Raw genomic sequence first — 40,954 nt, forward strand, 5'->3', positions numbered from 1 at the left:
CCCCCGAACACGCAACCAACAGCCGACGCCCCCCCCGGAGCCCACCGCGCACAACCCCAATCGCCGCCGCGATCTCCGGACTACGCGGAGAAAAGTCCGGCTCGCTCACCCCCCCAAACTAGCAGGAAACCGACAAATCCGAGCGAGCACCAGCCACCGCCGCCGGCAACTTCGAACAATGCCCGCCGAAAGGAGAAGAGCTCCCTTTTAGCGGACCGCAGTGCCCCCACGCGGGTCCCAAACACCCAGCCACCGCGGGCCGCAAACTCAAAGATCCCACGGAAGGGCAAGCAGAGCCCCCCTTTTAGGGGGCCACACATGCGGCTGCGTACAGCAGACCGCCCCGACGAGGGAGCGCCAGCGACCGACCGGACGCGAAGCGGCCGCCTTCGGCAAAGTGCAGTGCCCCCGTGGGGGTCCAAACGCAAGCAGAGCCCCCTTTTAGGGGGCCACACATGCGGATGCGTACAGCAGACCGCCCCGACGAGGGAGCGCCAGCGACCGACCGGACGCGAAGCGGCCGCCTTCGGCAAAGTGCAGTGCGCCCGCGGGGGTCATAATTAAATCGTACCCTGCGGGCGTGAGCACCCCCGAGATCCGCGCCGCCGAGCGCCTCAGCTCCGCACAAGAGCAGACGCAGCTCGTCGTCGACGAGCCCCTCAGCCTCGAAGCCCGCGATGACGCCGAGCAGGTGGTCCGAGCGCTGCCGGTCCAGAGCTTCGTGACCGTCGCCCGCAAGCTGCGAGAGGAGCGTCGCCTCGACCTATTGTTGCCCCACGCCACCGCCGAGCAGATCACGGGTCTGTTCGATCTCGACGCCTGGGAGCGCGATCGTCTGGCGATCGCGCGCGCCCGCGAGTGGCTCGACCGGATCGTCGAGGCTTACCGCGACGCCTCGGTCGAGCGCGGCCGGCTGACGGATCTGATCTACGACACGGACCCCGAGATGTGGATCTTGGCCAACGCGCCCGCGACCGCGGTCGCGGATCTCGACGAGCCCGACAACGACGAGCAGCGCCAGCAGGTGCTCGAGGACATGGCCGCGCTGCGCACCTGGGAGACCCCCGACGGTCACTATGTGGTGGGCGTGCGCGACGACGAGCTCGGCAACATGACCTTGCGGGTGCTGTTCGCGGTCTACGACGACAGCCTCACCGAAGGTCGCAAGCTGATCAGCGCGATCAAGTGGAGCGTCCACTCCGAGGTCGAAGAAGAGCTGCTGCGCTGGCGCAAGGGCAGGCTCGCCGACCTCGGGTTCCCGGAGTGGGACGAGGCCATGCGACTGTTCACGCCGCTCGCCCGCGACGCCGTCAGCGGCCGCCGCGACGACGAGCAGGGCCCCGACGCCCACATCCCCGAGCAGGTCCAGCGGCTCGCCGGCCACCGCAGCATCCTGCCGCCCGCGAGCCTCGGGGTCACGCGCGACCTCCTGCGCCGGGTCATGCAGCGGCTCGACGACGACGAGTACGACCTGCGCCTGCGCGAATTCCTGCTGCTCGCCAACGAGCTCATGGCCGCCCAGCGGTTCGAGCCTGGCGACGAGGCGCTGCAAGAGCGGGCCGTCGCCCAGGCCCAGGCGACGCTCAACCTCGCGTGCGAGCTGCTGTTGGCCGCGGAGCCCCAGGCCGATCCAGAGGATTTCATCGCGGCTCGGATCGCCACGGTCGGGCTTCGCAAGCTGTTTCGGTTCGGCTACTCGCCGCTCGCCAAGCTGCGCAAGGCCGCGCTCGCGCTGCACCGCGATGGCCAGGTCTCGCTGGCCAGCGTGGGCTCGCTGCTCGATCGCCCGTGGGGACCCGCGGTCGCCAGCTTGTCGCGCTGGTACCCCGAGCTTCCCGTCGACGGCAAGGCCAACAGCCGACCGCTGCGCAACCTGGCCGACCTCGCTCGCGCGACCGCGCTGATCGGTGAGGCGGGGGCGCTCGCGCAGCTGGCGTTCGCGGCCCAGGGCCTGGCGATCGACCCCGTGTGGATCAACCGCGTCGACGAGCCCGATCGCCTGCACCTCGGCGACCTCGTGCGCACGGCGATCGTGTGCGCCCAGCTGCCCGGGTCGAGCACCGCGGAAGGCCTGCGACCGCTCGGCCCGTCGGACCTGCGCTGGGCGGCGAACAATTTGATCGACGCGAACGGGCGGCTGATCGCCCCGGTCACCGAGATGCTGCGGACCAAGCTCGCGGCGATCGACGCCGAGGATCGTGCGGAGGCGCTGGCCGCCGTGGTCCTGCCACGCCTGCTCATGGAGCTCGCCGGGCTCGAGGTCCGCGACGACGGCGAGCCCGATCTGACCAAGGTCGGCGGGCTGTTGACGATCCAGCAGGTCGGCGTGTGGATCAAGACCACGATCGGACCGTGACCGCCCTCCCCGCGCCGAGCGAATAGCTGCTCAGTCCCGGCCGCGCAGGGCGTCGAGCGCCGCGTTGCGCTCGGCGAGCCGCAAGCTTCGTCCCTCCCCCTCGCCGAGCACCTCGATCTCGCCGCTCGCCTCGTCGTGCAGCTCGACGCGCGCGCGCCAGTGCGGGGTCTCGGGCGGCGGTGGCTCGCCGACCGCCACGTACACGGGCGTCTGCTTGCGCTCGGCCTGAATCAGCTGTTGCAGACGCGACTTCGGATCGACCCCGTCCTCGGGCGCGAGCTTGCGCAGCCGCGCGCCGAACAGCTGCTCGAACACCGCGGCCGCGGCGGCCGTGGGATCGCTGCCGGCTTCGCGCGCGTCGAGAAACACCGCGCCGAGCACAGCCTCGAGCGCGTCGGCCAGGGTCCCCGCCCGCGCTCGTGCCCCGCGCTGCTCATCGCCGCGGCCCAAGAACAGCCACTCGCCCAGGTCGATGTCGCCAGCCGCCCGAGCCAGCGATCGCTCGGACACGACCGACGCGCGCAGCCGGGTCAGCGGCCCCTCTTCGAGCTGGGGAAAGCGACGCCACAGCGCGTCAGCGGCGACCAGGTCGAGCACCGCGTCGCCAAAAAATTCGAGGCAGGCGTTGCTGGGCCAGCCTGCGTCGCGATTTTCGTTGGCCCACGAGCCCACCGTCAGGGCCACGCGCAGCAGCTGCGGCCGGGTGAAGGTGTGTCCCAGGGCTTCGGCGAGCGGCGCGAGGTTGGCCAACTCCTGGGCGACCACGCCGTCGTCCGAGCCGGGTAGCCCGCGCAGAACCTCCGGCAACGCCGAACTCACGGCCGCAGGCTACCACGAGCGATCAAATAGCCGCCTGATCCCTCGGCGGCAGCGCAGACAACGGGCAGACAACCCGCCGGGGACCGCGCTATAAGTGGCGCTCGAGTTCCGACGCGCCATGCAAGACCACATCCTCACCATCACCGATCTTCTGCTCGGAGCCGCCTACGCCGACAAGCGGCTCGAGGGCAACGAGACCGCGAAGATCCGCAGCTTGCTCGCCAAGCTGCTCGGCTCCGCGACCTTCCCCGCCGCCGTCGAGGCCCGCTTCAAGGACTTCTCGCCCGCGGCGTTCGATGTCGAGAAGGCCGGCGCGCACCTGGCCGGGCTCGATGGGGATCGCCGCAAGGTGCTCGAGATGATCGCCGCGGTCAGCGAGTCGGACGAAGAGATCGATCTCTCGGAGGATCGCTACCTACGCCAGGCGGCCGAGGCCATGGGCCTGGCGGCGAAGGACTTCCGCGATCTGGTCGTCGACTTCCAAGAGGTCGACGAGCTCGAAGGCATCCTCGCCGACACGCTCGGGCTGTAAATGACCCCCACAGGCGGCTTCGCACTTCGCGGTCACTCGCTTCGCTCGCTCCCATCGGGCTAGCTGTGCGCGGGCGCATGTGTGGCCCCCTGGAAGGGGGCTGTATATATGACCCCCACAGGCGGCTTCGCACTTCGCGGTCACTCGCTTCGCTCGCTCCCATCGGGCTAGCTGTGCGCGGGCGCATGTGTGGCCCCCTGGAAGGGGGCTGTAAATGACCCCCACAGGCGGCTTCGCACTTCGCGGTCACTCGCTTCGCTCGCTCCCATCGGGCTAGCTGTGCGCGGGCGCATGTGTGGCCCCTGGAAGGGGGCTGTATATGACCCCCACATAGACCGTCGCACTTCGCCGATTGCAGCCGCTGGCGCGGCTGATCAGGTGCTGCGGATCCAGCCGCCGCCCAGCACTTGGTCGCCGGCGTAGAACACCGCCGCCTGGCCGGGGGCGACCGCCCGCACGGGAGTGTCGAACCGGACTCGCGCGCGGGTTCCTTCGAGCTCGACGATCGCGGAGTGGGCGACGCCGCGATGCCGAACCTGAACGCTGGCGAACATGCCCTCGGGCTCGTCGATGTCGGCGAGCCGACGCACGTCCTCGACGATCACGCTGTGCACATCGAGTTCGTCGGGCTCGCCAACGATGACGGTGCGCGACTCGGGCAGCACCTTCAGCACGTAGCGGGGCCGCTCTGCGCTGATCCCCAGCCCGCGCCGCTGGCCAACGGTGACCCGATGGATGCCGCGGTGCTCGCCCAGCAAGGTGCCCGCGCTGTCGCGGATCTCACCGGGCTCGAGCGCGCCCAGATCGAGGCCGAGCGCCTGGGCCCGCGACTCGACGATCTCACCGTGGTCGCCGCCGGGCACGAAGCACAGCTCCTGGCTGTCGGGGGCCTCGGCGTTGGGCAGGCCGAGCGCGCGGGCCTTGGCGCGGACCAGCTGCTTGGTCCACGTCCCCAGCGGAAACTCGACGACGTCGAGCAGCGCGCGGTCCATGGCGAACAAGAAGTAGCTCTGATCTTTGCTGGGATCGGCGCCACGCAGCAGCGCGCCCGACTCGATCCGTGCGTAGTGACCAGTCACCAGACGCTCGGCCCCCAGCGCCCGGGCCCGAGCCAGCAGCGGGCCGAACTTGACCTGCTCGTTGCAGCGCGCGCACGGGTTGGGGGTGCGGCCGGCGGCGTACTCCCGCGCGAAGTCGTCGATCACGGCGGCGGTGAAGCGCTTGCGCTCGTCGACGGTGTAGTGGGGAATCCCCAGCTGATCACAAGCCCGGCGAGCGAGATCGATCTCGGCTGGCGAGCAGCAGGTCCCGCCGCGACCGCGACGCTCCTGCGCGCCTGCGTCGTACAGCGCCATCGTCAGGCCGACGACCTCGTGGCCGGCCTCGACCATCAACGCCGCCGCGATCGACGAGTCGACGCCACCCGACATCGCAACGACGACCCGCATCAGTTGACGCCTCCGTGCGCGCGGACCCGCTCGACGATCTCCGGCAGGCGATCGAGCAGCGCCTCGACCTGCGCGCGGCTGCTGTCCTTGCCGAGTGACAGGCGCAGGGCCGAGGCGGCGAGCGCCGGATCGACGCCGAGCGCCAGCAACACCTTGCTGCCCGCCAGCTTTCCGCTGTTGCAGGCCGAGCCGGTCGAGACGGCGATGCCCTCGAGGTCCAGGTTGATCAGCAACAGCTCACCGCTGCAGCCGGGGATCGAGGCCAACACAGTGTTGCCCAGGGTCTGCTCTGGATCACCGTGGATCACCGCGTCGGGCACCCGCTCGCGCAGCCCGACCAGCAGCTGCTCGCGCAGCGGAACAAAGCTCGCGCGGCGCTGATCGAGCTCGCGCGCGACCAGCCCGGCGGCCACCCCAAACCCGTGGATCGCGGGGACCGGCTCGGTCCCGACCCGTCGCCCCCGCTCTTGCGAGCCGCCGATCCACAGCGGATCGAGCTCGTGATGCTGGCGGTGGATCAGCGCGCCGACCCCCTTGGGCCCGTGGATCTTGTGGCTCGACACGCTCATGAGATCGAGGTCCCAGGCGCCGAAGTCGACCTCGACCTTGCCAAAGGCCTGAACCGCGTCGCTGTGGATCACGATCGGGCGGTCGACGCCCGCACGGATCGCCGCGACCAAGCCCGCGATGTCGCAACGATTGCCGAGCTCGTGGTTGGCGGCGGCGATCGAGACCACGCCCAGCTCCGGCCCAGCCACCAGCGCCGCCACGACCCGCGCAGGATCGACGCGACCGTGCCGATCCACGCCCACGAACACCCGCGGCGAGCCCTCGCTCTCGAGCCGCTCGCCCGCGCCGAGCACGGCCGGATGCTCGATCACCGTCGACAGCAGCCCGTGGGGTTTGCCGGCGCGGCGCAGCGCCCGACACGACCCGACCACGGCCAGCGCGTCGGCTTCGGTGCCGCCGCTGGTGAAGGTGACCTGCAGCGGCTCGGCGCCGACGGCCCGCGCCAGCTCGCGCCGAGCCTGCTCGACGACCGCCCGTGCTGCACGTCCGCGTCCGTGAACACTCGACGGGTTGCCGTCGAGCGCGGGGTCACCGAGCAGCTCGATCATCGCGCCCCGGACCCGCGGATCGAGCGGGGTGGTCGCGTTATGGTCAAAGTCGATCACGGCGGAGGCGTATAGCACGAGCACCCCCAGCACGACTGCGCGTTTGCCCAGCGCGGTTGGCGTTGACGTGGGGGCGCGCGACGAACGATGATTCGACTACGCCCAGATGAGCGTGCTCGGAACCATGATGTTGAGGGCTGGCCTCCTGTCGGAGAGCCAGGTCGCCGCTGCAAACCAGCAAGCGGCCGCGAGGTCCAGCTCTCACGTGGACGCGATCCTCGAGCTCGGGCTCGCGGACGAAGACACGCTCGTCGCGTTCCTCGCCAGCAAGCTGATGATCCCGCGGGTGCGCTCGTCGTTGCTCGAGCGCGTCGACGCCCAGACGATCGCTCGCTTGTCCCCGGTCCTGGCCTGGGACTTCAAGTGCGTGCCCGTCAGCTTCGACGAGATCGGCAACTTGACCGTTGCGATGTCGGACCCGACCGACGAGCGCGCGATCGAGGCGCTCACGCAGCAGAGCGGCACCTACCTGGTCCGAGCCGTCGGCTCGGCCTCGGATCTCCGCCGCGCGCTGGACCGTCACTACGGTCCCGAGCATCAGGCTCGTGAGCGTGCGGCCACCCGGGGCAACGTGAACGAGTCCGACCGCCCGACCGAGCTCGAGCTCGAGCCAGTTCGTGGTCACCACGCGCCAAGCGTCGCACAGCAGGTTCCAGCCGCGCAGCAGGTTCCAGCCGCGCAGCAGGTTCCAGCCGCGCAGCAGGTTCCAGTCGCGCAGCAGGTTCCAACCGCGCAGCAGGTTCCAACCGCGCCGCAGGCTCCAGTCGCGCAGCGGGTTCCAGTCGCGCAGCGGGCTCCAGTCGCGCAGCGGGCCCCAGCCGCGCCGTACATGAGCGTCGGCGTGATCCCGGACGACGATGACGACGCGGTGCCGATCCACCACGGTCACGCCGTCGCCGAAGAGGTCAACAGCGGCCCCCACGAGCAGGCGAGCGCGCCCGAGCAAGATCACGGGACCCAGCCCCACGCGGCGCCCCAGATCGTCGCGCCTCCGGTCGCCGCCCCGTACCTCGCGGCGCCGGCCGAGGCACCCGCTCCCTACGTCGCGCCGCCACAGGTCCACAGCCCACCGGTCGCGCCCTACGTCGCTGGCCCGCCAGTCGAGGCTGCACACGACGACTCCCACGAGCGACCGACGGTGGTCGAGACCCTCGCCAGCGGTCCGCCCGTCAGCCGTGGACCTCGGCGGCCCCGCGCCCACACCCCGTGGAACCCACCCTTGGCTGGCGTGGCGAACGAGCCGACCCCGCTGTCGCCAGAGGCCTTCGCCCGAATCCTTCCGAGCCTCGAGGCCGTCAACGATCGGGACGAGGTCACCACCTTGTTGCTCGACTTCCTCGGTGACGGCTTTGGCCGGGTGATCTTGTTCGTGCACAGCCACAACGAGCTCCGGGGCCTCGACGCGCGCGGGAAGGATCTTCTGGTCGAGGCCGTCCGCCAGGTCCGGATCCCGAGCACCGGCCAGTCACTGTTCGCCACGGTGCTCGAGCGCGGCACGCCCTACTTCGGCCCCACCCCGACCGACAGCAAGATCGACGTGGCCTTCTCGCAGGCCCTCGGCGGCATCAAGGGCAACGTGCTGCTGTTGCCGATCACCCTGGGCAGCAAGGTCCCGCTGCTGCTGTGGGCCCACGGCACCAGCCACCCAGTCGACCCCCGCTCGATCAACGAGCTCAGCGCGGGCGTCAGCACGGCGATCCTCCGCATCATCTCCGCCGCCCGCCGCAGCTGAGCGGCGAGCTGCCAATCTGCCTGAGGGCTAAACTTGTACGCCTTGTTTGGCGCAGGCGCCGACGTACGCCTTGGTGTACTTGCTCGGCAGCTCGCGCCCGAGCTTGGCCCCGATCTCCACCGAGATCGCCGGTAGGCGATCGAGCTCCACGCCCGAGCGGATGCCCATGCCATTGAGCAGGTACACGACGTCTTCGGTGGCGACGTTGCCCGAGGCCCCCGGCGCATACGGACACCCACCGAGCCCGCCGAGCGAGCTGTCGATCGTCCGAATCCCGAGCTGCAAGGCCACGGTCGTGTTGGCCAGCGCGGTCCCGCGGGTGTCGTGAAAGTGCACGGCCAGCTGATCGTAGCTGAGCCCGGCGCCCAGCAGCCCCTGCAGGATCCCCGCGACCTGCCGCGGGGTCCCGACCCCGATCGTGTCGCCGAGGCTGAGCTCGTACACGCCCAGATCGACGAGCGCCTTCGAGACATACTCCACGTTCTCGTACGGGACCTGGTCCTCGTAGGGGCAGCCGTACACACACGACAAGTACCCACGCACGGCCATGCCGCGATCTCGGGCCTCGCGGACGACCTCCGTGTAAGTCTCGAGCGCCTTGTGGGTGGACTTGTTGATGTTCTTGCGGTTGTGGGTCTCCGACGCGGCCATGAAGATCGCGATCTCGTCCATGCCCGCGCGCGTGGCCGAGTCGAGCCCGCGCATGTTGGGGACCAGCGCGCTGTAGCGAACCCCCTCGCGCCGACGTAGCCGGGTGGCGACCTCCATGTGATCGGCGAGCGCCGGGATCCACCGCGGATTGACGAAGCTGGTGATCTCGATCCGCCGGATGCCGGCGTCGACCAAGCTCTCGATCATCGCCAGCTTGGTCTCGACCGGGAGCACGGTCTTCTCGTTCTGCAGGCCGTCGCGGGGACCGACCTCGTAGATGTCGACGTCGTGGGGGAGCGCGTCGAACATGTGCTTGAACCACTCGCTCGGGGCAGCGGCGCCGGGCCCGGCGGTGTGGTCAACCACCTGTTCCCTGCCCTGCGCCGGGGCTTGTGCCGGGCTGCGAGCCTGGGACACGCGCTCGGCGTGTGGGGGGATTTGAGTCTCGCTCACGTGCGCTCTCGCGAGTGTACAGCGAATGCCGCCGGACGTTTCAGATGGCATCCAGGACGCCGTAGCGCAATCCCTCACGCCGCTGTCCAGTGTGGGGGGTCACTTCGGCGCGACTGGCCGCGCGAGCTCGAACTGCCCGGCCGTGGTCGTGTAGCCGGTCCCGCCGAGCCGGCCCACGCCCGCGAGCGACGCGGGGTCGATCGGCAGCAGATGCCCGCGCTCGTCACGCTGAGCCAGGTGCGTGGCCAGCCAAACGTGCACGACCTCGGCGATCACGAGGGTCGAAGACGGCGTCCCTTGCCGCGTTGTCCCCAGCGGGACCGCGTGCGTGAGCCGGCACTCGAACCCGGCTCGCGCCGCCGCGACCCTCGCCGGGCCAACCGCGACCGCCGGCGCGGCCTCCACCCCGCACGCGTCCCACTCGCTGATCTCGGGCGGAAAGTCGGCGGAGCTCGCGTTCATCGCCTGCACCAGGGGCTCGCTGACGTGGCTGATCGTGAGCTCGCCCGTCTCCAGGATGTTGGCCAGCGTGTGCTTTGGTCGCCCAGCCTGCCAGCTGATCCCCAGCACGATCGTCGGCGGGCTCGAGCACACGGCCTGAAAGTAGGAGAACGGCGCGAGGTTGCGGCGCCCCTCCCCGTCGACCGTCGAGACCCACGCGATCGGCCGCGGCGCGACCAGATCAGTCATCAGGCGGTAGCTGTCACGAGCGGAGAGATCGACAGCGGGGAGTTCGACGGCGGCCACGGCCAGTTCACGATCCACGCAAGGCGCTGCGATTACAAGACGGACGCGGACCGACTCGCGCGCTCCTACGCCCAGCCACATTCAGCCGCGCGCGGCCCTGCCGGTCGGACGCCCAGCAGCTCGACGGCGGTCTCGCATCTTTTGCGAGCGCGATTGGCTACCGCGAGCAACACGACCCGCACGTGCGATCAACCACGAGCTCGACACCCAACCACGAGCTCGACACGCAATTGGGCACCCCCTTGGGTGGCAGCAGATGGTCAGACGAGAGCCCCCTTCCAGCGGGCCACACACCCAACCACGAGCTCGACACGCAATTGGGCACCCCTCGGGTGGCAGCAGATGGTCAGACGAGAGCCCCCTTCCAGGGGGCCACACACACGACCGCGAACAGCCTACCCACCAGGAGCGAGCGAAGCGAGTGACCCGCGAAGTGCGAAGCCGCCTGTGGGGGTCTAATACCTGCGCTTGCTGAGCTCGACCAGGGTCTGGTTGAGTGACTCTCGGGTGTGTCGCTCGCGGCGCTCGTCGCCGTCGTGCTCGCCCAGCAACACCTCGAGCGCGTGCTTGGCCTTGTGCTTCTCCGTCGCGGCGAGGTCGAACTCGGGCAGCTTGTCTTCCTTGAGCAGCTCGAGCAGCGTGTCGATGCCCTTGCGGACCGTCTCTTTTTGCTGCCGGTAGTAGTCCTCACGCATCCGCGCGAAGTAGTCGGCGAAGATCACCGGATAGTCGGGATCCTCGTTGGGGTGCGAGAGCGCCCAGGCGCCGACCCGGGCCAGGATGTCCTGGCGAAACCCCTCTTTGGCGTTGGGGTCCATCGACTTCTCGAGCTCGCGCATGAACTTTTCGTCGGGGTCGGCGAGCTTGCCGGTCAGCTCGTCGAACATTCGCTCGCGCTTCACGAAGTGGCTGGCGTGGATGACGTACTTGCGAAACAGATCGAGGTAGCGATCTTCGTGGACCAGACCGAGCGCCTCGCGGACCTCGCGATCCGACAGATCGAGCCAGCGCTCATACGCGAACTCGGTGATCGAGCCCTCGCCGTCGAGGTGGTGAAAGCCGGACTCGGTCTGGGCCAGGTGCATCCAGCCGTGGTGGACCGCGTCGCCCAGAAACTCGCGCAGCTCCTCGAACAGGGCTGGCACGGTCACCGTGCGCCCGTTGTCGCCGCGCTGTAGCCCCGCGCCCGCGCCCACGCCCGAGTCGGATCCCGACTCGGACCCCAGCTTCGAGGCCGCGGCGAGCAGCACGTTCTTGAGGTCGCGGACGCTGGCCCCAAAGCTGCCCTCGTAGTCGCCCAGAATGTGCTCGGTGCCCTGGCTCTTGGCGATCGCGTGCTCGAATTTCTCGGCGTACATGCTGGGGACCGCGGCCAGCAGCTCGCGCGCCTCTTCACTGGACAGCCCCGAGGGGACCCGGCCGTAGGCGTACAGATCGGCCTTCTCGAGCGGGCCGATCCGCTTCATGGCGTCGGTGATCTTGCGCGAGTACTTGTTGAGATCGGGCTGGCGCAGCCGCGTCATCACGCCCCACAGCGCGAGGATCCGGGGCACGTGCGGGGCGATGTGAACGCCGCGGAGCAGATCGCCGACCTGCTCTTGATAGATCTTTCGCTCGACCCGGTAGTCGAGCAGATACGGGACGGAGATCAGATCCAGTCGGGCCCGAAAGCTCTGGTACTCCGCCGCTCGCCGGGCGCGGAACTCGAGCAGGTTGATGTCGTTGGCCGAGCCCGTGAACACCACGTCGAGCCCGAGCAGCAGGTGGTCCAGGACCACGTGGGCGCTCTCGGTCGCGGTCAGCAGGTACTTGTAGTGCTCGTAGGGGCGCTTGAGCAGGTCCGAGAAGCTGATGACCCCGCGCTGGGCGTCGACCAGATCGCCCTGGGTCCCGTACATCACCTGCCCGGTCACGGACGCCGGGAGGTGCGCGAACGCCTTGTCGCCGGTCACCGGAAACGAGCGGGCGTCGACAGCCTGCTTGGGCTCGACGTCGACCAGGCCGCAGCGGTAGGTGCGGCTCAGGTGCAGGCGCTCGATCTGCACGTGCTGATAGACCTTGCGCAGATCACCTTGATAGCCGGCCAGCAGCGCGTCGAAGATCTTGCGGTTGCGGGCCGAGAGGTCGCCGTTGCGGATCGTGTACGGGACCACGAACTCGGGATCATCGGCGAACACCTCGCGCAGCAGCTGCTGGCGGGAGCCGCGTGGGATCAGATAGATTGGGTGGTCCTTGTTCTCGTCGGTGAGCCGGGCCTGGATCACGTCGCCGCTGAGCCGCGCGAAGCTCTCTTCGCCGAGGATCTCGCGCAGCGGCGCGGACCCGAACCCGATCCCGCTGCCGCCCTTCTCGCGGGTCGGAAACACCCACGCGAACCGATATGCGATGCCCGCGTCGGTGTGGGAGTAGGCCTCGAGCCCGGCCTGCAGGCACTCGAGCAAGGTGCTCTTGGCGCTGCCGTTGGGCCCGTGCAGGAGCACCAGCGAGTCGATGCGCCCGAGCCGACAGTAGCCGTCGAGGACCTCGTAGAGCTCGTTTTGCCCGCGCTCTTGCCCGACCAGGCGCGGGCCGTCGTCGAAGGTGCGATCGAACAGGCCAAACCGATTGACCATGCCCTGCGGGGTCCGGACCTGCGCGCGACCGAAGTAGTCGAGGGCGTCGCGGACGTACTGGGCGCTGTTGCGAGCGTGGACCCGCGGATCGGCCAGCAGCAGCTCGAACCACTCGTCGAAGCTGAGGATCCGACCGGTCGTGGCGAAGTCCTTGGCGACGACTTCGGCGAGCTCGGCAAGGCGCTCGGACGCAGGGGGACGGCTCGGATCAGGCATGGAGGAGGATCACCTTTGGCCAGCCCGGGCCAGGCCCGGACGGCGACCAACCATAGCAGAGCCCGAGCTGAAACCGCCTCACTTGACCGCGACTTGGAACTCGAGCGTCTCGGTCTTGGGCACGCAGGCGGTGTCTTGACACACGGCGAATTTGATCTCGCCCGTGAAGGTCTTCTCGCCCGCCTCGGACGGGGTGTACTTGACGGCGAACTCGCAATTTTGCTCGTCGAACTTTACCGCGTCGTCCTTGCCGAGCTTGGGATTGGCGACCACGACTCCGGCCGGGGCGGTGACCTGCAGCTTGGTCGGGTACTCGAGGTTCATGTGCCAGGACTCGCTGGGGATCACGCGAATGCTGACCTGGCCCTCTTCGCCGACCTTGCCCTCGCTGGGCTCGATCTTCAGGGCGTATTGCTGGTTCTCGCCGCCCGCCTCGCCGGCCGCGGTCCCGACTTTTTGATCCCCGTCGACTGGCTGACCCTCGACCGCCGGATCCGCCGCGGGCTTGTCCGTGGAGCCGGCGGCTGGCTTGGCCTCGCCATCTTTGCCCTTGGCGGCCCCGTCACCGGCATTATTGGCGCATGCGGGCAGCACGACGCCGACGAGAGCGAGCAGCGAGAGGGACGAACAAACACGGAACAGCTTCGACTTGGACATGGCTTGAGCTCGAGAGTGGAGATGCGCAGTAGACCTCACAGCCGTTCGAACCGCAACCGCACTGCTTTTGTTACCTCGCCCCGAACGATATCGGATCGCAGCTCGACCGGCGCAAGCACCGCGGCCCCCGACGACGGCGGCTCGGCGCGAACGACGACGTCGCCAGCGGGTATCCCATCGACAAACCACTCGCCGCGGCCGTCGCTGCGGGTCGAGCCCAGCAGCTCGCCGCGGAGTGAGCGAACTTCGATCGTCGCGCTCGCAACTGGATCGCCGACGTCGTCGTCGATCGTCCCGCTGATCGATCCGCCCTCGGTCAGCTCGACGGTCACGCGAACCAGCCCGGTCCCGTCGTGGCGAAGCTCGATGGTCTTGTCGACCCAGCCCGGCGCGCGCAGCTCGAGCTTCACGGCGTCACCGACCAGCTGGCTCAGGCTCGCGCTCCCCTGGTTGTCGGTCGTGGCCTTGGCGTGACCCGCGAGCAGCTCGACGTTGGCGATCGGATCACCGCGCACGGCCGAGCGGACCAGCACGCTCGCCGCCCACCCGGCGTCGAGCACGAGCTCGTGGCGGAGGCCAGCGCGCTCGTCGACGACGGCGTCGGACGCGGCTGGTACGTGCGCGCCGTGGCTGAACTCGAGCTTGACCCGTCCAGGCGCGAGCTCGTCAAACCCATACAGCCCGCGCGCGTCGGTCCAGGTGATCAGCGAGGGCGACAGCCCGTCGAGCGGGCGCAGCTCGACCTCGACGTCGGCGATCGGCTGGTGGTTGCCGTCGACGACCCGGCCCTCGAAGCGCCCGGTCGCCGGGGCAAGCTCGACCTCGAGATCCATGGGGGCGTCGCCGAGCTCGACCGCCACGCGCTTGGGGATCATGCCCACGCCCCGCAAGATCAGCTCCTGTTCGCCGCGCCGAAACCCCGCGTCGAACACCCCGCGATCGTCGGTGGTCAGGATCATCCCGTCGCCCAGATCGATCTGAATCCCGACCAGCGCCTGGCCATTCTCGCTGCGCACCACCCCGGTCAGCGGCACGCCCTCGCGCAGCTGCAGGCGCAGGTTGGTGTGGACCTCGCCCGAGCGCAGCTCGAGGGTCGTCACCGCCGAGCCCGCGTGCTCGCCGTGCGTGGCCCAGATCCGGTAGGAGCCCGGCAGCAGCGAGTCGATCTCGAAGCGGCCGTGCTCGTCGGTCACGATCACGCCGATCCCCCCGGCTTCCTCGTCCTCGGCGAACAGCGGGATGTCCAGCACCGCGCCCTTTGTCACACCGAGGCTGCCGTCGCTGGCACCGATCGCGGCCGCGAACATCCGGCGCCGCGTGTCGCCCTCGCCGACCGAGAACGCGACCTCGCTGTCGAGCACCACCTCGGCGCCCGCGACAGGTCGGTCGTCCTCGTCGACGACGATGCCCTCGAGCTTGGCCGGACGGATCAGCACCACGACCTGCTCGGGGCCCTCGAACCCCTGCATCCCGACGTCGACCTCGACCGCCTCGGGCGGCAGGTAGCCGTCGGCGTCGGCGTGGACGAAGTACGGGCCCGGCACCACCGGCCCGATCAGGGTTCGCCCGTCGGCGTCGGTCTCGGCGGTCTTTTGCAGCATCCCGATCTGGCTGTAGCCAAGCGTGACGCGGGCGCCAGCGATCGCTTCGCCCTCGGGATCGACGACCCGCACAGGCACCCGAAACGCGGGCACCAGCGCCAAGCTGACCCGCAGATCCGGGGTCACGTTCTCGAGCGGGACCGAGGCAAACTCCGGCCCACCGGGCTCGCTCGCCGGGACCGTGACCTCGACCCCATAGATCCCGTCGGCGAGCTGCTCGAACACGAAGCTGCCGTCGTGAGCGAGCGAGCGCTCGACCGCCGGCCACACCGACGAGCCCTCGAGCCGGACCACCGCGCGCGCGAGCAGATCCGGGCTGGCGACGACGGCACCCTCGAGATCGATCAGCGCGTCGAGCACCATCAACACCTCGTCCTCGGGCGAGATGGCCTCGACCACCGACAGCGCGAACCCGGGCTTGATCGCCCGCAGGCTCAGCGGACCGTAGGGCAAGGTCGTGAACTCGAACCGCCCCTGCGCGTCGCTCACGGTGCGCCACGGTATCGCTTCGTCCAAGCTCGGTCGCGGCAGCGCCTGGACCTGCACGTTGGCCAGCGGCTCGCCGCGCGCGTCCACGGTCTGACCGCTCACGACGTGGCCGGGGCCCAGCGCGACGCTGACGAGATCGATCGTACGGACGCCGTCGACCACCTGACCAGCGGCCTGACCAGCTGCCTGATCAGCCGGCACGTCGGCGTCCGTGGGATCGAGGTTCGCCTCGATCAGACCGCGCAGGTGGCCAGCCACGAGGATCTCGACGTGAACGACCCCCGTGATCCCGGCCGTCAGCTCGAGCTCGTAGTCGCCGGTCGGGGCGCACGGCACCTCGCCGCTGACCAGCTCCCCGGCCTGCCACGCGCGGACGCGGCAGTCGGTCGTGCCGGGCGGCTCGAGTTTCCACGCCGGAACCTCGGCCAGCATCGCGGCCAGGTTGGGATCGGCGAGCGCCGCGGCGCTCGGCTTGGGCTGGTCGTCGGCCGCGCCGCCCGCCGTCTCGCCGTCGCTCACGTCCTCATCGCGGGGGAGCTCCCGCCATACGGTGCCGCGGATCACCGTGGTCGGAGCCAGTTGACCGGGCGGCTGGTCGAGCTCGGGGCCTGGCTCACCCGCCGCGATCTCCCCGATTGACGGGTCGGATCGGTCACAGTTCGATGTCCACACCGCCGAGAGCACGAGCAACACAATGGCCATGACCGCCGCGCCGACGCTGACGCCGGGTCCAGACCCGCGCGCCTGTGACCGCGCGGGGTCAGGCGAAAGCTCGGCGCGTGTACGCGCAGTTTTAGCGAGATCTCGTGGGTCGCCGCTGGGTTCGAGACCGCCCAGCGGCTCCGGCTCGGAGGACACGAGCGCACCCTACCAACCCCCGGACGCGGCGGCATCCCCCGCGCTCCAACACCCGCCACTAGCCATTTGCGCGGGCCGAATCATCACAGGCCTACGCGTGCCCTACGTCGAGTCGCCCCAAAAATCCCCGCCGTGGCAAAGCGCCCCTCTGTCTAAAAGACCGTCATGGTCACACTAATTGCCAATTGGACCAGCGGGTGGCGCGCCTTCCCGCTGACTCTGTGACGACTATCGCCGAGAGTTGCAGTGGAGTTGTGGTATTGAACAGACCTCATGGGTGCACTGCTTCGAGCTATCGACGATCGGACCGGGCGCTCCACGCCCGGTCGCGGCGGCGGCAGCGGCGAGGACAGCTCCGTGATGATCGCCAACAGGTACGAGATCATCGGGCGCGTGGGTCGAGGTGCGACCGGCACGGTCTACCGCGCCTTGGACCACACCCTCGATCGCCATGTGGCCGTCAAGCTGCTGGAACCAGGTGACTTCGCGATCGCCGAGCGCGAGGCGCAAGTCCTGGCCAAGGTCACGCACCGCAACGTCGTGACCATCCACGACTTCGGGCATGACATGGGCGAGTCCGGCGGGCACCGCTACCTGGTGCTCGAGCTGCTCGAGGGCGTGGACTTTCAGGAGTGGCTGAGTCAGCGCCCATCCGCCACGGAGATCATCGAGCGCTTCATCGACGCGGGCCATGGACTCAACGCCGCCCACCAGGCGGGCCTGGTCCACCGTGATTTCAAGCCCAGCAACATGTTCTTGACCAAAGAAGGTCGCGTGGTCGTGATCGACTTTGGTCTCGCCCGCAGCCTCGTCAGCCTCGACGACGACGACGAGCCGCAGCGCTTCGCCGAAGGCACCCTCGCCTACATGGCCCCGGAGCGGCTCGCCGGCCACGACAATGACGAGCGCAGCGATCAGTTCTCGTTCTGCGTGGCCCTGTGGGAGGCGCTCGCCGGCACCAGTCCGTTTACCGGCGCCGATCCGCTGGCGCGCTACCGTTCGATCCGCAGGGGTCCGGGCCGCGCCCAGCAAGCTCCCCGCCACGTCCCCCGCCACGTCATCGAGGCCCTCGAGCGGGGCATGGCGTTCGACAGTACCCAGCGCTTCTCGACCCTGAGCGAGCTGCTGCTGGCGCTCCACCGCCCAGCGGGCGCGAACCACAGGCGGCGGCGCCGTCCGGTGCTCACCGCGGTCGCGGTCGCGGCCACGTTCTTGTTGGGCTGGGGCTTCATGCCCGAGGCCCCCACGCTCGAGGACGCCCACTCGAGCCTGGATCCGCGCGCTGATTTTGCGCTGACGATCCTCGAGTCCGCCCGCAAGCGCGCCGCCGACGGAGACTCGCGGTCGGCCCTCAACGATCTGCTGTATGCGGCCCAGCTGATCACCGCGGCCGGTGAGACCGGTCCGGAGTTCTGCGCCTTCGGGAGCATGATCCCCGACGTCGCGGATCTGATGGCCGAACAGGGCGGCCTCCACGAAGCTCGCACGGCCTACGCCATCTCGATCTCGTTCGCCAAGCCGTGCAAGAACATCTCGAAGGTCGACCTCATGGCCCGGCGCGAATCAACCCGCGCCAAGTCAGCCCTCTGAGCACTCCCAGTCGCCGTTCTCGACCTCCGTGGCGACCTGCCCGTCGGGGCACCACACCGCGATCTGATCGGGAGGGCAGATCGCCGAGGTCTCGTAGCAGCCGCCGTCGCTGGGGTCGCAGCACATCGCGCCCGGCTCTCCGGGTGGATCGCTGGGGACCTTTGGCAAGCAGTAGCCACGGTCGCAGGCGTCGTCGAGCGGGATGTACGCGACCACCTCGTTGGTGCCGGGGTCGATGACCTCGCCGGTATTGACCCACGCCGGGAACGCCGAGGGGCTGCAGCCCCCGGGTCCCATCAACGTGATCGTGGTCCCGTCGTAGCAGACGTCTGCGTTCAGAACGGGCGCGGTGGAGGGGGCGTACTCGCACGCGAACGGGGCTGTCGTGCACAGGTAGCGGTACTCGCTGGCCTTCGACTCGGCCTGCGAACCGAGCACGGCGATCAGCCCGACGACTGCGGCCCACGCGACTTTGATAGCTCCCCTTCGACGCTCCATGCGAATGACACTACAGGCATTTACCCGACTTGTCTCGCGCGAATCGTGTCGAAGTATCACTTTTACTCTCGCCCCCCTCAAATAGCATTCCCTGTAGCCTTCGAAGCGGTTCGGACACCAGTTGATCGGTCAGACCGAAGCCTGCGCTCGGACCGCAAGCTGGCCACAGTCGTCATAATACGTGGTTTTATGCCCCATTGTGGCGTTCTGAGAGGCGCACGCTCAGCGCCGCGCCGAGGTCCCAAAAATCCCCACATTGAACTCACACTATAGCGAATGACATGAACGAAAAATCAGCGCTTTTTCACCTGCCGAAATATGGGTATTCGCCCACTGTAGCGGAGCACCCCAAGCTGGCTTGGCTCGCAATCAATCGTCGCAGTCGGTCAACCCCGCGCGCCCTCCCACCCCCTCAGCGACTCGTCTGCGCGGCCCATGGGCTACGATGCCGCCGTGACGCCAGTCTTCGAACTCACCCGCGCGGTCGATCGCGCCGACATCGACCAGGTCGGACACGTGGGCAACCTCGAGTACCTGAAGTGGCTGCTCGCGGCCGCCGAGGCTCACTCGGCCGCGGTCGGCTTGACCTGGGACCGCTATCGGGCGCTGGGCGGGGTGTTTGTGGTTCGCCGCCATGAGTTCGACTACTTGGGCGCGGCGCTCGAGGGCGACGAGCTGCTGGTGCGAACGTGGATCTCCAGCACCGCGCGCGCCAGCTCCACGCGCGAATACGAGATCCTGCGCGGCCCCACCCGTCTGCTCCGCGGAACCACCCTCTGGGCGTTCGTCCGGCTCGACACCGGCCGGCCATGCCGAATTCCCGAACCTGTGCTGTCCGCGTTCGGGATCGAGACCTGAGGCCGAGGCGTCGCTCACTGACGCGCGAGCAGGATCACCAGCGCGGCCGCGAGCGCGAGCCCGAGGATCAGCGCGACCAGCTTCCGCCAGTCGACCGGCGCGTCACCGACGACCTCGCCGGTCTGGCCGTTGATCAGGAACCGCCACGGCCGGTCGCGGAACCGAAACACGCCAATATAGATCGGCACCAGCAACAGCCGGACGTCGCGGTCGTCGACCAGCGCGCTGACCTTGGCGCTGATCAGGCTGCGCGACTGCATGATCCGCCGGCGATGCTCGCTCGCTAGCTCGCGGTGGGCCTGCACCCGCGCGCCCTGCTTGCTCAGCGCGGGCGGCTCCCAGATCGTGTGAGCGGTCCCCGTTGGGGAGTCGTCGGGGTCTGGCGCCTGCTCCCACGGCGCGGCCTCACGCTCGTCGAACGGTCGCAGCGCGGACAGCTCGCGCTGGCTCAGCCCGGCCGAGGCCGGGATCATGACCGACAGCGCGACCTCATCGACGCCAGCGATCGGGGACTTGCCCGAGCGGGTGCTGGCCCGGCGCAGACCGGCGAAGTGAGTCTCGAGCCGCGAGTGAAACCGCCACACGGGCAGCATCACTGGCTGGACCGTGATCTCGGTCGAGCGCAGCGCCCGGGGTCGCAGCCACGAGCTCGCCGCCCACGCGCGGAATCGGGCTTCGGCCGTGGCGGGGACCACGGTCGTCGGCAGGTAGGCGTCGGGAACGGGCAGCGGCTCACTGGTGGCGTGGACCTCGAGCGCGATCGTGGCGCAGAACAGACACGCCGCGCCCGACTGCTCGGCGTCCCAGACCACCGCGCCGCCGCACGCGAGACACCGCAGCAGGTCGCTCATCCCCACCCTCCCAGCGCGCGCCCGAGCCACGCGAGCACGGCGACCGCGGCCACGATCGCCAGCACCAGCGCCGCGAGCTTCAGCTTCGATCGCGGCACCCGACCGACGACCCGGCCAGTCTGACCGTTGACCACCAGGCGCAGGACGAGATCTCGATGCCGCGCCGTCGCGATCCACACGGGCAGCAGCACCAGGCGGCGCGACTTGACCTCGATCTCGCTCGAGATCCAGTCGACCCGGTTGCTGTCGCCTGGCAGCAGCTCGCGCTGAATTCGAACCACCTCGGCGTCGCGCAGCTCGTCGCGGGCGGTGTGCTCGGCGTCGAGGTCATCGACCGTGGGTAGCTCGGCCTCGAAGCCGGACAGCAGGCGCGGATCATACGGAGTTGCCCAGCCCAGATCGAAGGGGCCGATCGCGTTGGCTTCGTGCTCGGGCAGCCCGACCGAGGCCGAGACCACATGATCCTCTACCTGCCGCGCCGCCGCGCCCTGCAGCGGAAACCACTCGGTCTCGCGGACCTGGCGGGTCTTGGTGCTGCCGTCGGGATCTTTGTAGGACTCGCGGCGATACCAGTGGATGCCGACCTTGGCTCGGTACTCGCTGCGGACCACGCCCTCGTAGACCCAAAACGGCACGAGCACCCCACGCAGCCCCTGCCGGCGCAGTCGCACCTCACGAAGCTCGCGCGGGGCAAACCGGCGACCGCTCAGGTACGCGCGCAGGTGCTCGAGCGCGGCCCGCTCGGGCACGCGAAACGGAACGATCGAGTGAAACGCCGTGGCCGCGCGCGCCTCGTCGACCATCGGCGAGTCGCAGTAGCTGCAGGCCAGGCTGAGCGCGGGGCCGTTGAACCACGAGGTCGCCCCGCAGCCAGTGCACTGCCGGATCAACCCGCTCGCCTCCCGGCCACGATCAACAGTCTACGCGCTCGACTCGCGCGATTTAAGCGATCATTTGCCGACCCGGGGCTCGCCCGCTTCAACCCGCGCGCGGACTTCATCGACGAGATCGAGCGCCTGCTTCTCGCCGACCCCCGTCGGTGACAGGTGGCGATACGCGTCGGCGATCCTGTGCCAGGGAAACGCCTCGAGATCGACGCGCCCCAGCCACGCGGTCGCCGTCATCAGGCCCCGCACGATCGCCTCGTCGGTCACGATCGCTGCCATCGCCTGGGGTGCCACCCGCAGCGCGCGGTTGATCTGCTGGCGTTGCGCGCTGTCGACCTCGACCGCGCCGATCGAGGCGGCGAGCACCTTCAGCACCTGCGGCGACGCGATCGTGTCGCAGTAGTCGGTCCAGACTTCGCTGGGGATCGGGCCGGGTAGGTTGAACGAGACCAACAGGTCGCCAACCACGGTCCAGTTCTTGGCTTCGAGTTTGATCATGCTCGCGGACTCAGACTCCACCGAGGCTACAACGCAGCGCGCACACCGCCGAGCGAAATCGACAGCTCACCCGACCGCGATCACCCTGCGGCGATCACCCGACCGCGATCACGTCGATCTCCACCAGCGCGCCCTTGGGCAGCGCAGCGGCCTGGATCGTCGCGCGGGCGGGGTGTGAGCCGGTCGTGAAGCGCTGTCCGTAGATCGCGTCGACGGTCGCGAAGTCGGCGATGTCCGCCAGGTAGATCGTCGCTCGCACCACGTTGGCGAAGCTCATGTCCGCGGCCCCGAGCACCGCCCCGAGGTTGTCCAACACCTGGGCAGCCTGCTGCGCGACATCACCAGGGATCCCCAGCTCGGGCTTGCCGGGGACCAACCCGATCTGTCCCGACGCATACAGGGTTCGGGCAGCGCCCGCGGCGACGATCGCCTGGTTGTAGTTGCCCACCGCCGCCGGGGCCCGCTCCGTACTGATGACTTCGCGCTTGAACTCACTCACGCGCGCAGGATCGCCTGGCCCACGCGCGCTTGCAAGCGTCGGCGAAGCTTGCTAGAAGCCCGGTCCCGTCCACGGGCACGTAACTCAGTTGGTAGAGTGCCACCTTCACACGGTGGAAGTCACAGGTTCAAGTCCTGTCGCGCCCAACCCCAAACGACCAGCTAGGAGCTCCTAGCTGGTCGTTGTCGTTTCGCCCCACCCGGCCATGAACCGCGCGACGTCGCCCCACAGCCGCGCAAAATCGGGGTGCCGAAACCCACAGCCAGTCGCGACCCAGTCCATGTGCGGCGGATCGTGCTGGCGGTCGTCGAAGTACCCGATCACATCGTGGTGATCCGCCCGGGCCACGTGGATCACCGCGCCGTGGATCTGCGAGCGGGTCGGGACCAGGCCGTCGTTGGCGCGGGTGTCGGGGACCTTGCCGTAGATCCGCTCGAGCGCCTCGCGCTGGCTGTCGCTCGGCGCTCCAAAGCTGTCGGGATCTTGGGTCGCGCACAGCCGGTACAGGCCCTGGTAGAGCAGATGGCTGACCTGCGCGATCGGGTTCATGCCGAGCTCCACGGTCCCCCGCAAGCGTGGCGGCCGGGCTCGCGTCAGGGCGCTGGCGTAGCGGACGCCTGGGTTGCCGCGGACTCGCTGATCAAACCCCGACATCGCCTCGGGGCGGAGCTGATGCAGCAAGCTCTGATCAGCCCGCATGGCGGTGAAAAATTGTTCGATCGGCCGCACCCGCTCCGTCGACAGCGGATCAGCGAGCAGCGCATAGACGCGGTCGAGCGCCGACTCGCGCAGCATGATCAGCTCGTCGATTCGGGTGACCAGCCGCCCCAGGCTCATCGCGCTGGCGACCGGACGGCCCGCGAGCCGCAAGCCCTGCACGCTCAACAGCGCGAACAGCCGCAGGAGCTTCTGGCCCTCGACCCGCACGAGATAGTCGGCCAGCGGCGTGCCCTGATGCGGGGTCGACACGGTGGTCAAGCTGCGCACGCGGGCCCGCAGGTCGTCGAGCTCCGGCAGGCTGCCTGGACTCAGCAGCACCCGGGCGTCGAGACCACCGGTCGAGTGACCCACCAGGTGGATCGGCGATCCGTCGGCCGGCACGATCGCGCCGATCCGCTCGCCGAGGTAGCGGGCGCGGCTCTCGATCGAGGCGGTCGGCAGGGTGTCGAGGGCGTGGACCCGAGCGGCGACGCCGAGCTCGGCCAGGCGATCGCGCAGCAGCTGCTTGACCCCGGTGAAGTAGGGCAAGCCAGCGATGGTCTGGAACCCGAAGAAGCCGGGCACGAGGAACACCTGCGCGGTCGGGCTCACCTACCTCGGTTGTACCCGAGGCGGCCCGTTCGCCGAAAAAGCAGCGACCCGTCGGCAGCGTGCCGACGGGTCGCAAAATGGTTCGCGTCTTGCGGGGAGCCCCGACGTTCCATGTCGGGTCGTGAGAACTCGAGCGCGCGCCGTAGCTGCTTGCACGGGTGCTGCGCGCTCGAGCGTTCTGTACCAACGGCCAGTCCCCTCATGCAAGGAAATTTTGATGTGAGCGGAATTGAGGCATCTTGCCCCAACCTGCCCCAATGCGCCTCTGATCCACCCTCGCGCGCACAATGATCGCACCACCTGACACCATTACCGGGGTCGAGCGACCCCAAATCACCCGAATTCGTGGGTACATCTCCTGATTGTGTGAGTTTCAGGCAGATCTACCCCCCTCGGTTCCACCAGTGCCAGCAAGATCAATAGACCCGCCACGCACTGGCGAGACCGTCGAGTCGGCGACAGCGCGTTACAGTTACACTGTATGCCGCACGCGCTTCCGCCGCCCTGCGGTGTGCTGATTCAGCCCTCGTCGTCGCGCGCACTTCCCGTGTTGCGCTCGTCGAGCTCCAGCGAGGCGGAGTTGATGCAGAACCGCACGCCAGTCGGCGCGGGGCCGTCCTCGAAGGCGTGACCAAGGTGGGCGTCGCAGCGGCCGCACAAGACCTCGGTGCGGACCATGCCGTGGCTGGCGTCGGTCCGGGTGGCCACCGGCGCGTCCGACTCGGGCTGGGTGAAGCTCGGCCACCCGCTGCCCGAGTCGTACTTGTGGTCCGACGAGAACAGCGGCGCACCGCAGCACACGCATCGATAGATGCCCGCGGTCTTGGTCTGCCAGTAGCGCCCCGTGAACGCGCGCTCGGTTCCGGCTTCGCGTGTCACTTGGTACTGCTCCGGGGTCAGCTGCTCACGCCACTCGTCGGCGTCCTTGACGACGCGATCGGTGCTCGATGGTGGTTTGGATGGCTCGCTCATTTGGGTCACTAGAGTAGCGATGGTCCGCTCGCTCGACCACAACGTGCGAGCCTACCCACCTGTGCGAGTTTTTCGCTGGGGACACGACATATCGCCGCACCCGCTGGCCGAAACGCTGCAGTTGCGGGGCAAGTGACGACAAAGGGCATCGGGGCAGAACGCATCACCCGGTTTGATCACGAGCGATCATTGATGACATTATCGAGGCGGCCAGGGGTCCCGTCGTGATTCGGGCCTATACTGGGAGCGCTGATGGTGATCGCCACCCAATCGCAGCGGGCGTCGGTGCCCGCTGGCCGCTCACACGACAAACCCGATGGCAGGACCCGAACCGGCGCGGCGGCGGATTCAGAAGAGATCGGCGCGACGATCCTCTCGGTCGGTGCGCAGGTCAATCGCTATCGCATCATCGAAGTGATCGGGACCGGCGGCATTGGGGTCGTGTACGCAGCCTTTGACGACGCGCTCGGTCGCAAGGTCGCCCTCAAGCTGCTGCGGCCCAACTCCCGGAGCCCCCGAAGGCTCGAGCGTCGCCGCGGCCGGCTGATCCGCGAGGCCCAGGCGCTCGCGCGGCTGTCTCATCCCAACGTCGTGCCGGTCTATGAGGTCGGAATGTTCGAGGATCGCGTGTTCCTGGCGATGGAGTACATCGAGGGCGCGACCATGCGACGCTGGCTGCGTCGTGCCCCGCGCAGCGCGACCGAGATCCTCGACAAGTACATGCAGGCTGGGCGCGGGCTGGCGGCCGCGCACCAGGCCGACATCGTCCACCGCGACTTCAAGCCGGACAACGTGCTGGTGGGCATCGACGAGCGCGTGCGTGTGCTCGACTTCGGGCTGGCCGCGCCAGTCCCCGAGGCCCTCGCAACCGGCCGCTACGCGACGCTCGGCTCGCACGATCAGATCACCGCAGACATCCCGACCATGGCTGCGACGTCGGTGACCGAGTCGGCGGCGGAGTCGGTGACGCCGCTGAGCTCGCTGCCCTCGCTGACCACCGCCCACGGCAAGGTCATGGGCACGCCGGCCTACATGGCCCCAGAGCAAGCGCGCGGCGAGGCAATTGACGCCCGCGCAGATCAGTACAGCTTCTGCATCGCGCTGTGGGAGGCGCTGTTCGGCCAGCGCCCCAACGCGCCGGCCACGGTGACCAGCGCGGTCCGCCCGCAGCGGCGCAAGCCGGGCCGGGACCCGAGCGGCGGCGACGTCTCCGCGTCGGTTCGGCGCGCGCTCGAGCGAGGTCTGAGCGCGGCGCCCGAAGACCGCTTTCCCAACATGGACAGCCTGCTCGCGGCGCTGTCTGGGCGGCCCTCGAGCTGGTCCCCGAGTTGGCCCCGGGCGGCGCTCGCAGGCGGGCTGCTGGCCGTTGGCGGGCTGTTGGCCGTGCTGATGAGCGCGCTGTCCCCCGACGACGCGCAGCTGTGCCCGCGCGAGGACCAGGCGCTCGCGGGCGTGTGGGATCAGAGCGTGCGCGAGCAAGTCCACGCGCGCTTCGGCCGAGTCGATCGGCCCCACGCCAGCTCGACCCGCAGCACGATCGAGCGCGAGCTGGATCGTTGGTCGGCCCGCTGGCTCGAGGCCCGTGTCGACGCCTGCGAAGACACCAAGGTTCGCCGCGAGCAATCGCCAGTCCTGCTCGACGTGCGCATGGCGTGCCTCGACCGCCAACGCAACGCGCTCGCGGCCGTGACCACGAGCCTCGCGGGTGACTCGCTGGGTCCAGACACCGCGGGTGCTGTCGCTGCGTTGGGGGCCGGACAGCACGCAGATCAGCTGCTCGAAGGTGCGCTCGCGGCCGTGCTGCAGCTGCCCGCGCCCGAGCGCTGCGCGGGCTCCGTGCTGATCAGCGGCGGCGCCTTGATGTACGAGGATCCCAGCCAAGACGATCTGCTCGAGCAGCAACGCCAGCAGCTCGCCCGAGCCCGCAGCCTGCGTGACATCGGCGACCACGAGCGAGCGCTCGCGCTCGTCGACGCCGCCCAAGCCCAGGTTCAGCGCACCCCCGAAGGGCGCGCGAGCTCACAGCCGCTGCTCGCCGAGGTCGCGCTCTTGCGGGGGCAGATCCTCGCCGCGTCCGGCGACCTCACGGGCGCTGCGCACGACCTGCGGCGCGCGGTGTTGCTGGCCCAGACCAGCGCCCACGACACGGTCGGCGTCGAAGCCTGCGCAGCGCTCACGGATCTTCTCGTCGAGCTCGGTCAGCCAGACGCAGCGCAGGACTGGTACCAGCTCGGACACGCGACCCTCGCCCGGATCGGCGGAGATCCCTACCTCGAGGCGGCGTTGCGCTTCGCTGGCGCGCGGCTGGCCGTCGCCCGCGGCGACCTCCGGCTGGCGCTCGCGGATCAGCAACGGGTGCTCGAGATCCGCGAGCAACTCCACGGTCGCGACCACGTCGCGGTCGCCAGGGTCCTCGTCGAGCTGGCCGCGATCCAGACCCAGCTGCAGCGCTACCCCCAGGCACAGGCGGACATCGAGCGCGCGCTCGAGATCACCACCGCCGAGCTCGGCCTCACCCACCCCGAAGTCGGGCTCGTCAACGTGGGCTACGCCACGCTCGAGCGGGCCCGCGGGGCTGACCGGGAGGCCCTGTCCAGGCAGCTCGACGCACTGGCGATCTTCGAGCTCGCCCACGGTCGGGTCCACCCCCGCGTGGCCACGACCTACGCCGCGATCTCGGCGACGCAGCTGGCCCTGGGCGAGCCAGCGCAGGCCCTCGACCAGCTTCAGATCGCCCGAGCGATCATGGTCGAGCTCGTCGGTTCCGCGGAGCTGCTCGGTCCTGCGGAGCTGCTCGCCCCTGCGGAGCTGCTCGGTCCTGCGGAGCTGCTCGCCCCTGCGGAGCTGCTCGCCCCGATCCTGGTCGACCTGGGTCATCTGCTGCACCTCCTCGGCCGCGACGACGAGGCCCTGGCCGAGCTCGACACGGCCGAGCAGATCGCGACCGCGTCCACGGCCAGCGGCGCCTCGCGTGCGCACGCACGAGTGTTGATGACGCGGGCCGATCTCCACGTCGACGGCGGCCGCTACCAGGACGCGCTCGTCGACTACCACCTGGCGCTGGCGATGTCGTCGCGCGAACCCACGCCCGATCCGGCTCGCGTGGCTTTTTTGCAGGGCGCGATCGCCAGCGTCGAGCTGCACCTCGCTCAAAACGAACTCGAGCTCGAGTCCGCGCTCACCCACCAACGCGACGCCCTGTCCCTGCGCGAAGCGGCGCTCGGCGACGACGACCCGCAGCTGGCCCTGAACTGGATCTGGATCGGCGTCAGCCTCATCGAGCTCGAGCGCTTCGCCGACGCCGAGCAACCCCTGACTCACGCGCTCGAGCTGCTCGACCGGCCGGGAGAGCTCGCGTGGGAGGCGTCTGCGCGGGCGTCACGACTGCGGGGTCGCGCCCACCTGGCGCTCGCCCGGCTCACATGGATGCAGCCCGGCCAGCAGCCGCGGGCCCGCGAGCTGGGCCGCGCGGCGCAGACCGAGCTCGAGCGCGCGGGTCCCCCGGCCGCGCGCGAGCTGGCTGCCGCTCGCTCGTGGCTGCGCGCGCACGGTGACTAGCCGCGGCGAGTCAGGGTGTTCGAGTCCAGGACCCGCGCAGGTACGCCCGGTCGGGCGTGCGCACCGACTCGTTGAGGCTCACGCCGACCGGCTGCACGGCCAGGAAGAACCCCAACGCCGCGCCCGCGCCGAGCATCGAGACCCAGTCGAACAGCGGTGGCCAGGTGGCAGCCAGCGTGCACGCGGCCGCGATCACGATCTCGCCGACGATGAACGAGACAATGATCCAGCACTTGCGAGCCAGCCAGCGGCGCGGATCGATCGCCGAGATCAGCAGTCCGCCCGCGAGCCCGGGCTCGACCTGCCAACGATCGGCGTGGGTCCAGCGGCCGGCGATCCACACAGGCTGGCCCTCGACCAGCTCGACCTCGACGCGGCGGGGGTAGCCCTTGGCCCGGCGGGCTTGCGGCTCGGCCTCGGTGATCTGCGCGCTCGAGCTCGGCGCCGCGGCGGCTGCCCGCGCGGCGAGATCCGGCCAGACCCCCGCGGCATCCGTCGCCACGAGCTCGACGCGAACGCCATCAGCGAGCTCGATCTCGCCGCCGTGGAGCTCACTGCGGTGCGCGGCGTCGCTGAAGTACAGCTTGCCGTCGCCCTTGCCGCGCCCGACCTGCTCGACGACGTTGGATGCCAGCGCGCCCGCAGGTCCGTCGCCGCGAACCACGGTCGCGCGCAGCAGACCGACCCAGGCTTCGCGTGGGCTGGTCAGCGGCCGCAGCGATCGGCGCAGTCGGGCGAGCTCGATCAGGTCCTGACCCGCAGCCGCGGCGATCAGCAGCACGTGGATCCAAAACACCGCCAGCGCGAGCGCGGCCATGATCGGGCGAGCGAGTTCGAGCACTGGGTCAGCTCACCGCCAGCGTCGACTCGGCCAGCGCGGTGTCGTCGGCTTCGGCGCGCCGCTGGGCGCGAGGTGCGAGGCTGCGATCATCGCCAGAGGGAATGGGCCCATGACCCTCGATCGCGGGCCGCAGCGGACGCAGCAGGTAGGTCCGCAGCAGGTACCAGACCATGCTGCGCTCATCGAGGCGCGGATCCATGCGCGGCACGACCTCGCGCTGATGCGCGGGGGCGAGCTCGGACCAGTGCATGCCCGCGCGGTTGTGGTGGATCGTGTGATAGCCGTTGTTGCACATGATCCAGTTGAAGCCGCGGCCCACGAAGTTGCGCGAGTGATTCCACTCGCTGTGGACCTGCGCGCCGTCGTGCTGGATCAGGTTGATCCGCAGGATGCAGCGGGCGCCGTAGAGCTGCGGGATGACCACGAAGAACAGCGCGGTCCAAAAGTCGATCACGAACAGCAGCCCGGTCAGGCCAAACGCGAACGCGGTCTCGAGCCGGTACTGGTTGACGAAGCTGGGATGGCGGCTGCTCGCGGCCCAGCGCTGGACCCCGGCGAAGGTCCGCGGCCCGGCGACGTTGGGGAAGTGCAGCAAGTTGAGCAGGTTCCAGCGGAACCGAACGTGGTCGGGCGCCGCCCAGTCGAGATCGCCGTCGTCGTCGAAGTGGTGGTGGACCAGGTTGTGGGCCGGGATGTTGGCCGAGGCCGGATACAGCGCACCAAAGCTGAGGATCGCGCGCCACACCAGGTTGAGCCGCTTGCTGTGAAACACGCCCTGGTGCATGTGGTTGTGGATCACCACCGAGTTGAGAAAGCTGAAGTAGCAGGCGCCCGCGAACACGAGCACGTTGCGAGCCGCGGGCACGAAGAACATCGCCCCGAGCAGGCCCCAGTAGACCGCGACGATCCCGATCTGCCGCCACTCTTCGCGGCGCCGGACCAAGAAGGTCCCGGGACTCGCTGCGATCTCGCTGGCCGCCACGATCGGGACTTATCAGATCCGCGAGCATGGCCGCGGGCCTGGAACGGGGTGTGGGAGCGAGCCAGCTCACGATCTGTCAGACGCGGCCGGGTGAACTGGTGCCAATGTGTGGGCGCTGTCGACGGGTGTGGACCGCTGTGATATCCAGGTCAGAGGATCCCGTGACCGCATTCGCCGCAGCTCTCACCACGCAGCCCTCGGTCCGCTTCCGCCAGCGACGCGCGTTCTATCAGCTCTACGACGGCGCCTATCTGGTGATGACCTCGCTGGTGTTGGCGCTGATGCTGAGCGTTGGCTGGCAGGGCGCCGTGCGGGAGTTTCATTGGTGGTACGTGCTGCTGCTGCCGCTCGCGATCCAGGCGCAGATCCTGTGCAGTGTGTTCATCCACAATTGCAGCCACGGCAACTTCCCCAAGCCGATCAACCGGCTCGTCGGTGAGCTGTGCGGGATCGTGGTGCTCACCCGCTACGCGAGCTGGGAGATCATCCACCGTCGCCACCACAAGTACTCCGACGACGTCGAGCAGGATCCCCACCCGATCACCCCCGACGCGCCGGGCTACTGGGCGTTCCTGCGCCAGACGATCGTCAACGTCGAGGTCCAACTGCAGCGGCAGTTCTTCGAGCTGCACGGCGGCGACACCCCGGACAATCGTCGCTTCGAGCGGCGTCGGGCCTACACCAGCTACGCCACCAACCTGGTGCTGATCGCCTGCTGGTACGTGCTGCTCGGGCCGATCGGGTTCTTTTTCTTCTTCGTGCCGGCCTCGATAATCGGGTTCTTTCACCTGATCCACTTCAACTGGTCGACCCACAACGCGGCCAAGCCGGACCAGGGCTTCTTCCCGGTCAACCTCGACCACGGGTACTACTGGCTCGGCAACCGGATCTGGTTCGGCATCTACTATCACGGGTACCACCACAAGCAGGCCAACCTGTTCAACCCGATGCGCTACGAGGCCCACCAGCAGGCCCGCGCGGCCCGGTTGGCGGGGCCAGCAACGTCGGCGGACTAGCTGGCTCGGCGCGGCGCAACAGCCACGCGGCCACCAGCCCGGCGAGTCCAAACCCGATCGCCAGGGCCAACATCACGTCGTGTTGACCGCGCTGGTCGACCGCCCAGCCGACGGCCGGGCCGACAGCCAGGAACCCGAGCCGGAACACCATGCTGCGCAGCGAGATGAAGCCGGCGCGGTCGCGGCTCGGCACCAGGCGCTGCTCACGATGGCTGAGCACCGGGTGCTGCAGCCCGCGCATGGCCGTGAGGCAGTAGTAGAACCCCACGCCCCACAGCGTGTGGACCAGGCCGAGCCCGAGGTAGCCCGCGACCAGCAGCCCCGTGCAGACCGCGGTGATCAGCGCGGCCGAGCGCGAGCCAAACAGGCGATGGCTCAGCAGCGCCGCGATCGCGACCAAGAAGTTGGCGATCGCCCACATCGGGCCGAGCCAGGGCTCCGGCATCCCAGCACCCACCGCGTACAGCTGGATCGTCCACACGGGCACGAACGAGGCCAGCCCAAGCACGATCGTGGCAACGAACACGGCGCGCAGCTCCGGGTTGTCGCGGGCCACGTGGCGCAGCATCGACTTGATCTGCGCCACGCTGTCACCAAACCCCGGGCGCTCGCGGGTCGGCTCGACCAACGCGAGCGCGAGGACCAGACCGACCGCCGAGGCCAGCCCCTGGGCCAAGAATGGCAAGTGCACGGCGATCGCAAACAACAGGCCAGCAACCAGGGCCGCGCTGCCCTCGGCGAGCTGGCCCCAGAAGGTCTGGCGGCCCGACCAGCGCGCGAACTCCTGCTCGCGTCCGTCGGCGATCAGGGTCTCGTAGAGCAGCGCCGAGTCACAGCCCGAGATCATCGCCATGCCCACGCCCAGCAGCAGCTCGGCGGTCGCTACTTGGGCCCAGCTCGTCGCGTAGCCGTAGATCGGCCACGCGATCGTCCACAGCACGAACGCGATGATCAGACAGCGGCGGTAGCCGATCCGATCGGCGAGGTAGCCCGAGGGAAACTCGAACACCAGCATGGCGACGCCGAACACGCCCTGCAGCAACATGATCTCCGTGACGCCGAAGTCGACCTGGCGAACCAGGAACACCGACAGGATCGCCATCGGGAACAGCGCCATCTGCATGGCCCGCAGCCCACACAGCAGCGCCAGGTTGCGCTGCAGACGAGGGTCGCGTCCGCCGCCATCCACGGTCACCCGCGCAGACTAATCCTGGATCGACCGCCGAGCCGCACGGTTGCGCATGTGTTTTTGTACTGTCCCAAAGATCATGGCGTGGTAGAACAACGTGGGGCAATTTTCCCCACAAGATCCCGGCATGCACGCAAACCGACCCACGGCCGCCCTCGAGAAGACCAAGCCAGTTCCTCGCCTGGGTGGCCTTCCTCGGGTCCAGGGTAACTCTCCGATCGGTGTGGTCGGCGAGCTGCTGCGCGACCAGTATGCGGCGCTGCGTCGCTGGCAGCGTGAGTATGGCGGGGTGTTCCAGCTCCAGATCGGGCCCGGGTCTTTCGTGGTCGCAGCCGACGCCAACGCGGCGTCGGAGATGCTGATCGAGCGCGGTCACGTGTTCATGCGGCAAGGGCCGCTCTACACCCCGATGAAGCCGCTGTTCGGCGACAACAGCATGCTGTCGTCCGAGGGCCCGACCTGGCGGAGCCGACGTCACGCCGCGCAGCCGCAGTTTCGTCAGCGCGCGGTCGCGGCCATGGCCGAGCGGGTTCACGGCTCGATCGAGCAGGTCCTGCGAGAGCTCCGCGCGGGCCCGTGCGACGTCTATCGGTATAGCGGACGGCTGAGCATGAGCGTGGCGCTGTCGGTCATGTTCGGCCATGGGCTCGCCCGCCCCGAATTCGAGCGGATCGGCACGGCGATCGACTACGCGATCGGCCAGATCGCCCTGGGTTGGGTGGCGGGTCGCCTGCCCCGCTGGCTGCCGATGCCCGGGCGCCGCCGGCTTCGGCGCGAGCTCGCGGTCATCGACGACCTGATCTACGCGCTCGTCGTCGAGCGGACGCGCAGCGGTGAGTTTGGCGATGATCTGTTCGGGATGCTGCTGCACATGCAGGACATGCCCGACGGCGCGGGGCTCAGCACCACCGACATCCGCAACGAGAGCGTCGCGCTGATGGTCGCCGGCTACGAGACCACGGCCAACGCGATCGCCTGGGCGCTGTACGAGCTGGCCCGTGATCGCGCGCTGCTCGAGCTCGTCCGCGCCGAGGCCGACGCGAACCTGGGCGCGGGCGCCTCGCTCGCCAACCCCAAGGCGCTCGCGTTCACGCGCAAGGTGTTCCTGGAGTCGCTGCGCATGTACCCCAGCGGGATCTGGCTGCCCCGCAACGCCGCGGTCGACGGCGAGCTCGGCGGCTACCCGATCGCGGCCGGGACCGCGGTGCTGTGCTCGCCGTACCTGGTTCACCACGATCCCCACGCGTGGACCGACCCCGAGCGGTTCGACCCCGAGCGCTTCGCCGAGGGATCGGATCAGCCCCGTGCCCGCCACGCGTACATGCCGTTTGGGCTCGGCCAGCACATGTGCATTGGCCAGCACCTCGCCATGCTCGAGGGCACGCTGGCGCTCGCGCGGCTGGTCCAGCGCTGGGATCTCGCGCCGATCCCCGGCCGCGAGCCAACCATGAGGATCTCCACGACGATGAGCACCAAGGACGGCATCTGGCTGCAGCTGTCGCCGCGCGAGTAAGCTCCGCAGGTATGGCTCGGCCACAGCTCGAGGCTGCGCTTCGCCGCGACCTTCACGACGAGCACGCCTGGTCCGTGTTTGGGGATCTGTTGGCCGCCGAGGGCGACAGCCGCGGCGAGCTGATCGCGCTCGAGCAGCGCGCCGCCGCCTGCGAGCGCCCGTTCGAGCGATCGGTGCTCGAGCACCGCGCGGCCGAGCTGTTCGAGCGTGAGCACCGTCGCTGGCTCGGTCCGCTCGCCGATGCCGGGATCGAGCTGACCTGGATCCGAGGGTTCGTGACCAAGGCTGTGATCACGCGGCCCAGCCTCGCCTCGCTCGAGTCGCTGGTCTCGCTGCCGACCGCGGCGCTGCTGGGCAAGATCGAGTGCGTGGGCCCGCGCAGCCTCGCGCCGATCGTCAAGGCCCTGCGCGGGCGCCCGATCGCGGCGCTGGGCCTGCGCCTGGCGCCGAGCAGCAGCAGCAGCATCGGCTCGATCGAGCAGCTCGCGGAGCTCGACCAGCTCGAAGCGCTCGAGGTCGAAGGTGGCACGGCGCGAGGGATCGAGGCGCTGGCCGAGCTGCCGCACCTGCGGCGCCTGGGCCTGCGCCGGTTCGACGGCGATTTGGCGGGCCTCGCCCGCGGCTTCACCCAGCTGCGCAGCCTCGAGCTGTCGGCCCGGGCCAACGTCACGCAGCTGGGCCCCGAGGCCCTGACCCCGCTGGCCCAGCTCACGGACCTGCGCGAGCTGGTGCTGAGCGACGGCGGCTGGGAGCAGCTCGAGCCGCTGGTTGATCTGCGCGCGCTCGAGCGCCTGGATCTGCGCAGCACCGACGTCAGCAACCTCGAGCCGCTCGCCGCGATGACGGACATGCGCGAGCTCGATCTGAGCGGCTGCACCCACCTGACCAACCTCGAGCCGATCGCCGCGCTGACCAAGCTCGAGCGCCTCGAGATCGGCTACACCCGCGTCCGACAGCTGCGGCCGCTCGCGGGGCTGCGCGCGCTGCAGGTCGTCGAGCTCGCGGGCACCCCCGTCCATGATCTGAGCCCGCTGTTCGAGCTGCCCAAGCTGCGCAAGGTTGGCGTCGCCGCCTGCGAGATCGACTCGGTCCAGCCGCTCCTGGACCGCGCCGTGCTGATCGTCGGGCGGCGGCCGCCCGAGCCGTCCTGGCGGGACCTCGCCGAGGGCCTGTTGCGCGAGTCGTAGTGCCCGGCAATGGAGACTGCTACGGTGCGCCATGGCACGCCTTCCCCACCTGGTGGTCGTCCTTCCCCTGCTGGCGCCGCTCGGCGGCTGCACCGACAGCCCCGCCGATGGCGACAGCGACGCGACCGCGACGAGTGAGACCAGCGGTGACGGAGATGGCGATCCCGGTGATGGCGACGGCGATCCCGGCGATGGCGACGGGGATCCCGCGCCCGAGCAGGTCGAGGGCTGCGATGGCGCGAGCTTCTATGAAGTGCCCGAGGATCCGGCCGCGCGCGGGCCGTGGGCCGTGGGTGCCAAGACCGTCGTGATCGACGGCTTGACCACCGAGATCTGGTACCCGGCCAAGTGGGGCAGCGAAGCGGGGGTCGACCCGGTGACCTACGACATCCGCTACGCGCTGCCCGAGTCCGAGCAAGGCAAGATCCCCGACGAGAAGAGCCCGCTGCAGCTGTGTGACTGCTACCCCGAGCTGCCGATCGACGCCGACAACGGCCCGTTCCCCGTGATCGTGTTCGTCCACGGCACGGCGTCGTGGCGCAGCCAGTCGCTGACCCAGACGACCCACTGGGCCAGTCGCGGGTTCGTGGTCGTGAGCTCGGATCACCCCGGCCTGTGGCTGCGCGACACCCTGGCGGTGGTCTGCCAGCAGCCTGGGGCCCCGCAGGATCTCAGCGGCGACACCGACGCTGTGCTCGACGCGCTCGCCAACCCCAGCGGCGAGCTGGCGTTCCTCTCGGGCCTCGTCGACCTGTCCCGCGTGGGGATCAGTGGCCACAGCGCGGGCGGCAACGCGGCCGCCAACCAGGCCGACAAGCCCGGGATCCGCGTGTCGATCCCGATGGCCTCCGGCCAGGCCGTGCAGGGCTCCCCCGAGCTCGAGTCGTCGCTGTTGCTGGGCGGGCTCGCCGACGGCGTCGTCAGCTACTCGAACACCCAGAGCGGCTACGAGGGCTCGCCCGCGCCCAAGCGCCTGGTCGGGATCGAGAACGCCGGCCACCTGGTGTTCTCGGACATCTGCGAGCTGACCAACGCCGATGGCCAGGACATCCTCGAGGTCGCCGTCGAGGCCGGCGTGTGCGGGGCCGAGCTGGCCGGCTTCCTGTTCGACTGCGACCCCAGCTTCATCGAGGCGTCGATCTCGGTCCCGATCGTCAACCACGCGACGACCGCCGTGCTCGAGCAAGTCCTCAAGTGCGGCGAGACCCCCGATCCATTCGCAGGCTTCGCGGACCGCCCCGGCGTCGCCGAGTACCAGCAACAACTCTGAGCCGCGTCTGCGGGGGTCGTGACCAGCCCACCGGTTACCATTCGCGCATGGCCACGCTCGTTCAGGCGCAGACCGGACTCCGTCAGCCACTTCAGGCCCGAACCATCGTCGGCCGCTCGGGTAAGTGCGAGCTGCACCTCCCCAACCCGAACATCTCGGCCGAGCACGCGATCGTGTGGTGGGACGGCGAGTCGTGGTGGATCCGGGATCTCGAGAGCCGCAACGGGACCTCGGTCGATGGACGGCCCGTGACCACCGACCCGGTCCGGCTTGGGGTCGGGATGGCGATCGAGTTCGCGCAGCAGCTCGAGTGGGTGGTCGAGTCGACCTCGGCGCCGCCCGTCGAGCTTCGTTCGCGGCCCGAGCCAGCATGGGGCGTCCCCCACGAGGCCGAGGTCGTGGCGACAGCGCCACAGCAGGTGCCGATCGGCACCTCGTCGATCCCGATCCCGCGAGCGTTCCACATCACCAAGCCCACCCACGCAGCCACGACCGACGCCGAGCAGCTGCGGCGCCTGCTGGTGTCCAACGTGCGGATCATCGCGAACTCGGGCGCCTGCTACGACATCGTGTTCGATCTGAGCTGGCGCCAGCCGTTTCGCTACGGCGACTACTGGAACGCGGCCTGGGTGTTTCTCAAGTACAACCCCGCGGAGGTGGCCAGCGTCGCGGACGAGCGGTCGCTCGTCAAGCGCCTCGTCGACGACAGCGCCGACGGCAACGAAGGGGCGAGCATGCTCGCGCGGGCCAAGGCGTCGGCCAGCCGGGTGTTCGATCTGCTGTCGAGTCAGCCAACACCCAGCTCGGCCGGCGATCCTCGCCGGGACCTCAACCTCGACATGGCCCAGAGCTTCATCGATCGCGTCGAGCCAGCGGCGCCGTCGCGCGAGATCAGGCTCGAGCGCAGCATGATCGAGCAGGGCCCCGAGCTGGAGGTCGAGACCGAGTTCGCGTTCTTGACGGTCAACGACGACGCCCCGGCGACGCTGACCTCGTACACCCGCTGGCTGCACATGAAGGTGTCGCCGCACGCCGAAGACCACATTCAGCGCAGCGGCGTGGTCGTGTCTCCGTCGGAGGACGGGCTCGGGGCGTTCATCCACCTCGACTCGGATCGCGCGGCCGGCAGCGGGCCGCCCGTGCTGCTGCGCGACCTTCGGCTGCGCACCACCCAGCCGTGCAACGGCGTGCCGCTCAAGGTCTGGGTCGGCGCGCTCGAGATGGTGCTGGTGCCCGAGGCCGAGTTTCACCTCGGCGATCCCAACGGAGCCGAAGGACCGACCGGCTGCTTCTACCGTAGCGGCACGGTCGGCGACGACAAGAGCTTCGTCGTGCGCTCCGAGGCCGCGATCCCAGTCGGCCACGGCCCCGGCGAGCTGTGCTGGGACAACCGGCGTCAGATGGGTGAGCACGACGACATCCCCGCGCAATACCCCAAGGGCCACCAAGCGTTCTACATCCTCAAGCACCAGGTCACGCAGGGCGAGTACTGCGAGTTTCTCAACCATCTGCAGTCGCACCAGCTGACGATCCGCTACCCCTACGGCGGCCAGGGCGACTACCGCTACACCGTGTTCAAGACGACCACCCGCACCCGCGTGTGCACGCGTCCCGAGCGGGCCTGCAACTGGGTCGCGTGGGCCGACGCCGCCGCCTATATGTGGTGGTCGGGGCTGCGGCCGATGACCGAGTTCGAGTTCGAGAAGGCCTGCCGCGGGACCGAGCGCCCGATCGCCGACGAGTTCGCGTGGGGCTCGACCACGCTGTTCGAAGCCAACGTGATCGTCGGAGACGAGAGCCGCGCGCCGATCGTGCAGGGCAACGCCAACATCGGCGGGCCGCTGCGCCACTTCGCCGGAGGTGACGGCGGCCAGGGCCCGGTGCCCGACGACGCGTTCCGCGTGACCGGGTTCGCGCCCGCGGCCGAGGCCACCTACCCGATCGATCGCCGCCGCGAGAGCTTCACCTGGCGCGAGGAGACCGGCGGCTCGTTCTACGGCGTGATGGGGCTGACCGGGAACCTGTGGGAATACGTGATCACCGCCGGGCTCGACCGCGGCCGCAGTTTCGTCGGTGACTACGGAACCGGCGATCTCGACCCCAGGACCGGGGCTCCCAACGCGCCCAGCTCGTGGCCCGGTCAAGATCACCTCGGCGTCGGCTTTCGCGGCGGATCTTGGTACACGATCGTCGAGTCGGGCCAGGTCGCCAACCGGCGGTTTGGCTCGGGCTTGATCGGCTTTGCCGACCGCAGCCACGACACCGGGATCCGGGGTGTCCGAACCGCGCCGCGCACGACCTCCCGCGGCGGCCCCCGGCCCGGCCGCGAGACCAAGCGATAGCGAGCCATGGGCAAGAAATCCAAAAAGCCTGCACCGACACCGCCGTTCGTCGCGGGTCTGATCGACAGTCACTGTCACCTCGACTACGCGCCAATGAGCGACGACCTCGCGGCCACGCTGGCCCGCGCCCGCGCGGCCGGGGTCGAGCAGTGCGTGCACATCGGGTGCAGTCCCGAGACCATGGCCGGCGCCGTCGAGCTGGCCCGCGCGCACCAGCACGTGTTCGCCAGCGTCGGGATCCACCCGCACGAGGCCCGCCACCTCGACGACGCCCTGCTCGCCGAGATCGAGCAGCTCGCGGCCGCCGACGAGGTCGTGGCGATCGGCGAGACCGGCCTCGACTACCACTACGACTTCTCGCCGCGCGAGGCCCAGCTGCTGGGCTTCGCCCGCCAGGTCGAGCTGGCCAAGCGCCTGGATCTGCCGCTGGTGCTGCATATCCGTGACGCCCACGCCGACGCCTGGGCGCTGCTCGCCGACCACCCGCCGCGAGACAACCCCGGCGTCGTGCACTGCTTCACGGGCACCGCCGCCGAGGCCGAGCGCTGGCTCGAGCTTGGCTGGCACATCTCGTTCTCGGGGATCGCCACGTTCAAGACCGCGGTCGAGCTGCGCCGGGCCGCCGCGCTGGTCCCCGATGATCGGATCTTGCTCGAGACCGACGCGCCGTACCTGGCCCCCGAGCCGCTGCGGGGCCGCAAGAACGAGCCGGCCAACGTGGCGTTCACCTGCGTCGCGCTGGCCCAGCTGCGGGACCAGACGGCCGGCGAGCTGGCCAAGCTGGCCGCCGACAACACCCGCCGGCTGCTGCGGCTGCCTTTGGTCAGGGCCGAGTAAACCTCGCGATCACTGGACGCCGCGGCGCCGGCCGCTACCATCGGTCGCATGGAGTCCACTAAATTTAAGCTACCCGTGCTCGTGCTGCTCGCTGGGCTGGGGCTCAGCCGCACCGCGGCCGCCGTCCCGCTCGTCGATCAGGTCAACGACGCGCTCGCGCCTCAGGCCTGCAACGGTCAGGGCTGCTGGACCAACCACCTGCGCGTGACCGACCTCGACGGCGACGGCGACCTCGACATCCTGCTGGCCAACTACGCCGACTTCTTCGGTGGCGACGACAACCCGCAGCCGCTGGTGCTCTACGTCAACGACGGCAGCGGCAACTTCACCAACAACTCCGCGGCCGCGCTCGGCAACTTCACGGGCAACGTGCGCATGGTCGCGGTCGGTGACGTCGACGGCGACGGCGCCCCCGATCTCTACGTGCCCGATGGGGCCGGCAACGCCCATGTGCTGTTCATGAACGACGGCGCGGGCGTGTTCACCGACGAGGCCGATCTGCGCCTGCCCGCCACCTACCCGCTGGGCGCCGCGGCCCGCATGGGCGACGTCGACGGCGACGGTGATCTCGACATCTTCGCGGCCGACGGCTACGCCGCTGGCGGTCCGCCGTTTGGGCGCCTGTTCATCAACGACGGCGAGGGCATGTTCGACGAGGCCATGGGCGCGATCCCGGGCTCGATCAGCGGCAGCGACATCGACGACGTCGAGTTCTTCGACGCCGATCGCGACTTCGACCTCGATCTGATCGTCAACGCCCACACCGGCGGCACCGGGGCCCTGTGGCTCAACGACGGCAGCGGCGTGTTCTCGGCCCAGACCACGATCGACCCGCCCGCGACCTCCAACTATCACTACAACGTCGCGCCGTGTGACGTCGACGGCGACGGCGATCTCGATCTGTGGATCGACAACATCGGCGGCGGGTTCACGGAGCAGCTGCTGATCAACGACGGCGCCGGGAACTTCAGCGACGAGACCGGCGCGCGGGTGACCGGCAACCCGGGCGCGGACGACAACGGGGTCGTGTGCGTCGACATCGACGACGACGGCGATCTCGACGGCGTCGTGATCTCGCTTGGCACCCCCGAGCGCCTGCTCGAGAACGACGGCAGCGGCAACTTCGAGCTCGTCGGCGACTCGTTCCCGGGCCCGACCGACTGCAGCCTGTGGGGCGAGTTCGGTGATCTGAACGGCGACGGCCGCATCGACCTGGTCACGGGCCAGGGCGAGTGCAGCTCGTCGGACGAGGTCTACCTGGGCAACATGTTGATGCCCGTCGACAGCCAGGCGCCGCAGATCCTCGCCGTCGACGCGCCGAGCTCGGTGTCCGCCGACACCGAGATCGTCGCTCACTTCGCCGTCAGCGATCGAACCGTGACCGACGAGGGGCCCCGGCTCACGCGTGCGTTCGCCCGCGTCGATCCCAGCGGCGCCGCGACCGAGATCAACGGTTGGTTCGTCGGCGGTGACCTGTTCCGCGTCGAGCTGCCCGGCGCCGGATCGGGCACGATCGAGTTCGAGCTCTGCGCCGAAGATCAGGCCGGCAACATCGGCTGCTCCGCGGCCCAGACCACCATGATCGGCGACGATCCGGGCGACGGAGACGGCGACCCAGGTGACGGCGACGGCGATCCAGGTGACGGCGATGGCGACCCAGGTGACGGCGACGGCGACTCCGGCGACGACGACTCCGGTGGCGAGACCGCGGGCACGGGCCTCCCGGCCGACGACGACGGCGCGAGCGGCTGCGCGTGCGCCCAGTCCCCGGCCTCGCCCGGCCGTCAGGCCCCCGCCTGGACGGCGCTGTCGCTGCTCGGCCTCGCGCTGGTGCGTCGTCGCCGCTGAGCGCTCGAGCCCTCGATCCGGCCGCTTGACGAGCACCACGGCCTCCCCCATCATCCGCCCC

The 40,954-nt window shown here is 69.4% G+C and carries 31 protein-coding genes and 1 tRNA gene; 14 read left to right on the forward strand and 18 right to left on the reverse strand.

Annotation, left to right across the window (positions count from 1 at the left end):
- The first annotated feature begins 580 nt into the window (after window positions 1–580).
- The gene (locus tag ENSA7_RS03990) at window positions 581–2,356 is read left to right on the forward strand and encodes a DUF6178 family protein (RefSeq protein WP_106087860.1); all 1,776 of its coding nucleotides are present in this window, start codon (window positions 581–583) and stop codon (window positions 2,354–2,356) included.
- A gap of 30 nt (window positions 2,357–2,386) precedes the next feature.
- Here the strand turns inward: ENSA7_RS03990 and rnc are convergent, their stop codons facing one another.
- A complete protein-coding gene (rnc, locus tag ENSA7_RS03995) occupies window positions 2,387–3,175 on the reverse strand; it encodes a ribonuclease III (protein ID WP_219907904.1) in 789 nt (262 codons plus the stop codon).
- A 118-nt stretch (window positions 3,176–3,293) separates the two neighbouring features.
- On the opposite strand from rnc, the gene ENSA7_RS04000 reads away from it, so the two are divergent.
- A complete protein-coding gene (locus ENSA7_RS04000) occupies window positions 3,294–3,707 on the forward strand; it encodes a TerB family tellurite resistance protein (RefSeq protein WP_106087861.1) in 414 nt (137 codons plus the stop codon).
- A gap of 374 nt (window positions 3,708–4,081) precedes the next feature.
- On the opposite strand, the gene mnmA is transcribed toward ENSA7_RS04000, so the two are convergent.
- Window positions 4,082–5,155: a tRNA 2-thiouridine(34) synthase MnmA gene (gene mnmA, locus ENSA7_RS04005; protein ID WP_106087862.1), complete on the reverse strand. Its 1,074-nt coding sequence runs from the start codon at window positions 5,153–5,155 to the stop codon at window positions 4,082–4,084.
- Window positions 5,155–6,330 carry a cysteine desulfurase family protein gene (locus ENSA7_RS04010; protein WP_181233100.1) on the reverse strand — a complete coding sequence of 392 codons (1,176 nt, stop codon included), beginning with the start codon at window positions 6,328–6,330 and terminating at the stop codon, window positions 5,155–5,157. Before ENSA7_RS04010 ends, mnmA begins: the two co-directional genes overlap by 1 nt.
- 106 nt (window positions 6,331–6,436) lie before the next feature.
- On the opposite strand from ENSA7_RS04010, the gene ENSA7_RS04015 reads away from it, so the two are divergent.
- On the forward strand, window positions 6,437–8,062 hold the full coding sequence (locus tag ENSA7_RS04015; RefSeq protein ID WP_106087864.1) for a GspE/PulE/PilB domain-containing protein: 1,626 nt from the start codon (window positions 6,437–6,439) through the stop codon (window positions 8,060–8,062).
- Window positions 8,063–8,089: 27 nt separating this feature from the next.
- Here the strand turns inward: ENSA7_RS04015 and ENSA7_RS04020 are convergent, their stop codons facing one another.
- The 5 genes from ENSA7_RS04020 to ENSA7_RS04040 form a co-directional block, all read right to left on the reverse strand.
- On the reverse strand, window positions 8,090–9,022 hold the full coding sequence (locus ENSA7_RS04020; protein ID WP_106087890.1) for a hydroxymethylglutaryl-CoA lyase: 933 nt from the start codon (window positions 9,020–9,022) through the stop codon (window positions 8,090–8,092).
- A 243-nt stretch (window positions 9,023–9,265) separates the two neighbouring features.
- Window positions 9,266–9,856: a flavin reductase family protein gene (locus ENSA7_RS04025; RefSeq protein ID WP_181233102.1), complete on the reverse strand. Its 591-nt coding sequence runs from the start codon at window positions 9,854–9,856 to the stop codon at window positions 9,266–9,268.
- A 512-nt stretch (window positions 9,857–10,368) separates the two neighbouring features.
- The gene (locus tag ENSA7_RS04030; protein WP_106087866.1) at window positions 10,369–12,741 is read right to left on the reverse strand and encodes a hypothetical protein; all 2,373 of its coding nucleotides are present in this window, start codon (window positions 12,739–12,741) and stop codon (window positions 10,369–10,371) included.
- 78 nt (window positions 12,742–12,819) lie between these two features.
- Window positions 12,820–13,398 carry a protein-disulfide reductase DsbD family protein gene (locus tag ENSA7_RS04035; RefSeq protein WP_106087867.1) on the reverse strand — a complete coding sequence of 193 codons (579 nt, stop codon included), beginning with the start codon at window positions 13,396–13,398 and terminating at the stop codon, window positions 12,820–12,822.
- A gap of 35 nt (window positions 13,399–13,433) precedes the next feature.
- A complete protein-coding gene (locus tag ENSA7_RS04040; RefSeq protein ID WP_106087868.1) occupies window positions 13,434–16,190 on the reverse strand; it encodes a carboxypeptidase-like regulatory domain-containing protein in 2,757 nt (918 codons plus the stop codon).
- A gap of 429 nt (window positions 16,191–16,619) precedes the next feature.
- Here ENSA7_RS04040 and ENSA7_RS04045 point away from each other — a divergent pair, with 429 nt between their 5' ends.
- Window positions 16,620–17,936 carry a serine/threonine-protein kinase gene (locus ENSA7_RS04045; protein WP_106087869.1) on the forward strand — a complete coding sequence of 439 codons (1,317 nt, stop codon included), beginning with the start codon at window positions 16,620–16,622 and terminating at the stop codon, window positions 17,934–17,936.
- On the opposite strand, the gene ENSA7_RS04050 is transcribed toward ENSA7_RS04045, so the two are convergent.
- Window positions 17,925–18,434, reverse strand: a complete 510-nt coding sequence (locus ENSA7_RS04050) for a hypothetical protein (RefSeq protein ID WP_146157300.1) — start codon at window positions 18,432–18,434, stop codon at window positions 17,925–17,927. The two genes, ENSA7_RS04045 and ENSA7_RS04050, sit on opposite strands and share 12 nt — an antisense overlap.
- Before the next feature lie 453 nt (window positions 18,435–18,887).
- Here ENSA7_RS04050 and ENSA7_RS04055 point away from each other — a divergent pair, with 453 nt between their 5' ends.
- Window positions 18,888–19,292 carry an acyl-CoA thioesterase gene (locus ENSA7_RS04055; RefSeq protein WP_219907905.1) on the forward strand — a complete coding sequence of 135 codons (405 nt, stop codon included), beginning with the start codon at window positions 18,888–18,890 and terminating at the stop codon, window positions 19,290–19,292.
- A gap of 14 nt (window positions 19,293–19,306) precedes the next feature.
- Here the strand turns inward: ENSA7_RS04055 and ENSA7_RS04060 are convergent, their stop codons facing one another.
- The 4 genes from ENSA7_RS04060 to ENSA7_RS04075 all read right to left on the reverse strand — a co-directional run bounded on the left by ENSA7_RS04060 (window position 19,307) and on the right by ENSA7_RS04075 (window position 22,027).
- Window positions 19,307–20,143 (reverse strand): hypothetical protein, encoded by an 837-nt coding sequence (locus ENSA7_RS04060; RefSeq protein ID WP_106087872.1) that lies wholly within the window; start codon window positions 20,141–20,143, stop codon window positions 19,307–19,309.
- Window positions 20,140–21,033 (reverse strand): hypothetical protein, encoded by an 894-nt coding sequence (locus ENSA7_RS04065; protein WP_106087873.1) that lies wholly within the window; start codon window positions 21,031–21,033, stop codon window positions 20,140–20,142. The genes ENSA7_RS04060 and ENSA7_RS04065 overlap by 4 nt, the downstream gene beginning before the upstream one ends.
- 60 nt (window positions 21,034–21,093) lie before the next feature.
- Window positions 21,094–21,528, reverse strand: coding sequence for a hypothetical protein (locus tag ENSA7_RS04070; protein WP_146157301.1), 435 nt, complete (start codon window positions 21,526–21,528; stop codon window positions 21,094–21,096).
- A gap of 94 nt (window positions 21,529–21,622) precedes the next feature.
- Complete coding sequence (locus ENSA7_RS04075) at window positions 21,623–22,027, reverse strand: Rid family detoxifying hydrolase (protein ID WP_106087875.1); 405 nt, start codon at window positions 22,025–22,027, stop codon at window positions 21,623–21,625.
- Window positions 22,028–22,100: 73 nt separating this feature from the next.
- Here ENSA7_RS04075 and ENSA7_RS04080 point away from each other — a divergent pair.
- Window positions 22,101–22,173, forward strand: a tRNA-Val gene (locus ENSA7_RS04080).
- Between the two features lie 25 nt (window positions 22,174–22,198).
- On the opposite strand, the gene ENSA7_RS04085 is transcribed toward ENSA7_RS04080, so the two are convergent.
- Both ENSA7_RS04085 and msrB read right to left on the reverse strand, forming a co-directional pair.
- On the reverse strand, window positions 22,199–23,338 hold the full coding sequence (locus tag ENSA7_RS04085) for an esterase/lipase family protein (protein ID WP_106087876.1): 1,140 nt from the start codon (window positions 23,336–23,338) through the stop codon (window positions 22,199–22,201).
- A gap of 519 nt (window positions 23,339–23,857) precedes the next feature.
- Window positions 23,858–24,310 carry a peptide-methionine (R)-S-oxide reductase MsrB gene (msrB, locus tag ENSA7_RS04090; RefSeq protein ID WP_106087877.1) on the reverse strand — a complete coding sequence of 151 codons (453 nt, stop codon included), beginning with the start codon at window positions 24,308–24,310 and terminating at the stop codon, window positions 23,858–23,860.
- A gap of 252 nt (window positions 24,311–24,562) precedes the next feature.
- On the opposite strand from msrB, the gene ENSA7_RS04095 reads away from it, so the two are divergent.
- Window positions 24,563–27,868, forward strand: coding sequence for a serine/threonine-protein kinase (locus tag ENSA7_RS04095; protein WP_106087878.1), 3,306 nt, complete (start codon window positions 24,563–24,565; stop codon window positions 27,866–27,868).
- A 10-nt stretch (window positions 27,869–27,878) separates the two neighbouring features.
- Here the strand turns inward: ENSA7_RS04095 and ENSA7_RS04100 are convergent, their stop codons facing one another.
- Window positions 27,879–28,709: a hypothetical protein gene (locus ENSA7_RS04100; protein ID WP_146157302.1), complete on the reverse strand. Its 831-nt coding sequence runs from the start codon at window positions 28,707–28,709 to the stop codon at window positions 27,879–27,881.
- Window positions 28,710–28,713: 4 nt separating this feature from the next.
- Window positions 28,714–29,691 carry a fatty acid desaturase family protein gene (locus ENSA7_RS04105; RefSeq protein ID WP_244923709.1) on the reverse strand — a complete coding sequence of 326 codons (978 nt, stop codon included), beginning with the start codon at window positions 29,689–29,691 and terminating at the stop codon, window positions 28,714–28,716.
- 161 nt (window positions 29,692–29,852) lie between these two features.
- On the opposite strand from ENSA7_RS04105, the gene ENSA7_RS04110 reads away from it, so the two are divergent.
- The gene (locus ENSA7_RS04110) at window positions 29,853–30,707 is read left to right on the forward strand and encodes a fatty acid desaturase family protein (protein WP_244923710.1); all 855 of its coding nucleotides are present in this window, start codon (window positions 29,853–29,855) and stop codon (window positions 30,705–30,707) included.
- On the opposite strand, the gene ENSA7_RS04115 is transcribed toward ENSA7_RS04110, so the two are convergent.
- On the reverse strand, window positions 30,631–31,902 hold the full coding sequence (locus ENSA7_RS04115; RefSeq protein ID WP_106087882.1) for an MFS transporter: 1,272 nt from the start codon (window positions 31,900–31,902) through the stop codon (window positions 30,631–30,633). The genes ENSA7_RS04110 and ENSA7_RS04115 overlap by 77 nt on opposite strands.
- 121 nt (window positions 31,903–32,023) lie before the next feature.
- Here ENSA7_RS04115 and ENSA7_RS04120 point away from each other — a divergent pair, with 121 nt between their 5' ends.
- From ENSA7_RS04120 to ENSA7_RS04145, 6 genes are read left to right on the forward strand one after another with little or no spacing between them, the layout of a single operon-like run.
- A complete protein-coding gene (locus ENSA7_RS04120; RefSeq protein WP_106087883.1) occupies window positions 32,024–33,409 on the forward strand; it encodes a cytochrome P450 in 1,386 nt (461 codons plus the stop codon).
- An 11-nt stretch (window positions 33,410–33,420) separates the two neighbouring features.
- On the forward strand, window positions 33,421–34,596 hold the full coding sequence (locus ENSA7_RS04125) for a leucine-rich repeat domain-containing protein (RefSeq protein ID WP_106087884.1): 1,176 nt from the start codon (window positions 33,421–33,423) through the stop codon (window positions 34,594–34,596).
- Window positions 34,597–34,627: 31 nt separating this feature from the next.
- Window positions 34,628–35,866 (forward strand): alpha/beta hydrolase family protein, encoded by a 1,239-nt coding sequence (locus tag ENSA7_RS04130; protein ID WP_146157303.1) that lies wholly within the window; start codon window positions 34,628–34,630, stop codon window positions 35,864–35,866.
- A gap of 47 nt (window positions 35,867–35,913) precedes the next feature.
- Entirely contained in the window at window positions 35,914–38,208 is a 2,295-nt protein-coding gene (locus tag ENSA7_RS04135; protein WP_106087886.1) for an FHA domain-containing protein, read from the forward strand.
- A 6-nt stretch (window positions 38,209–38,214) separates the two neighbouring features.
- Window positions 38,215–39,045 (forward strand): TatD family hydrolase, encoded by an 831-nt coding sequence (locus tag ENSA7_RS04140; RefSeq protein WP_106087887.1) that lies wholly within the window; start codon window positions 38,215–38,217, stop codon window positions 39,043–39,045.
- 48 nt (window positions 39,046–39,093) lie between these two features.
- Entirely contained in the window at window positions 39,094–40,893 is a 1,800-nt protein-coding gene (locus ENSA7_RS04145) for an FG-GAP repeat domain-containing protein (RefSeq protein ID WP_106087888.1), read from the forward strand.
- Window positions 40,894–40,954 lie beyond the last annotated feature (61 nt).

The organism is Enhygromyxa salina (genome assembly GCF_002994635.1).
Taxonomy (GTDB): Bacteria; Myxococcota_A; Polyangia; order Nannocystales; family Nannocystaceae; genus Plesiocystis; species Plesiocystis salina_B.

What these genes read in the sequence shown, in the direction of transcription:
- ENSA7_RS04125 (WP_106087884.1), top strand. Translation starts at nt 33,421, where the DNA reads ATGGCTCGGCCACAGCTCGAGGCTGCGCTTCGCCGCGACCTTCACGAC.
- ENSA7_RS04135 (WP_106087886.1), top strand. Translation starts at nt 35,914, where the DNA reads ATGGCCACGCTCGTTCAGGCGCAGACCGGACTCCGTCAGCCACTTCAG.
- ENSA7_RS04000 (WP_106087861.1), top strand. Translation starts at nt 3,294, where the DNA reads ATGCAAGACCACATCCTCACCATCACCGATCTTCTGCTCGGAGCCGCC.
- ENSA7_RS04050 (WP_146157300.1), bottom strand. Translation starts at nt 18,434, where the DNA reads ATGGAGCGTCGAAGGGGAGCTATCAAAGTCGCGTGGGCCGCAGTCGTC.
- ENSA7_RS04140 (WP_106087887.1), top strand. Translation starts at nt 38,215, where the DNA reads ATGGGCAAGAAATCCAAAAAGCCTGCACCGACACCGCCGTTCGTCGCG.
- ENSA7_RS04015 (WP_106087864.1), top strand. Translation starts at nt 6,437, where the DNA reads ATGAGCGTGCTCGGAACCATGATGTTGAGGGCTGGCCTCCTGTCGGAG.
- ENSA7_RS04095 (WP_106087878.1), top strand. Translation starts at nt 24,563, where the DNA reads ATGGTGATCGCCACCCAATCGCAGCGGGCGTCGGTGCCCGCTGGCCGC.
- ENSA7_RS04025 (WP_181233102.1), bottom strand. Translation starts at nt 9,856, where the DNA reads ATGACTGATCTGGTCGCGCCGCGGCCGATCGCGTGGGTCTCGACGGTC.
- ENSA7_RS04060 (WP_106087872.1), bottom strand. Translation starts at nt 20,143, where the DNA reads ATGAGCGACCTGCTGCGGTGTCTCGCGTGCGGCGGCGCGGTGGTCTGG.
- ENSA7_RS04045 (WP_106087869.1), top strand. Translation starts at nt 16,620, where the DNA reads ATGGGTGCACTGCTTCGAGCTATCGACGATCGGACCGGGCGCTCCACG.
- msrB (WP_106087877.1), bottom strand. Translation starts at nt 24,310, where the DNA reads ATGAGCGAGCCATCCAAACCACCATCGAGCACCGATCGCGTCGTCAAG.
- ENSA7_RS04070 (WP_146157301.1), bottom strand. Translation starts at nt 21,528, where the DNA reads ATGATCAAACTCGAAGCCAAGAACTGGACCGTGGTTGGCGACCTGTTG.
- mnmA (WP_106087862.1), bottom strand. Translation starts at nt 5,155, where the DNA reads ATGCGGGTCGTCGTTGCGATGTCGGGTGGCGTCGACTCGTCGATCGCG.
- ENSA7_RS04020 (WP_106087890.1), bottom strand. Translation starts at nt 9,022, where the DNA reads ATGTTCGACGCGCTCCCCCACGACGTCGACATCTACGAGGTCGGTCCC.
- ENSA7_RS04040 (WP_106087868.1), bottom strand. Translation starts at nt 16,190, where the DNA reads ATGGCCATTGTGTTGCTCGTGCTCTCGGCGGTGTGGACATCGAACTGT.
- ENSA7_RS04130 (WP_146157303.1), top strand. Translation starts at nt 34,628, where the DNA reads ATGGCACGCCTTCCCCACCTGGTGGTCGTCCTTCCCCTGCTGGCGCCG.
- ENSA7_RS04030 (WP_106087866.1), bottom strand. Translation starts at nt 12,741, where the DNA reads ATGCCTGATCCGAGCCGTCCCCCTGCGTCCGAGCGCCTTGCCGAGCTC.
- ENSA7_RS04145 (WP_106087888.1), top strand. Translation starts at nt 39,094, where the DNA reads ATGGAGTCCACTAAATTTAAGCTACCCGTGCTCGTGCTGCTCGCTGGG.
- ENSA7_RS04035 (WP_106087867.1), bottom strand. Translation starts at nt 13,398, where the DNA reads ATGTCCAAGTCGAAGCTGTTCCGTGTTTGTTCGTCCCTCTCGCTGCTC.
- ENSA7_RS04120 (WP_106087883.1), top strand. Translation starts at nt 32,024, where the DNA reads ATGCACGCAAACCGACCCACGGCCGCCCTCGAGAAGACCAAGCCAGTT.